Here is a 56,406-nt window from a genome sequence, read left to right on the forward strand (position 1 = left end):
CGCCGGCCCACCCCACCCAGCCTCGCCCGCGCATGAAACCGCGCCGTGTCCAACCGCTCCACCGCCCCGATCACGAACCACACCAGATGATCATCGCCAAGCCAGTCCACCATCGACGGCGGCAGCAAAAACTCCTGCGCACGATCCACCGGCCGATACGTCTTCGCCATCCCCAGATCTTTCCAACACCACCCGACCCCAGCCAGGACCTACCCAGGCGCGTCACCCAAAAAGCAACAGGCTCTCGGACACGAAATGCGCGGTCCCAGGTCCCCACTCGGTGTCCGAGGTCCCGACAACCGCACCGCCATCCGGCTGCCGCACCCCCGAGAAGGTGTCCGCGGTCCCCACCCACCGCACGCCGTTCGGGGCCCCAACCCGACGATCGGCCTCCCGATGACGGGTTGTTCGACCGCTGGCGTCAAACATGCCGCCAGCCGGCGAAGAACCATCCAGTGGACCCCTAAACGAGCCACAAGCCGCCGAACAACCCGCCAGCCGGCCACCAACCCGCCTGTGGTCGAACAACCCGCCAGCACCAACCGCCGAATCGCCGCAAACCCCCACCCCCCGGTGCGAAAGCCACCTCCGGGAGCCGCTGGTGTACGGAAGGACAGGGAGTAGTCGCCGCACCCGTCACCCCGACGCGCCACTCACGTCTGGAACCTCCGCGATCTCCCCGGCACTACCTGTCGCTCGGTACACCCCACCCCCGAGAGCACCCCCCAAACCGGCTCGCACCCTCCAAGGGATCCGCGTAGCTGCGAACCACCTCCGCGTTGGAAGTGCCAGGCACTCTGACCTTCGTGGCAACCATCGCCTCAGAGATCCACGGCTGGTGCTGGGGCTATCGACTCGTACGACCTGACGGCTCGTCGATGCTCTATCTCCATCAGCCAAGGTTGACGAGAACCACCGCTGCAAGGGCATCGGCCGTACGTCCTCCAGGCCTTCATGGCAGCGGGCACTCAAGCAGGCGCCACCAAACTGTTCCTGACAACCGGCGCGAAATATCGCCGCCCGATCCCTGTACGAAGCGATGGGTGGCGGGCTGGCATCCCAGGGCCCGACGGCCAACTACTGGTTTTTGCTGAACGATCAATAAGTTGCCGCGCGGCCTTTGTGAGAGACCTTTCGGATTTGCCGGAGAAATGCAGTTGCCAGCGCGGCCGCTTATAGCAAAAATGGAACAACAGTGCAAGACTTTAGAAGAGACGACGGGTTTGTGTCGTCGGCTCCGCCCCTGCCGTTTGGCCCCAGCAACCGTGGGCCCGCCGTTGATCGCCATCCGGCAGACAGCAACTTGGGGGAGAGACAGGATGTCCGATGATCCTAGAAATCGGGAAGAATTACTGACCCAGATCGAAGACCGGCGGGCAGGCATCACCGCCTTCCTGCACGAGGTCCGGCCACGCCGCAACCGGCTCACCAACGTCAGCATCGTCAGCAGTGCGCTGGCGGCCGTGTTCGTCGCAGGCCCGGCCCTGGGGGGTGTGGGGTTCACCGACACCATGAAGCAGGACCTGTCGTTGAGCACTGCAGCAGGTGTATGGCGGCCGCTCTGCATTGCCGCCTTGATCGTTTCACTGGTGTCGGTCATTTCGGCCAATCTGAGCAAGACGCACGACCTGACCGCCCGCATCGCGGCCGCGGAGGTCTGCAATACCGAGCTGGAAGCGGTGATGACGTCGCTCCATTACGGCCACCTCTCGATGGAGGACGCCGTCGAGCAATACCACCACTGCGTCAGCAAGGTCCCCTTCGTCGAGGAGGACCACGAAAGAACCGCCGGCTCGGCTCCGCACTGACTTGCCGCGCCGATCAAATCTTCCGAACTGTGGGTCTCACCGCAGCGCCGAGGGAAGCGGAGTACGAGTCGGACGAGGAGTTCAACGCGGCCGAGGACGCGTACTGGGTGCAGAACGACGCAATCGTCTACAAGCCTGAGCATTCGGTCAGGCTGCTGTACCTCAGCCACCTCGGCTGCGCCCTCCGGTACCGCCGCTGGCTGGACGCGGCCGACGGCCTTCGGCTGCCATAGAGTCGACAGACTGGCTGCACTCCCCCGGAAGGACGCCATGTCTGAGATGCCCTCAGTGACCCTCCGCACGGTCAACCTCGACTGCACTGATCCGCTGGCAATGGCCCGTTTCTACGGCGGCCTGCTCGGCTGGGAGCCAACTGCCGTCGAACCAGACTGGGTCCTGATGCGCCATCCAGCCAACGGCACCGGCCTGCATTCCAACAGACCGAGGACTACAAGCCACCCACTTGGCCTGAGCAACCCGAGCACCAGCAGAAAATGATCCACCTCGACCTACGCGTCAACACAGGCCCCGAGTCCACCGAGGACGCCGGCCAGACTGCCCTGGCAGAAGCCGTCAACCTCGCACTCTCCCTGGGCGGCACCTTGGCGGACCCACAACACCGCCCCGACCTCCGAGTAATCCTCGACCCCGCCGGCCACCCACTCTGCCTGTTCCTGGATTGAGAATGCCAAGTTCAACAGGCAGTGCGCTCGTCCACATCAATCCGATCCTGAACGTCTCCGACCTACAGGCCAGCATCAAGTTCTATACAGAGGTCCTCGACTTCGAGCTTCTTGACACCTACGGAGAGCCAGCCGACTTCGGCATCATCCGCTGGGGCGAGCAGGAGATCTATCTGTGCGAGAACGGCCAGGGACAACCCGGCACATGGCTTGCCCTCTTCGTCACTGAACCTGCCGCGCTCTACAAACAACTCGTCGCCAACGACGCCAAGATCCTGATGCCCTACACGGCCGACGGTGGCGAGTACCGCGTCGCCGACCCAGACGGCCACGTACTCCGAGTGTTCTCAGGTGCCTCAGAGGATTAGCCGGTCTGAGCAGGATTCATGGCCCGAGCGCGTTCAGTCAGCAGCTTCGCCAAGCGGTCTGCCATCTCGATGAATCGGTCCAATTGTGGTCCTCTGCGGGCACGACGGAAGCCGTGGCGACGACCCCAGTACGCAGCCTGGACGGCATGAAGCTGGGCCCAACGCTGGACACGTTCGCGATCGAGTTCCGCCGCCTCGGCGAAGACATCCAGGATGCGGTGGACAGCCTTGTGCAGGTCGTCCGAGTCGAGGAGCCCCACCGCGCGAGTCTTGAGTAGCGTGCCGCCGTCGTACGCGGGGTCTCCTGCGTACCCCTTGGGGTCGACGGCCAGCCAAGGCTCCCGGTCGGCGCGCAGGATGTTTCTGGCGTGGAGGTCACCGTGGATGAGGATGTCTGGCTGGACGCGGCCCAACTCGCGGACGGTCGCCACGGCGGCATCCACCACGTACCGCGACAGTGTGTGCGTCAGCTCATCAGCATCTCGGCGGAGCTCCTCCTCCCAGGCGTCGGCCTGCGCCCGCAGCCGGGGTAGGCCGGGCGGCGCGGGGATGGCCAGTCGGCGATTGATCCGCCCAGCAACCATCACAACCTCGTCGCCGTCTTCCTCCTCCGCCAGCGTCGACGTCTGGGCCCGCTCCAGCAACATCGCGAACCGCTCGTCGTCGCGCCCATGAAGCAGTACTGCGCCACGCCCGCCCCACGCCGCGAATGCGTCCGGCTCATGGACATTGCCGGGATGCGGGAACGAGACCTTCAGCACGCCGGGCTCCTCGGCCCGTCGTTGTACCGGGACGATCACCGCGACACCCCCGTGCATGACCTCGCCGTCCGGCACACACCCCCAGCACCCCAGCAGTTCATCCACAATCCCGGGCAGCTCACCGAGCCAAGCCGCTCCACGCTCGCCTTCGCGCTCGACAGTGCTCCGCACGAAAGCGTCCGGCACCCTGATCACCCGGGCACACTACGCGCGAGCAACCGACGCCACGTCCGATCTCGGGTGCGACAGATGGGATCCGGTCGGCGAGGGGCTTACGAGGGCTTGGGGCGGGGGTCGAGGACTACTACTGCGGTTTCGGTGGAGCGGAGGGAGGCGTAGGCGTCTAGTTTGGTGTCGATCTCGCGCCATTTGGACCACAGGCGTGTGCGTTCTTCGCCCTCGGCGGCGCGGGCTCGTACTTGGCGGGTCTCACTGGGCAGTTCGACTGATGTGTCGGGGTTCGCCTGGAGGTTCAGCCACCAGGCTGGTTCTCCGTCTGCCCAGCCGTTCATGGCCAGGGTTACCACCCTCGGGCCGTCCTCGAAGTAGCCGATGATCACCTGGTGCGTCCGGCCCGAGCGGCGGCCGATCGTCGTCAGCCGCGCCGTTCCCCAGCGACCGGGCTTCGGGCGCCATAACCCGAACCGGCCACCGCTCACCCGGCAGATCGCCCGGTGCGTAGACCAGGCGAAACGCACGAACCAGCGTGGCGGTAGGCGCGCAGAATGCTCGCGATCGTCGGACACCATCGGTCCTCCCCGGCTCGACGAGAGCGAGCCTACGGGCCACCGACGCAGGCGTCCATGACATGGCAGAACCCCCAGGTCAGACACGCTCTGACCTGGGGGTTTGTGCTGCTCCCCGCCTGGTTTCGATCCAGATCTTCGAGATTCAGAGTTGCAGGTCCGCCGTCTATCGGCGTCCATCGCACCGGCTCACAGACCCGTGTCGAGCGCGGATTCCGGGCCGTTCGTCCCGCCGAATCTGTACTCGTCCACACCTCCTGATAGCAAATGCGTTTAGGCAGCCTGCCGGTTTAAGGGGTGGCTTCCCAGAGCGACGACGGGGTCCGGGGGCAGAGTCCTGGTACCAGTAGCCGTGCCGGTGTTCTCAGGTCCACGTGAGTCCTGCGATGGGCGCGAGCCAGGGCCCGCCGCCAGGCCGCATGCCCCGCCGCCGCTTTAGCGCACCTTGGTCCATGAAGCCAAAATGGCGAACTACCTCGTTGCTGCACCGTCGCACCAGTGAGGACACCTGCAGCCAAACCGGCCTCACTGGTGCCGTTGGCGAACTGGCCGAACAAACGCCAGCCATATAGCCGCCGCCGCAACAATCTGCATATCTGCCGCGTACAGCCTGAAGGGAGATACATCATTCAGTCCATACAGCAACATACCAATACTAATCATCGCAGCGCCGCCACCCAGCGCCGCGAAGGCGGATAAGAGAAACGTTCTGCGATGAACCAAGTGCTTTCCGGCTGCGAGCACCATGATGCTAATCGCCACCACAGACACCATTTGCCAATAGTCGAGCCGCCACGCGGCGTGATCAAGTCTGGCGAACTGCACAAAGTGCAGGGCAACGCCGCCGAGCACGAGAACAGCAGCCATCAGAAGATATCGGGGCCTCAATGTAAAGCGTGGCTGCCTGGGTCCCGGAACTGCGACAGCCACGGTCGCCGCCACGACCAGCATCACTGCGCCCGCAGCATAGAAGAAGAACCCGAGTTTAAGGTCTGAGATTCTACTCGCAGTGTTCCGCGATTCCCAGGATTGCCAGACGGCCTGCCAACCCATTAGAAATGCGGCCGCGCAAGTCAGACCGCCGGCCACCGGCCTCCACCGGACGATGTGGACGCCGCGGCCGAGAAGTACCAGCCCGACGGTCAGACCTGCGACCGCTGCTAGCAAGAGGGTCGGACCGACTCTGCCGAACTCCCAATTAGTCTGTGAGAATCCCACAAGCGTCACTGGGACTTCGTGGTCAACGCTCCCGGACTTCATGTAATAGTCAACCTGCCACGGCAAGAAGAGCCCAATGACAACACTGCCGGTGGCAGCAAACACAAGGATTCCCCAAAGCTTCTCAAGCTGCCGATGGCGCTGCGCGACCGTCTGCTTCCGGCGCTGCGCGACCGCCCTCAGATCGCCGGCACCCGGGTACTGCGGATCGTCACGAAGAATCCGATCGAGCTTCTCGATCGCCTCAACGAACCTCCCATGCTCGACGTCCACCCCAGCCGCCACGAACAGGTCCACAAGCTGGTGATCAGGCTGTGCGACCGAGGGCTGATGGCGCTGCGCGACCGCCCTCAGATCGCCGGCACCCGGGTACTGCGGATCGTCACGAAGAATCCGATCGAGCTTCTCGATCGCCTCAACGAACCTCCCATGCTCGACGTCCACCCCAGCCGCCACGAACAGGTCCACAAACTGCTTCCGGCGCAGCGCGACCCCCCTCAGATCTCCCGCACCCGGGTACTGCGGATCCTCACGAAGAATCCGATCGAGCTTCTCGATCGCCTCAACGAACCTCCCATGCTCGACGTCCACCCCAGCCGCCACGAACAGGTCCACAAACTGCTTCCGGCGCTGCGCGACCCCCCTCAGATCCCCCGCACCCGGGTACTGCGGATCCTCACGAAGAATCCGATCGAGCTTCTCGATCGCCTCAACGAACCTCCCATGCTCGACGTCCACCCCAGCCGCCACGAACAGGTCCACAAACTGCTGAGCCGTGCGCCTGTCGCGGGCAGCGTTACGTGTGAATAGAATATGGTGTGCGTCGTCCTGGTTGAGAATCTGCGGTCTCGGAAAATCCTGAAGGACTAATCTGTTCCGCGCTCGTCGAAATATGCTGTCCAGGTCGAGATATTCTCTGTCAGACTCTTTATCTCCGTACCTAATTGTGCGCAAGATTTCGCCTGTGAAAGCCGTGTATTCCGCCCCAATCGGAGCGAGTGCAGCCACATTTGGTGGCGCAGATGCGATTGTGACGAATCCATCAACGTCCAGAGTCCCAGCGATTATCGACTCGGCGGGCGCCATTGCCTCCAACGCGCGCCCGGAGAAGCAACAGTCCAGCATGAGAATCCTCGTGCGCGCCGAAGCATGGCGCAATGAATCCCGCACATCGCTAGCTTTAACGGCATTCCACTTGAGATTATGCCGGCTACTCGTGACAAGCCCAAGGTAGAGATTTCCTCCATCATCCAACAGACCATGACCAGCAAAATAGACAAACAGAACACCAGTCATCGATACTGCCAGCCGATCCAACGGCTCGAGTATCTGGCCCGGCGACTCGGGTTCGGCAACGACCACCACATTGGCCCTTGGCATCCCCACTAATTCTTCGGCAATGAGGGCCTTGCGTACATCGACCAGATTGTTTAAGACCGCATCGATATCGGCAAGATCAGTTTCGCTTCGACTAGTACCGATCAGAAGCGCTCCCCAGTCCTCACGGTGCGATGTCACGATCGCCAGTCCCTACTCAGCCTACGGCTCGGGATTCCTTTGCGGCCGGTCGGCGGGCGACCGCCGCTCGTCAGACTGACTCACGCCAGAACTCAGAGCCTCGTCAAGGAAGCGGGCGACTGCCTGATCGGCGTGCTTGGTGGAGGAAGTGCAGATCTCGTACTCATCGCCATCGGACCGCCGAACGACCAACTTCAGACCAGGTCGGCGTGTTCTGAGCCACGCCATGATCGCCCCGGCCACGGCTGCACCTGCGCCGCCAGGTCCAAGCACAGTTAGTGCATCGCTGAGAGCACCCATTTCACCTTCGGCGGGAAGTGGGTTCTCACGCCGAACGGTAACTTCTGGTACACGTTCGCGCCGCATCCAGTCCAGCAAGGAACGCAACTCGCGGTCAGCATCCCCGGCGGATTGATGAATTCGGACAACCGCCCCCATTGCAGAAGCATGGCAGTCTGCCCATGTCCAGACAAGGGATCCACGCAGCTCGATATCAGCGGTACCACCCTGAGCCTGAGCCGGTCGGTGGCTATCCACCCAACCCGTAGAGTCCCTCGTGGGTAGCTACCCGCCGCCCTTTGCTCGGCTACACGACCTGCGCCACGTCCACGCGACGACCCTGCTCATGGCTGGAGTTCCCGTCCACGAGGTCGCAGAACGGCTGGGCCACTCCGGCCCCGACGACCACGCTGCGGACCCCGCGTCGGTGATGCCGTGTTAGCAAGCCGGACGCCGGTGTACGACGAACCCCAGGTCAGCAGGGCGCTGACCTGGGGTTTCTTGCTGCTCCCCCGCCTGGTTTCGATCCAGATCTTCGAGATTCAAAGTCTCGCGGGCTGCCGATTACCCCACGGGGGATCGCGATGTTCGCCCGGACAGTCTGCCATGGGTGAGGTCGGCGACACGCGAGGGGTTCCCTACCTACGGTGCCGTAGGTTACGGTTGCGTAGGTAAGCCGTCCTCCACCCAGAGGGATACCACGATGACCCCACCCGCCGTAGCCGCACCGGAGGCGCCGACCCGCGCCCAGCAGGGCGACGACTTCGACGTCGAGACCGGGACGCGCGGGGGCGAGCAGAAACGGCCCTGGGAGCAGGTCGCGCTCGCGTTGTTCATCGGGATCCCGTTCCTGGCCGTGCTGGCGGCGGTACCGATCGCGTGGGGCGGGTTCCTCGGCTGGCGCGACATCGTCATCGCGGTGGTCTTCTACACGATCGCCGGGCACGGCATCTCGATCGGCTTCCACCGGTACTTCACGCACAAGTCGTTCAAGCCGAACCGCCCGCTCAAGTACGCGCTGGCGATCGCCGGGTCGCTCGCGATCGAGGGGCCGGTGGTGCGTTGGGTGGCCGACCACCGCAAGCACCACAAGTTCTCCGACCGCGACGGTGACCCGCACAGCCCGTGGAAGTACGGCACCAGCCTCGGCGCGCTGACCAAGGGCTTCCTGCACGCGCACATCGGCTGGCTCTTCGACTCCGAGCAGACCCCGCAACGGCAGTACGCGCCGGACCTGCTGAAGGACCGCGACGTCGTCAAGGTGTCGCGGATGTTCCCCTTCCTGGTGCTCGTCTCGCTGTTCGCGCCGGCCGTCATCGGCGGGCTGTGGTCCTGGTCGATCGAGGGCGCGCTGACCGCCTTCTTCTGGGCGAGCCTGGTCCGGATCGCGCTGCTGCACCACGTCACCTGGTCGATCAACTCGATCTGTCACACGATCGGCGACCGCCCGTTCAAGAGCCGGGACAAGTCCGGCAACGTCTGGTGGCTGGCGATCCTGAGCCAGGGCGAGTCGTGGCACAACCTGCACCACTCCGACCCGACCTGCGCGCGGCACGGAGTACTGAAGGGTCAACTGGACACCTCCGCCCGATGCATCTGGTTCTTCGAGAAGAGGGGCTGGGTCTCGGACGTCCGCTGGCCGGTCAAGGAACGTCTCGAAGCGCGGCGGGTGACCGCTGCGGACCAAGCGGCAGCCTGAGCGGGCCGTTAATCTCCCACCCGTCACCCCCTACGTACGGCATGATGCTGACGTGATCTCGACGTGACGGAACCCAAACCCCGGCGCTCGACCCGGGTCCGGATGACCAGTGCCGAGCGTCGTGAACAACTCATCGTCATCGCCCGGGGCCTGTTCGCCCAGAAGGGCTTCGAGGCGACCTCGGTCGAGGAGATCGCGGCTCGGGCCGAAGTCTCCAAGCCGGTCGTGTACGAGCACTTCGGCGGCAAGGAAGGCCTGTACGCCGTGGTCGTGGACCGGGAGGTCCGCAGCCTCCTCGACACGGTGACCGCGTCCCTGACGGCGGGTCGTGCGCACGAACTGGTGGAGCAGGCGGCGCTCGCGCTGCTCGACTACATCGAGAACTCCTCCGACGGGTTCCGGATCCTGGTCCGCGACTCCCCCGTTGGCTCGTCCAGCGGGTCGTTCATCTCGATCCTCAGCGACGTCGGCACCAGGGTGGAGCACATCCTGGCCGAGGAGTTCAAGCGCCGCGGGCTGGACCCGAAGTTCGCCCCGATGTACGCGCAGATGCTGGTCGGCATGGTCGCTCTGACCGGCCAGTGGTGGCTCGACGTACGCCGGCCGAAGAAACCTGACGTGGCGGCTCACCTGGTCAACCTGGCCTGGAACGGCCTGTCCGGCCTCGAGGCGAAGCCGACGCTCTCCACCCGTCCGCACAAGTAGGTAGACCGCGGTAGGACGCCGACATCCGCCCGTGGCATGACCCGGCGGGTGGCGGCTCCCCGTACCCTGGCCGACATGACGGGGACCTTGAACGGAATCCTGACGCCCCGCCGCGTCGCTCAGCACAGCAAGCTGTTCGACCTGTTGCTGGCCGGCGGCCTGACACTCTTCTTCGGGCTCCTGTCACTCGCGCAAGACCAGTTCGCCGGCCTTCTCGGGGTGGCGATGCTGGTCCCGCTGATCTGGCGCCGGACCCATCCGGAGCTCGTCTTCTTCGGCGTCTCGGCAGTGGCCGTGCTGCAGTGGCTCAGCGGCGCCAACCTGCAAGCCGGCAACATCGGTCTGCTGGTCGCGCTCTACGCGATCTCCGTGTACGGCGAGGTCCGCTACAGCCGGATCGCCCTGGGCGTCGGCGGCCTCGGCGTACTGATGGCGACCGCTCGTTACTACAGCAACTCCGACTGGCGCCAGCAGATCACCATGATGGTGGCTCTCGGCGCGCTGGTCTTCGGCGTCTGGGCGTTCGGCGAGCGTCGCCGAACCAGAGGCCTGTACGTCGCTCAGCTGGAAGAGCGCGCGGCCCAACTCGAGAGGGACCGGGATCGCGAGGCCAAGCTCGCCGTGTCGAATGAGCGGACCCGGATCGCACGGGAGATCCACGACGTCGTCGCGCACGGGTTGTCCATCATGATCGTGCAGGCCGACGGCGGTCTGTACGCCGCGGACGCATCCCCCGAGCAGGCCAAGAAAGCGCTCGCCACCATCGGCGACACCGGCCGCGCCTCGTTGACCGAGATGCGGAAGATGCTCGGCCTGCTCAAGCAGGACGCACAGCCCGAGCTGGATCCGAACCAGCCACGCCCGCAGCCCGGCGTATCCTCCCTGCCCGAGCTGATCGACAACGTCCGCGACGCCGGGCTCTCGGTGGACTACCAGGTCACCGGCACGCCGCGGGATCTGCCCGCGCTGCTGGGACTGACGGCGTACCGGATCGTGCAGGAGGGGCTGACCAACACGCTGAAACACGCCGGGCCGGGGGCGCGGACGTCCGTTCATCTCGACTTCGGCCGCGAGATGCTGACCGTGGTGGTCACCGACGACGGCCGCGGTGCCGGCGTCGCGCCGAGCAGCGACCCGGGTCACGGCCTGGTCGGGATGCGGCAACGCGCCTCCATCTCCGGCGGTACGGTGAACGCCGGACCGAAGGCGGGCGGTGGTTACGAGGTGATCGCCAAGCTGCCGTACAACCTTCCCGCTGGAGGAGATCAGTGACCGACGCCAAACCAGACGACGTGATCCGCGTCTTCCTGGTCGACGACCAAGAACTGGTCCGGGCCGGATTCACCATGCTGGTGGACTCGCAGGCCGACATGCGGGTGGTCGGTCAGGCCGGTGACGGCGGCGAGGCGCTGGAGAAGCTCCGGGTGACCGCGAGCGACGTGGTGCTGATGGATGTCCGGATGCCCCGGCTGGACGGCGTCGAGGCGACCCGGCAGCTCCAGTCGTTGCCGCAGGCCCCCAGGGTGATCGTGCTCACCACGTTCGACCTGGACGAGTACGCGTTCGCCGCGATCAAGGCCGGCGCGGCCGGGTTCCTGCTGAAGAACACGCCGCCGGCCGACCTGCTGTCGGCGATCCGCCAGGTGCACTCGGGCGACGCCGTCGTCTCCCCCAGTACTACGCGCCGGCTGCTCGAGCACTTCGCCGGAGCGCTGCCGGACGAGGAGCGCGAGCGGCCCGATCTGGCCGACCTGACCGCCCGCGAGCGCGAGGTACTCGTCGAGGTGGCCCGCGGCCTGTCGAACACCGAGATCGCGCAGCTCTTCACGTTGTCCGAGGCAACGGTCAAGACGCACATCGGCCGGATCCTGGCCAAGACCGGCCTGCGGGACCGCGTCGCCCTGGTCGTCCTCGGCTACGAGACCGGCATCGTCAAGCCACGCAGCTGAGCGGTCAGCGAGCTAGTACGACCCAGGTCGTACGCGGAGTCCATGCTGTGGTCCGACTCTTTCGGGGTGGCTCGTCACTAACTTTCGAAGTGTGGGTGGGAACGTCTCGCCCCGAGCACTTCGAGGAGAACGATGACGATCCAGACCGGCGATCTGCCTGTCGACGACCTGCCGCTCGGCCGGCTGCCGCAGGACGGCACCTCGCGGACCGCGATCCGCGCCCACGAACTGCGCAAGGTCTACGGCCAGGGCGATACCGCGGTGGCAGCGCTCGACGGGGTGTCGGTCGACTTCGGGGTCGGCCGGTTCACCGCGATCATGGGACCGTCCGGGTCCGGCAAGTCGACCCTGATGCACTGTCTGGCCGGGCTGGACACGCCGACCTCCGGCCAGGTGCTGCTCGGCGAGACCGAGCTGACCCAGTTGCCGGACGCGGAGCTGACCAGGAGCCGGCGGGACCGGGTGGGGTTCGTCTTCCAGTCGTTCAACCTGCTACCGATGCTGTCGGCGAAGGACAACATCCTGCTGCCGCTGGAACTCGGCGGCCGCAAGCCCGACCAGCAGTGGATGGCGACGCTGATCGACGTACTCGGCCTGCAGGACCGGCTGACCCACCGGCCGTCGGAGCTGTCCGGCGGTCAGCAGCAGCGGGTCGCCGTGGCGCGTGCGCTGGTCAGCCGGCCCGAGGTGGTGTTCGCCGACGAGCCGACCGGCAACCTGGACTCGCGGTCCGGCGCCGAGGTGCTCGGCTTCCTGCGCCGCTCGGTCCGGGAGTTCGGCCAGACCGTGGTGATGGTCACCCACGACCCGCTGGCGGCGTCGTACGCCGACCGCGTGGTGATGCTTGCCGACGGCAAGCTCGCGGGTGAGCTGCTGGACCCGACGCCGGAGACCGTGCTCGGCGCGCTGCGGCAACTGGGGGCCTGACCGTGCGACGCTCGATCCTCTCCTCCCTGCGCGCCCACCTGGGCCGCCTGGTCGCCGCCTGCCTGGCGATCGTGCTGGGTGTCGGGTTCGGCACCCTGGCGATGACCGTGCACGCCTCGGCCACCCACGGCATCGACGAGACCATCGGCAAGCAGAACGCCGGGGTCGACGCGGTCATCGAGTCCGACCATGAGACCGTCACCCCCGCCGACGTGGCAGCGATCAAGAAGCTGCCGGAGGCGGCCTCGGTCGTGGTCGACACCTCGGCGTACCTGCAGATCCAGTGGGCCGGCCAGGTTCGCCCCGACAACCTGGGTATCGCCGCCCGCTACGACACCTCGAAGATCGCCGGCCCGACCACCACGTCAGGCAGGTTGCCGGAAGCGAAGAACGAGATCGCGCTGCCGGCCAAGCTGGCGGACAAGCACAAGGTCGCGATCGGCCAGCAGCTGAGGCTCACCACCTGGGACGGCAAGCCCTTCACGGTGACCGTGGTCGGTCTGCTCAACGACAGCATCTCGATCGCCGGCTCGAACGCGGTCGCCACCGCCGAGACGGTGAAGACGTTCGAGCCGCAGGGTTACATCAACCAGGTCAAGGTCGCGGCCGCCCCCGGGGTGAACGAGACGGCGCTGAGCGTGGCGATCAGCGGTGTGGTCAACAAGGGCCTGCAGGTCTACACCGGCACCGGGTGGATCGACCACGAGGTGAAGAGCATCACGGGAGACATCGACGTGCTCGGCGGCGTGTTCGGTATGTTCGCCGTGATCGCCCTGTTCGTCGCCTGCCTGGTGATCGCCAACACCTTCACCATCGTGATCGCCCAGCGGACCCGCGAGATGGCGCTGCTGCGATGCGTCGGCGCGTCCCGCCGGCAGGTGTTCTCCTCGGTACTGGCCGAGGCGAGCGTCGTCGGTCTGGTTGCCTCCGGCATCGGTGTGGTCTTCGGCGTCGCGCTGTCCGCGATCGCTCTGACGCTGGCCCGGACCTTCGACTGGGGCCTGCCGCGGATCGACCTGCACCTCGACCTCGCGTCGGTCTTCGTCCCGCTGCTGATCGGCACGATCGCGACGATCGCGGCGGCCGTCGTACCGGCGCGACGGGCGACCCGGGTCGCTCCGCTGGCCGCGCTCCGGCCTGAGGCGGCTCCGGTCGCCAAGTCCAGGGCCGGCGTCGTGCGCTTGGTCTTCGGCTTCCTCCTGCTGGCCGGCGGCGGCGCGCTGCTGGTTCTCGGAGCGCAGTCGAACCAGGTGATCGCCGGGGTGGCCGGCGGCCTGAGCTCCTTCCTCGGAGTCCTCGCCATCGGCTCGCTGCTGGTGCCCGCTCTGGTCAGGTTGCTGGGCGTGTTGCCCGCGCGGAGCGGTGGGGTGCCCGCGCGGATCGCTGTCGCCAACGCCGTCCGGAACCCCCGGCGGACCGCGGCGACCACGTCGGCGCTGCTGATCGGTGTCACGCTGATCAGCCTCACCTGCGTCGGGATCGCCTCGGTGCGCAAGACGTTCGACGTGACGATGGACAAGGAGTACCCGGTCGACGTCACGCTCAAGGTGTACGACGAGAAGATGCCGGCCACCGCGGCCAGGCAGCTCGCGGACATCAAGGGCATCACCCAGGTGGTGCCGGTCAGGACCGCGACGGTCAAGTCCGGCACCGAGACGCTGAAGATCACCGGGATCGACCAGGCGACCGCGGGTTCGGTGATCCACAGCCCGACGCTGGTCAACCAGTTGCAGCCCGGCACGGCGCTGGTCGACCGCAACACGATGTCCATGCTCGAGGTGCAGGACGGCTCGACCGTCACCATCGTCTCGGGCAAGGAGAAGCTCACCCTCAAGGTCCTCCAGGCCAAGGGACTGGAGCCGATCACCGTCACCCAGACCGACCTGCAGAAGCTCGCGCCGAGCGCAGAGGTGACGGGTTACTGGCTCGCCTCCGACCCGAAGGCCGACGGTCCCCAGGTGATCGACGAGCTCAAGCAGTCGCTCCCGACGGTGAAGAGCCTGAGCATCTCCGGCGGTCTGGCCGAGCGGAGCTTCTACACCAAGGTGTTCGACGTGCTGCTGCTCGTCGCGGTCGGACTGCTCGGGGTCTCGGTGCTGATCGCGCTGGTCGGCGTCGGCAACACGCTCAGCCTGTCGGTACTGGAACGGACCCGCGAGAACGCCCTGCTCCGGGCGATGGGCCTCACCCGGCGCCAACTGCGCGGCATGCTCGCGGTCGAGTCGTTGCTGATGGCACTCGTCGCGGCGGGACTGGGAATCCTGCTCGGCCTGATCTACGGCTGGACCGGAACGGCCGCGCTGATGGGCGCCCAGGTCGGCGACGGCGGCATACAGTACGCCGTACCGGGCCGGCTGCTGGTAACGATCGCGCTGGTCGCGGCCGTAGCCGGTCTGCTCGCCTCGGTCCTCCCCGCCCGGCGCGCCGCCAAGGTCGCACCGGCCGGGGCGTTGGCCACCGAGTAGCTAAACGATCTCGATCCGATTCCCGTGGCCGTCGGCGGTGTGGAACCGCCGGCGGCCCGGGATCGTTTCGTTGTCCCACTTCACCGGGTAGCCCAGCTCGGCCAGGCTTTCCGCCAGCGCGTCGAGGTCGTCGACGGCCAGCGCGGGGTGTGCCTTCAACGCCGGGCGGAAGTCCGCCTCGACACCGACATGCACCTCGGCCGTCCCCGCCTTGAACCAGCAGCCGCCGCGAGCCGCCAACAGGGGCGGTTTCTCCAGCTCGGTCATCCTCAGCGCGTCGCGGTAGAAGGCGCGAGCCACCTCCTCGCCTCCGGCCGGACAGGACACCTGCACGTGGTCGAGTCGCATCAGCTCTCCTTCTGGGCAACAGCGAAGATCCTGCGGAACGGCAGCACCGTGCCGAACGACTGTTGTGGATAAGCCTCCGCCAGCCGAGCGCCGTACTCCGCTTCGAACCGTGCGCGCAGGTCGTCCGGCAGGGACTGGAGAACCGGCCGAGCGCCAGTCCCCTTCACCCACTCGAGTACTGCGTTGTCACCCTGCAGGATGTGGCTGTATGTCGTCTCCCACGCGTCGACGGAACATCCTTTCGCGCTGAGCGCCTCGACATACTCCGCCGGCCCGGGGACGTCCGCCCGCAGCGACGTGCCGGCGGCGTACGGGGCGTAGGGCTCGGTGCCGGCGAGTTCGCGCAGGATGGCGTGCGACGGGGCGTTGCCGTTGCCGGGGATCTGGATCGCGAGCCAGCCACCAGGCTTCAGCGCGCGGACGAAGCCGGGTAGCAGCTCCAGCTGCTCGGGGATCCACTGCAGGGTGGCGTTGGTGACGATCACGTCGATCGACGCCGACGGTGCGGTCCACTCGCGCAGGTCGCCGACCTCGAAGGTCAGCCGGTCCGAGGCCAGCGGCTGGGCGGCCTCGATCATTTCAGCCGAGCTGTCCACCCCGTGAACGTTCGCCGCAGGCCATCGATCCAGCAACGTCGCGGTGAGATTCCCCGGACCGCAGCCGAGGTCGATCACCGTCGAAGGCTCGGCGGCCCGGATCCGGCCAATCAGCTCCGCGAACGGGCGGCCGCGCTCGTCGGCGTACTTGCCGTACTGCTGGGGGTTCCAGACCGGTGAGGTCCGCATCGGCGCACCCTTCTCTCGAGGTCTCTTGATGTCGAGATACTTTACGCCCGCGAGTTGTCTTGATGTCAAGAGTCTTGATGACATAGTCTCGGAGTATGAGAGACGAGGTCGACCGGCTGATCGAGGCCTGGCGCCGGGAACGGCCTGACCTCGACGTGGCACCGATGGAGGTGCTCTCCCGGGTCAGCCGACTGGCCCGGCACCTGGACCGCGCCCGCAGTCAGGCCTTCTCGACCTATGGACTGGAGTCCTGGGAGTTCGACGTCCTCGCCGCGCTGCGCCGGGCCGGCAAGCCGTACCAACTCTCCCCCGGGCGGCTGCTCAAGGAGACCCTGGTGACGTCCGGGACGATGACGAACCGGGTGGACCGACTGGCCGCCCGCGGCCTGGTCGAGCGCCTTCCGGACCCGGCGGACCGTCGCGGCGTCCTGGTGCAACTCACCGACGCCGGCCGCGACTCGGTCGACGCGGCGATGGCCGATCTGCTCGCGCACGAGCGGCGACTGCTCGGCTCGATCAGCGAACGCGACCAGGCGAAGATCGCCCGGGTACTGCGGGAACTGGTCGGTCCGTTCGATCTCGAAAAGCAGTGATCCGGCATTCCGGCAGGGCGTGAAGAAACCCGCCCGAATTGTGTCGGAATAATCCGAAAAGACGGCGCGTCACTTAATACCCCCGACGATCGTTGCAGGTTGCAACGAGATCGAGAGATTGCTGCAGCGGACGACTATCGACACTGAGTGACCGGCCGGACTACTGTCCTCACCATCGGTGGTTGATCAACTACACAAAGTCTTCGTCCGGTGAACTTCGGCGGCAAGAGGTGGCCCGCCGAGGAAGGTCGGTGGTGTCCGGGGCTCGGGGCCCGGACAACAGCGACACAACGGGGCCCGCTCACCCGGTAGTCGCGGCATACCCTCCCAATCACAGGGGATCGGAGGGTGTGCCGCGACTCAGTTCCGGTGGGATTTGATCATGTATACATTAGGCGAATTACGCTGCTATTCCGCGCGCTCGGCCGCTTCGAACCACGCGGTTTCCAGCTCGGCGCGTTCTTCCGCGAGCTTGCGCAGCTCCGTGTCGAGCTCGGCCAGCCGCTCGTAGTTGCTCGCGTTCGCCGCCAGCTGGTCGTGCAGCTTGGCCTCGGACTCGGTGAGCTTGCTGAGCTGCCGCTCGATCCGGTTCAGGTCCTTCTTCGCCGCCCGGGCCGCGGCCGCGTCGACGACCGGCTCCGGCTCCGGCTCTGCTGCTGCCTCGGTCGTCGCCTCGACCGCCGGTGTGGCGGCGACGCGCCGCGGCGCGGTACCGGATTGGAGTTCTTGCAGGTACTGGTCGACGCCGCGGGGTAGGTGCCGGACGTTGCCGTCGCCCATGATCGCGTAGACCATGTCGCTGACCCGCTCCAGGAAGTACCGGTCGTGGGTGACGACCACGACGACGCCCGGCCAGCCGTCGAGGAAGTCCTCGAGCACGGTGAGCGTCTCGACGTCCAGGTCGTTGGTCGGCTCGTCGAGGATCAGCACGTTCGGCTCGTCGAGCAGGATCCGCAGCAGCTGCAGCCGACGGCGCTCGCCACCGGACAGATCGCTGATCCGGGTGGTCAGCTTGTCGCCGGTGAACCCGAACCGCTCGAGCAGCTGCGACGAGGTCATCTCGCCGCCGCGGCCGGCCAGGGCCGCAGTACGGCGGATGTCGGTGATGTGCGCGAGCACCGTGACCGAGCCGTCGAGGTCCTCGAGAGTCTGCGAGAGGTTCGCGATCCGGACCGTCTTGCCCTGCTTGACCTTGCCGGAGTCCGGCGGCAGCAGTCCGGTGAGCACCTTCAGGAAGGTGGTCTTGCCGGCGCCGTTCGGGCCGAGCAGACCGATCCGGTCGGCCGGGCCGAGGCGGAAGGTGACGTGGTTCAGCATCACCCGGTTGCCGAACGACAGGCTGACGTCCTCGGCGTCGAACACGTCCTTGCCGAGCCGCGAGGTCGCCAGCTGGGCGAGGGCGAGCTTGTCGCGCGGGGCGGGCTCGTTCTCGATCAGGGCGTTCGCCGCCTCGATCCGGAACTTCGGCTTCGCCGTCCTGGCCGGTGCGCCGCGGCGGAGCCAGGCGAGCTCCTTCTTCATCAGGTTCTGCCGCTTGCCCTCGACGACCTGCTCGTTGCGCGACCGCTCCGCCTTCGCCAGCACGTAGGCGGCGTAACCACCCTCGTACGAACTGACCTTGCCGCCCTGGACCTCCCACGTGTTGGTGCAGACTGCGTCGAGGAACCAGCGGTCGTGGGTCACCACGATCAGCGCGCCGGCACGATCCACCACATGATCGGCGAGCCAGTTCACCGCCTCGATGTCGAGGTGGTTGGTGGGCTCGTCGAGGATCAGCAGGTCGACCTCGGTGAGCAGCAGCTTCGCCAGGGAGACCCGGCGCCGCTCACCACCGCTCAGCGTGCCGACCTGTGCCTCGTGGTCGACGCCGCCGAGCAGGTGTTCCATGACGGACCGGGCCCGCGGGTCGGCGGCCCAGGTGTAGGTCTCGGCACCACCCAGCACGGCATGCGCGACGGTCTGCGTCGGCTCCAGGTCGTCGCTCTGCCCGAGGTACCCGAGCCGCAGATCCCGGTTGTGCGTGATCCGCCCGGCATCTGCCGTCTCCTGCCGCGCGAGCAACCGCAGCAGCGTGGACTTGCCGTCGCCGTTCCGCCCCACCACGCCGATGCGCTCACCCCGGCCGACGCCGAGACTCACCCCGTCGAGCAGGGTCCGGGTTCCGAAGCCCTTGGAGACGGCTTCCAGATTGACAAGGTTGGGTGCAGGGGTAGCGGCCATAACTCGCCCAGCCTAGTTGAGCCCCGGTAACGGCTCTGACTAGGTCTGGTTGAGGTGGAGGAGGTATTGCTTTTGGTTGAGGGGGTTGCCGTCGGTTCGGGGGTGGTGGGGTGGGGGGCCGGGGACGGGGTGGAAGCCTTCGAAGGTGGTGAGGAGGACTCCTTCGCCGTGGGTGAGGCCGGGGAGTTGGGACTCGAAGGTGTGCAGGCGGCCGGCTGGGATGAGGCCGGTCAGGTGTGCCTGGTCCGGGGCGACGGTGGTGTCCTCGACCGTGGCCAGGGACTCCGCGAGCTTGGCTAGGACCGGGGACACCGCGTCGGGCGGGACCTCCAACTCGAAGCGGTTGACCGGCTCGTGCACTCGGGTCCCGGCGTCCTGAAGCGCCTGCATCAGGACCAGGGGAACCAGCCGCCGGAAGTCCGCGGCCACGGTCATCGGGGCGCTGTACCGCGTGTGGATGAGGTCCACCCGGCAGTCCGGGACCTCCCAGCCGTACAGACCTTGCTGCAGGGATTGCCGGGCGGTCTCCTCGATCGCCGTGTGGAACGCCCTCGGCAGCCCGCCGAGCTCCACCTCCAGCCGATAGTCGATACCAGGACCGCCTGGCGAGACGCGGAAGCCGACTCCCGCGTACCAGAGGTTGTCCGGGTCGCCGATCATGCGCACCGCAGTACCGACGCCGACCGGTCGCTCGATGTGGATCGGCTGCGTCTCGGCGAAGGTGACGGACAGCCCGTACTCCGTCTCCAGCAGCGAGGCGATCACCTCCTTCTGCACTTCGCCGTACAGGTGGACCGAGATCTCCTGGCTCTGCGGGCTCTTGCGGACCTGGATCAGCGGGTCCTGTTCGGCGAGTTGCTGCAGCGCGACGTACAACTTCGTGCGGTCGGGCGACTCGACGACGGTCTCCAGCGTCGGCGGGGAGAAGAGTTGCCCGGCTCGCTCCACCGAACGGCCGAGCTGGTCGCCGATCTGGACCTCCTTCAGACCGCGCAGCGCCACGATCCGCCCGGCCTCCGCCGCGTCGACCGGGATCGTCCCGCCGCGCTCGAAGACCCGGACCGACGTCGGCTTCGCACTGTACGACGTACCGCCGCGTCGCAGGTCGACGTACTCGCGTGCATGCAGGGTGCCTGCGAAGACCCGAGCGGAGGCGATCTTCTCCCCGGCCGGACCGCGTTCGACCTTGAACACCGTGCCCTGCAACGGCTCCGCCGGAGAGCCGGTTGCTCGTGGCAACCACTGACGGATCCCGTCGATCAGCTCGGGAACACCGTCGCCGGTCATCGCCGAGCCGAAGTACACCGGATGTGCGAGACACTCCCCCACCTGCCGGGCGAGCTCCTGCGGGTAGTCCGCCGGGGCCAATGAGCCGTCCAGATAGGCGGCCAGGAAGGTGTCGTTGTGGTCGGCAAGCAGTTCCCCGAGGATGTCCAAGGGAACAGGATGACTCCGGGCGGCGCGAGTCCCGAGGTCGCTCACGGTCGACAGCGGCGCCGCGCTGGGTGTGAGGAGCCGCCTGATGTCGGCGAGCAGACCGTCGTACCGGGCACCCATCCGGTCGGTCTTGTTCACGAACAGCAGCGTCGGGATGCGCAGCCGGGTCAGCGTGCGCATCAGCAACCGGGTCTGCACCTGGACGCCCTCGACCGCCGAGATGACCAGTACGGCGCCGTCCAGGACGGACAGTGCGCGCTCGACCTCGGCGATGAAGTCGGAGTGGCCCGGGGTGTCGATCAGGTTCACGGTCAGGTCGCCGAGCTCGAAGGAGACGACCGCCGAGCGGATCGTGATACCGCGCCGGCGCTCGAGGTCCATCGAGTCGGTGCGGGTGCTGCCGTCGTCCACGCTGCCGACGTGGTCGATCACGCCGGCCGCGTACAGCAGGCGTTCGGTCAGACTGGTCTTGCCGGCGTCAACATGCGCCAAGATGCCCATCGTCAGGGTGTTCAAAGGTCCTCGCGGGTGCGTCGCAGCGATCAGGAGTGATGGCGTAGATCGACACCCGGCGCATCTGGAACTCCCTCTCACTGGCTCCCGCGGGACAAACGTTTGTTGATGGTAATGCGGATCATTACCGGACGCACCTGTTTTTCTCCACCCCTTCCAACCGCGTCCGCCCGCCCAGTAGCCTGCGCCCCACGGCGGCCCAGGTCTTGCTCGAAAACTTCGCGGAACAAGGGATTCCGGGCGCCGTGGGGAGAAACAAGGAGCTCCTATGTCACTGACGGACGACTACCTCGCCGCTGCTGCCGAACGCGGGCCAAAAGCCAGTGCGATCCTCTCGGCGGCCGCACCGAAGCTCGATGCGACCACCTTTCTCGGCCGGTGCCTGAGCCGGCCCGCCTTCCTCGGCGCGACCGAGTACCGGCAACTCAAGGCCGATCTCGACCTGCTGCACTCCGCTCTGACCCGGCTGCCCGAGCGCGTCTTCGGCGGCGACCTCGCCGAGTTCGCCCGGTACGTCGGGCTGACCGAGCCGCAGGTTCAAGCCGTCTCCCGCGGCCGCGGGCCGGCGCCCAGCCGGATGGGCCGCGCGGACATGTACCGCGACGAGCAGGGCTTCCACCTGCTCGAGATCAACATGGGCAGCACCGTCGGCGGTGTCGACAACCCGGTTCTGAACGCGGCGATGCTCGAGCACCCGTTCATCGCCGAGTTCGTGGCGGCGAACCAGCTGACCAACGCCGAGACCATGGAGGACGTCGTCCGGACCATCCTGACCGAGGCGAAGGTGCCGACCGGCGTACGTCCGGTGATGGCGATCGCCGACTTCCCGGACAGCTACCCGGATCTGGAACGCCAGCTCCACAAGAGCGCGGAGATGCTGGCCCCACTGGGGATCGACGCGCTGCCCTGCCCGGTGGACGCGCTCGAGTACCGCGACGACCGGATCTGGCTGGGCGACCGCGCGATCGATGTGGTGTTCCGGCTGTTCATGATCGAGGACGTGCTGAAACCCGGCGCGGTCGAGATGCTGGAGCCGGTGCTGCAGGCCTCAGAGCGCGGGCACGTCTCGATCTTCACGCCGCTGGACGCCGAGCTCTACGGCAGCAAGGGATCGCTCGCGCTGCTGTCCGACGAGGCGTACCGCGACCGCTACCCCGCAGACGAACTCGCCGCGCTTGACCGGATCCTGCCGTGGACCCGGATGGTTCGCAGCGGCCCGGTCACCGTGGACGGGCAGCGGGTGGATCTGCTCGAGCACGCCATCGCGAACCGCGAGGAACTCGTGCTCAAACCGACCGCCCTGCACGGCGGCGACGGCGTACTGCTCGGCTGGCAGACCGACGAGGCCACCTGGGCCGACCGGCTGGCCGAGGCGATGGACAACCCGTGGGTGCTGCAGCGGCGGATTCGGCCGGTGCCGGAGGAGTTCCTGACCGACGACGGCAGCGAGCAGTGGCTGCTCACCTGGGGCGCGTTCCTGGTCTCCGGCGGGCTCGGCGGCTTCCTGATCCGCGGCTCGCAGGAGCTCGACGGCGGCGTTGTCAACATGGCTACCGGGGCCACCGCCACGTGCTGTTTCTACCAGCTCTGAGTCTTCAAACGTTCGTTTACACCAGCGGGATGAGAACCCCTTGTTTGCAAGGGTTTTCCGTCTGGCGGAGGGTTCAGGCGGAGGAGTAACGTCGCGGACTGCGACCGATCCGGTGGCAAGCGTCACCGGGTCGGCGCATGTCCACCGACCGTTATCGCCGCTCGGGCAGGAGCCGCCCCGCATGACCACCACGACCGCCACCGGCGTCACCGTTGTCATCGTTCCCCCCGCCACCGCCAACGGGCCGATGCACGTCGGCCACCTCTCCGGTCCCTACCTGGCCGCCGACATCGCCGCCCGGGCCGCTCGGGCCCGCGGTGAACGCGTCGTCACGACCGCCGGGTTCGACGTACACCAGAACTGGGTGCTGACGCGGGCCGAGAAGGAAGGCGTCGACGTCGAGAAACTGGCCGCCTCGTTCCGCGAGGAGATCGTAGCCGCGCTGGATGCCGCCAGGATCCAGTACGACGTGTTCCTCGACCCGCAGAGTCCGGAGTACCAGCGCGGTGTCACCACCCTCGCCGCCGATCTCACCACGGCCGGGCGCTTCCCGATGCGCAAGCTCACCCTGCTCGCCTGCTCGGACTGCAATCGCACCCTGCACCAGTCGTACGTCGTGGGTAAGTGCGCGTGGTGCGGCTCCGAGGCCGCGGGAGGTGGCTGCGAGGGCTGCGGCGGTTACACCTCGGCCGAGAACCTGATCGACCCGCACTGCAACCGTTGCGGCGGCGAACCCCGGCCCTTCACGGCGACCGTGCCGGTGCTTCCGATGGAGGACTACCGCGAGGAACTGATCGAGGTCTGGCTGCGCGCCGAACTGTCGGACCGCGCCCGCCAGATCGTCACGCACTACCTGGAGAACCGGCTCCCCGACGTACCGATCGCGTATCCCACCAACTGGGGACTCGCCGGCACCGGGCCGCACTCGGGGCTCCGGCTCGAGGTCTACGCCGAGGTCGGTCTCAGCAACCTGTACGGCGTTGCGGAGTCGCTCAAGCCCGGGTCGCTCGGGCTGGAGGACACGACCGCGGCGTGGTCCGAAGTTGCCGGACTCTGGCACTTCAACGGGATCGACAACGGGTTCTACTTCGCGTTGTTCTGGCCGGCCGTCTACCTGGCCGCGGGGGTTGCGCCTGAGGCGATCGGTGGCGCGCAGGTCAACGAGTTCTACACGCTCGACGGAGAGAAGTTCTCGACCAGCCGCAACCATGCGATCTGGGCGAACGACTTCCTCGACCAGGAGGACGTCGACATCGTCCGCCTCTACCTCGCCTGGGACCGGCCGGACCGTTTCGCCAGCGACTTCACGCTCTCGTCGTACCGCGAGTTCGAGGCCTACGTGCGTCCGCTGCTGGATGGTGCCCGCGGCAACAATGTCGGTGAGGGGGCGCAGGACGGCTCGATGCCGCCGCTGATGGCCGAGGCCGACGTGACCCGTGGCGTCGCCGCGTTGAGGCCGCGCGGCTTCGACCCGGCGCTCGCAGTACGAGCGGTGCTGACAGGCCTGGCCGCGAGTGCGCCGGGCGCCGAGATGCTCCTCCAGATCCTGACCGGAAGGTGACCGTGGAAGCCCCCAACTACGACGGCCGCATCTTCCGCCCGGTCGGCAATCCCCCGGGCGCGCCGACCGGCCGCTACCACCAGAACGGCAAGCTGATCTGGGCCGAGTTCGGCGGTGGAAGGCTCCACTTCGGCCGCCTGGTAGGTACCTGCGACACCGACGGCACCATCGACGCCAGCTACTGCCAACTAGCCACCGACGGCGGCGTAACAGCCGGCCGAGTCCTCAGCGTCCCCGGCTACACCGACGACGGCACTCTGACCCTCACCGAGAACTGGCGTCGCCTAGACGGCTCCTCCGGCATCTCCGTCATAGAAGAGGTCGACCCCGCCCTGGCACCCCCACCCCCCGAATCCCTCACCGGCTAGTACTACGCCTCGGACTCGCGGCGAGCTATTCGGTGGGGTGTGGGTGGGTGCCGGTGTGGTCTACGAGGAATTTGTAGCCGTGGGGGGTGGTCCATTCCAGGGCGTTGTCGTTGAGGCGCTGGACCTTCCAGTGCCCGTGGGTCTTGACCCGGTGGCTGTAGCGCCGCAGGGGTGTGAGGTTGGTGGTGCTGGTTTGGCGTGGTGGGCCGGTTGGGTTGTAGGGGTGAATGTGGTCGAGGTCGGTGCTGTAGGTGGTGTCGCCTGTCCCGAAGGGGAACTGCTCTACCGGGTGGGTGAGCTTGACCCGTTCGCGGATCCGGTGGGGGATCTCGTAGGCGTCGACACTGACCTTGTCGTTCAGATCGATGACCGGGCGCAGGACGATCTGGTCGTGTCCGAGTAATTCGCTCAACCGAGCCGCGAGCACTGGGCCAAAACCTTCGACTCGCGCGACACCTTCGCCTGCGAACAGAGTCTCGCCGGCCACGTGCACATAGAGGTTTGTCCGCCCGGTTCTGCGCATGCCTGCGCCAGCGGAGCCGGCGGCATACGCCGCTTGTCTGATCGCTGCCACCTTCGCGGCCACCATCCGCCATTCCTGCTCGGACTGCTCGGGCTGCTCGGGCTGCTCGGGACGCTCGGACTGCTCGTGCCGCTCGGGCTGCATAGCCTCTGTGGGCTCGGCGGTCTCTACAGCTCCCGCATCTTTGGCACAGATGTCGGCCGAAGGCACGCAGTTGTCAGCGGGGTTCGCGTCGGGGGCGTGGGCGGTGGAGGCGATCGGCTGGGGTGGGCTCTGGTCGGCATCGTGCCGGTCGCCTGCGTCGTCGCTCCCCTGGGCAGCCTCAGCACTGTGGTTCGCGCAGGATGACTTGTCGGGTTCAGGTGCCGCGGTCGTGGTAGGTGTGGGGGCGGTCTTGGTGAGGACGTGGGCTACATCCAGCAGCTGGTGGGCGAGTTTCGGGTCGGCGAGGATGCCGATGGCCTTGGCTCGGCGGCGGTCCAAGGGCGAGGTGTCGCCGAGGGCGGCGAGCGCATCGGCGAGCTGGGTGAGGGTTGCGTCCAAGCGGATCACATCACCGGTGGCTGCGCGGACGAAGAGGGTGGTGGTGCCGTGGTCGTCTGTGCGGCCGGTCCACACGCCACGCTCCCTGGCCTTCTCCTCGGCCGCTTTGCGGGCCGCTACCGGATCTGCCTGCCAGATGGCGGCTTTGACGATGAGGCTCAGGCGGTACGGCGTGACCGAGTCGATGATGCCGGCCACTCGTCGGTCGACGATCGCCGCGGCTTCCATCGACAGTGTCACGCAGGCGGTTGCGACCTGACATGCCTTCCAGGGTGTTGCCCGGTCGGACTGCACTTCTTCCCAGATCTTCGGGAGGCGGTGTTGCAGCGAGAGCGCCTGACCGATGAACCGGGCCGCGGCTGCGGCTGAGCGTCCGGTCACGGCGCCGAACTCGGCGGGAGCGAACTCGGCGATACTCGGACAGCCGGGACCGCCGTACACCTTGTGGCGTTCGCTTCCGGGGATCGTCTCGTCGCCGGGGATCATGGACGTTCCCGGGAACAGGTCAGCGTAGTGCGCGGCAAGCTGGAGCAGTTGAGAATCGATCCGGCGCTGCATGGCGTGCAACCGCGCGGCCGCGGCGAGCGTCTCGGCCGCGTCGAGGTCGGCCACATCCATGTCGAACATGCATTCGATTCTATACCCGTGAGACGAGACGCCGCGAATTCTTGTCACCCGGTTTTCCCTTATCCACAACGGGAAACCTCACACAGCCCGAGACTCTCAGACGAGATATACAGACGGGCCGAACCCGCTGATGGTGGCCGCTGGTGTGTTACCAGCGGAGTCAAACTTTCTGGCAGGGGTTGAGTTGAGGGGTGGGAAGGATGGCTGGGTGAGCAGACGGCAGAAGCCCTCACGGCAGTTGTCGGTGGACGACCAGATCCAGGTCATGTGGGCCGTGTCGAAGGGCGAGTTGTCATTGGCCGAGGCAGCACGTCGGCATGGTGTGTCCTCGGCGACGGTCGGCAACTGGCGCGACCGGCGCGGCGGGACCTGGCTGATCTGCGCAGTCATCGACTACGCCGCCGAGTGCCGCCTCGCCGCTAGTCACACCCCGACGTCTCGCGGCCAGGAGGCATCCCGTTCCGCCACGCCTAGAATGCTCTGCGACCCCACCAGGCCCTCGACGAACGCACACCACGCGCGGCTTACCTCGCCGTCGAGCACTGCGATCAGCGTGTGGCGTTCGGCGGGCCCGCTAGTTGACTGGGAGATCCTGACATGACCAGTAAGTTCACCGAACTGGCGATCGACTGTGCCGATCCCAGCGGTCTCGCCCGGTTCTGGTGCTCGGTCCTTGACTACGAGGTGCAAGAAGAAATCGACGGAACTGTCACAATCGGCTCCCCCAGGGTGCCTGAAGGCAAGGACCGCCTCGGCCCGGTGCCACCGACGTTGACATTCGCGCCCGTGCCCGAGGGCAAGACGATCAAGAACAGGCTCCACCTCGACGTCAACCCAACCGACAGGGACCAAGACGAAGAGGTCCGTCGCCTGCTCGACCTCGGTGCTCGACACGCCGACGTCGGCCAAACCGGCGATGAGAGCTGGGTCTGTCTTGCCGACCCAGAGGGAAACGAGTTCTGCGTCCTCGCGGGCCGCCGCCCCTGATCGGAGGCCGTCCTTCCCTTATCCACAACGGGAACATCACACCCAGGACCCACAGACAACGACGAGCGGTGTGGGCCGCAGTACTAGCGGTTGATGGGGGCTGGGTGGATTCGGGCGCCGGGGACTGGGCCTTCGGCTTGGCGGACCATTCGGCAGAGGCCGGATTCGGCTAGTTCTACGGCCAGGTCCACGGCTCGGCGGCTGTCGGCGGCCAGGAAGAGGCAGGTCGGGCCGGACCCGGAAATCAGCGCGGCCAGGGCGCCCTGGTCGAGGCCGAACTGGAGGGTGTCCGCCAGTTCTGGGCGCAACGACAGCGCCGCGGCCTGCATGTCGTTGCTAAGGGCAACCGCGAGCGCCGTGGGTTCGCCGGAGAGGAGCGCGGAGAGCAGCTCCGGCTGGACCTCGGGCTGCTCCACCCGGCGCAGCGGGCGAAGGCGGTCGAGTTCCTGGTAGACGGCAGGAGTGGAGAGGCCGCCCTCCGCAATGGCGAAGACCCAGTGGAACGTGCCGCGCGACATCACCTCCGTGACCTGCTCACCCCGCCCGCGCCCCAACGCCGTATGCCCGACCAGGCAGAACGGTACGTCGCTGCCGAGTTCCGCGCCGACATGCTCCAGCTCGGCCTGGGACAACCCGAGTCCCCACAGCCGGTTGCACGCCACCAGCGTCGCCGCGGCGTCGGTGGAACCGCCTGCCATGCCGCCGGCGACCGGGATGGTCTTGCGGATGACGAGGTCGACGCCTTCCTCGACGTCGTACTCCGCTTGCAGCAACCGGGCGGCCCGGACCGCGAGGTTCGAGTCGTCGGCCGGGACGTCGTCCGCGAAGTCGCCGACCACCTCGACCGTGACACCGTCGTCGTCCCGCAGGGTCGCGGTGACGTCGTCGTACAGAGCGACGGCCTGGTAGACGGTGGCAAGCGGGTGGAACCCGTCCGGACGCGGCGGGCCGACGGACAGACCGAGATTGATCTTGGCCGGCGATCGGACCGTGACCTGGGCTTGAGGTGGCACTGGCACAGGTTAGTGCCCTTCGGAGGCCGCGCCCGCGATCCGAGCGAATTCGGCGATGCCGAGCATCTCGCCACGCAGCGTCGGGTCGATGCCCGCGGCCCCCAGTACGGCGTCCAGCCGGTCGCGGTCCGGCATCCACCGCGAGAGCGCCGAGCGGAGCGTCTTGCGGCGCTGCGAGAAGGCCGCCTCGATCACGGCGAACACGTCCTCGCGGGTCGCCGCAGTGGCGGGTGGCTCGCGCCGCTCGAAGGCGACCAGGCCGGAGTCGACGTTCGGGGCCGGCCAGAACACGTTCCGGCCGATCGGCCCGGCGCGGCGGACGTCGGCGTACCACGCGGCCTTGGCGGACGGTACGCCGTACGTCCGGGAGCCGGGGGGCGCCGCGAGTCGATCGGCGACCTCGGACTGGACCATGACGAGGCCGTGCCGCAGCGACGGCGAGATTGCCAGCAGGTGCAGTAGCACCGGTACGGCGACGTTGTACGGGAGGTTCGCCACGCAGGCCTCGGGGGTGCCGATCTGGGCCGGTAGCACGTGCATCGCGTCCGCCTCGACCACGGTCAGCCGATCAGCCTGGTTGGGCGCGTACTTCGCGATCGTGGCAGGCAGCGCCTCGGCCAGCACCGGGTCGATCTCGACCGCGGTAACCCGGTGACCCTCGGCGAGCAGCGCCAGCGTCAAGGAGCCGAGTCCGGGGCCGACCTCGAGCACGGTCTCGCCGGTGTCGGACAGGTCGGCGGCGCGGACGATCCGGCGGACGGTGTTCGGGTCGATGACGAAGTTCTGGCCGCGCTGCTTGGTCGGGCGGACCCCGAGCGACTCGGCCAGCGAACGCACTTCCGCCGGACCGAGAAGCCTCGGTCCGGCGGAAGTGGATGATGAATCAGCGCTGGTCACACACGCCAGTCTGTCAGGCTCAGGCCCTCTGGCCGCAGACCGGCCAGGCGCCGTAGCCACCGCGGTCGGCCTTGACCTTCTCCGCGATCGCGATCTGCTGCGCCTTGGAGGCCAGGTGGGCGTTGGCCGCGTAGGCGTCGCCGCCGTAGGCCACCCAGGTGCCGTGGTCGAACTGCAGGCCGCCGTAGTACCCGTTGCCGGAGTTGATCGACCAGTTGCCGCCCGACTCGCACTCGGCGATCCGGTCCCACGCGCCGGTGTTGCCGCTCGGCGGCGGCGGCGTCGGCGTCGTCTCGGTGGTCGGCTCCTCGGGCTTCGGCTTGGTGCCGACCGTGACCAGTTCGTCGACCGGCTGCTTCACCACGGTGGCGGTGACGAGCTTCTTGGTGGTCAGCTTGCCGTCCAGGTAGGTCAGCACGTACTTGACCGACTTCGTCCCGAGGGCGCCCTTGGTGGTGGTCTTGGTCTCGCCCACGGTCAGCGTGGCCGACTTGGTCTCCTTCTTGGAGAAGGCGATCGCCTGCCTCTCGGCGACGGTCCTCACGTCGACCTTGACCACGGTGATCCGGTTTACGCCCGGCTTGAGAGCCGTCGTCGGGACCGGCACGACCTTGTCGTCACGATCGAAGGCGACCTTGGCGCCGGTCAGCGCCTCGGCGACGGTGGAAGCCATCGACTTCACGGCCACCACCTTGCCCTGCCGGACGATCTGGACGGTCTTCGGGGTACGGACCACGAGCTCCAGGCCCTCGCGCCCGATGGGGGCGCTGCGGCTGGTGGAGAACACGGCTCCGTCGTACCGCAGGCCCAGGTCGGCCAGCGCCTCGTTCACGCTGTCGGCCGTGGTCCAGAAGCTTCTCTTCGTGCCGTCCGCGTTGACGGTCAGCTGGCGGCCGTACTGCACCGCGATCTCCTGACCCTCCCGCAGCTTGGAGTCCAGCGAGGGCGCGACCACGTCACGCTCACCGACCTGGATCTTCTCCGCCTTCAGGGCGTCCTCCACGGTCGAGCCGAAGGTGTGAACCTTCTGCACCTGGCCGTCGACGGAGAGGCTCACGGTCTTGCTCTTGCTCGCATAGGCCACAGAGCCGCCCACGACGGCGAACACAGCCGTGGCGCCCACGACCGCGATGATGGACTTACGCACTAACGCTCCCAGGTAGAGCTACCCGGGCACGGGGTGGGACAGCACTGGCAAACGCCGCGAATGCCGGGTTGCAGGGCCCGGAAACCACGGTCTTCGCCGAGGGGCGTGCTCTCCAGGACCTTCCCCGATCCCGGCCAACATCACGAGACAGTAACGAAGAAGTCCCGAGAGTGCCAATCCCCTCGCCGACAAAGCCGGAAAAGGTGTAATGGGGCGCTTACGCTTCGTGTTGCCCCCAGTGGCCCCGATGGACCACTTCGGCGGTCGTCCGGCGCCCTCTTTTCAGCGACGGGGACCGCCGGTCCGGGGCCCGGTAACCGATCGAGATGACCCCGATCGGATCGAACCCGTCGGGTACTCCGAACTCCGCCTTCAGCCGGCCGACCTTGTCCGCCGGAGGCCCGAAAAGGCAAGCGCCCAAGCCTTCGTCGACCACCGTCTGCAACATCAGCAGGGCCGCCATGCCGGTGTCGACGTACCAGTACGGCGCGGTCCAGTGCGATTCGTCCCGGTCGGTCCAGCCCTTGTCCGGCTCGGTGTACCGATCGAGGTACGCGTCCTTGTGCGCGAAGGCGAAGATCAGCAGCGGCGCCCGGCGCAATCCTGTGATCCACTCCACATACTTCTCATCCGGGTTCTCGGCCGCGATCGACCAATAACGCTCCCGGTCGTCGCCCTCGAGGGTGAGGAACGCCCAGCCCTGGCTGAACCCGCCGGAGGGTGCCCGCAGGCCGTTCTCGAGGATGCGCTCCCGGATCTCCACCGGTACCGGCCGGTCGGCGTCGTAGTTGCGGACCATGCGCCGGCGGCGGACCACCTCACTGAACTCCATGCCGGACTGTCTATCAGTCCCCGCAACTCAGCTCAGTAATCGAGCCAGCAGGTAGGTCTCGGTCCCGGCCAGCCCGACCGAGCAGAAGATCACCGTCTGGTCCGCCGACGTCCGCCCCGGCGCCTCCCCCGCCAGCACCGCGCCCAGACTGGCCAGCCGGTCATGCTGCTCGGTGCCGGTCAGGATGAAGGGCGGGTCGTACGCCGACGTCTGGGCGACCGAGTCCGTCACGGCGACGTCCGCGCGAGCGACCAGGTCCGGCCCGAACTCGGCGCGCCCGACCTGCTTCGGCCCGAGGGTGGTGACGTAACTCCCCGGCGCGATCCAGGACGCCTCGACCACCGGCGCCGGGCTGTTCGTCGCGAGCACCACCAGGTCCTTACCCTCGACGGCCTCTCGCGCGGATCCAGCGGCGTCCACCGGCAGCCCCAGCTCACCGGAAACCCTTGCCACGAAGGCGTTCCGGCGTACCGGATCGCGACTGAAGACGGACACCGAGGTGAGCGAGCGGACGGTGGAGATCGCCCAGAGTTGGTTCCACGCCTGTGTGCCGGTGCCGAGCAGACCCAGGCTGGCGGCCGTCGGGGAGGCGAGCGCGTCGAGAGCGACGGCACCGATCGCGCCCACCCGGCGAGGACCGAGTTCGTTGCCGACGGCAAGCCCTCTGACAGCACCGGTGTGCCAGTCGTGCACGACGACCAGCTGAGCACCCGGGTCGAAGGAGAAGGAGTCGTAGGAGCGGTAGCCGTACCACTCCCCCGTCAGGGCGCCGGTGGTGAAGACGAGCCGCCCGTCGCCGAGCTCCGTACTGACTCGCGGCGGGGTGTGCAGCGCGCCGGAGTGAGCGGCCAGCACGGCCTCACGCATCCAGCCGACGGCCGAGCGCGCGTCGAGGCGCTCGGCGATGTCGGCGTCGGTGAGGACTGTTACCACGAGCCGCCGAAGGCCCGGTCGGCGTTGTCGGACAGGGCGCCGCAGAGCTCGGCGACCGAGATGTTCAGCACGCCCGCCATCTTCCGGACCGTGTGCGGGATCAAGTACGACGCGTTCGGCTGGCCGCGGTGGGGGGACGGCGTCAGGTACGGCGCGTCCGTCTCGACCAGGACCCGGTCGAGCGGCGTGACGGCGAGGGCGTCCCGCAGCGACTGCGCGTTCTTGAAGGTGACTACGCCGGCGAAGCTCAGGAACGCCCCGCGGTTGACGCACTCGCGGGCGAACTCGGTGTCGCCGGAGAAGCAGTGCATCACCAGCCGGTCCGGCACCCCCTCGCGGTCCAGGATGGCCAGGATGTCGTCGTGCGCGTCGCGGTCGTGGATCATCAGCGTCTTGTCCAGCCGCTTCGCCAGGTCGATGTGCGCGGCGAACGACTCGTGCTGCGCGGCCCGGCCGTCCTCGCCGGTGCGGTAGTAGTCCAGCCCGGTCTCGCCGATCACCCGGACCTTGTCCGAGCTCTTCGCCAGCCGCTCGATCTCGGCCAGCGCGTTGTCGAGCTCGCCAGCGGCCTGCAGACGCGGTGCTTCGTTCGGGTGCAGTGCGACGCCCGCGATGAGGTTCGGGTACTGCTGGGCGGCCTCTACCGCCCAGAGCGCGCCGGGGAGGTCGCAGCCGACCTGGACGATCCGGGTCACCCCGACCGACGAGGCGAGCTTGATCGCCTCGGCCGCACCCAGCCAGTTGCCGTCTTCACCGTCGGCGATGTCCAGATGGCAGTGCGCGTCGACGACGCTCATCGGCAACGGGTCCGGCAGAGCGGGCCGGCTGCGGTCCCTCGACCGGCCGTCCTCTCCGATGGCAGCACGTTCCCGCGTCGGGCGTTCGACCTCCACACCGTCGGTAGACATGGTGCCCAGCCTACTTACCGCGCGCGGTGGATCCGCACGCGATCACCGCAGCCGGTAGATCCGGACGTCGGAGTTGCCGAAGACCCGGTCCGCGAGCTTGTCGAGCTTGGGCGACACCGGCCCGGCGCGCAGATCGCCGATGATCAAGGTGACGCCGACGTCCCTCGAGAGCTTGGCGAGATGCTGCTCGGACGGCTTCTCGACCGCGGTCCGGCTGTCCAGCACCCGATCGGGCCACGGCGACGGCTGCCGCAGGAAGCTCCTCTTGTGGTCGGTGGCCGCGAGGTTGGCCGGCGAATACCCCCAGCCTCCCATCCACAACTGCACCCCACTCAGCCCGGAGATCCAGTAGGCGTCGTCAGGGCAGCCCGGCCGAAAGCGCGCCGGCAGGCAGAACACGTTGCTGACAGCCACATCATCGGGACGGGCGTGGTCGCGCAGCCACAGCATCGCGCTCTGCTCGTCCGCGGTGAGATAGGTGCGGTACGCGACGACCGGCAACGGCAACGGCCGGGTGGCCTTCTCCAGCGCTTGACCGAACACGATCAGCTGCAGAGGCAGGCCGGCCGCGACCGTCAGCACGATCACCTGTACTGCGATCGTCGCCGGCCGCCGCGCCCAGTTGATGCCCAAAATGACGACGGCCCCCACCACGGCCAGCAAGGCGAACGGCCCGAGCAACCCGGCGGCAGCTCGCGCCACCGTGTGAGTATTCGCCTCGGTCGGCCAGTAGAGATAGACCCCGACCGCCGTGAGAACGCCCGCCACACCGACGACGACGAGATCTCGGGTCCGCGTCCCGGGCGCCAGATTGACGCCGATGGCAACGACTCCGACCATCCCGAGCGCCAGTATCGCGCCCAGGAAGTGGTACTCGGAGTAGCCGGGGTGCGAGAACACCAAAGTCACCCCGGTCCCCGCGGCCACACACCCACCGATCCACCAGTACGCCGGGTCGCGGCGTACCGGATCCAGCTTCAGACCGAATAGCGTGAGCAGCCGGGGAGCCTCGATCAGCAGGAAGTACGTCAGCAGGGTCGCGCCGAACAACAGCATCCGGGGATCGGCCCCGGCCAACGACGCGAGCACCCAGCCTCCGGTGGCCGGGTAGGTCGTGTCGCCGCTCACGGCCTGGTAGTACGGCTGGACCCGCATCGACGCGAGCAACTGGACGCGACTCCCGCCCGAACTGCCGATCAGGGCGAAGGTCGAGGCGAACAGGAACCCTCCGGCCAGCACGCCGAGCACAGCGAGTCGCCAGGGCGGACGGCGTTCCGAGACCCAGCCGGCCACACCGGCGAAGGCGCAGCCGACCAGCATGATCGGGAGCAGCGTCGGCTTGGTGCCGGCGGCCAGAGCCAGCAGCAGAATCATCGCGGCCCAGACACCAGGGCTGCCCTGTCGCCGCAGGATCAGCACGGTCGGCCCGACCAGACCGAGCATCACCACCCCGGCCATCGTGCCGGTCGGACTCTGCACGGCCTGCGCGGCGGACATGTTGACCGAGGGGCTGTCCGCCAACTGCAGCGCACCCGGCAGTACTCCGGCCAGCGCGGCGGCGAGCGGCCCGGCCCAGGTGCGCTCGCTCAGCAACTCCCCCGCGGCCCAGGCGACGAGGACGAGCGTGATCGCCATGGTGAGCGGCCACTGATGCATCAGCACCTGCGGCGGCGGCACGTCCGACATCACCGAGCCGCTCGCCATAGTGGCGTTCGCGAACCAGTGGTAGATCAGTGGCTCACCCAGCACCGACAGGTCGGCCGGCGTTGCATCGCGGATCAGTTCTTGGACGAGACTCAACTGGTACCAGATGTCCTGGTGCCGGGCCGCCGCGATAGGTGGCAGCGGGATGGGCCGCAGCAGCACGACCACGGTCCGGAGGATGGCCACCAGCAGGCTCGTCACCAGGAGCAGATGCCACCACAACGGAGGCGCCAGGCTCGTACCGCGCCAGCTGAAGTGCGGCTGGAGAGCCGGGGTGAGAGCGAAGACCAGGAGCAGCGCCGCGACAGCGGCCCACTGGAGCAGCGGTACGCCGATCGCCGTACAAGCGGCCCAGATTGCCAGCTGCCAGGCCAGGCCGAGCACCGCGCCGAACCCGAGGTCCTGGGCCACCGACCGACCGCCGGCCAGGGCCCGCCACAGGAGCGTGCCGGGCAGCAGGACCGCGATCGACCAGGTGAACAGGTAGCGGATACTCTCGCCACCGGGGTCGCCGATCCAGGCGAGCAGCAGGACGGCGCTGACAGGCACGAACAGCCACCACCACACGGTCAGCCCGGATCCCGATGCCGACCGTGTGGTGGTGGCTGAAATGCCTGGTGAAGTGACCCCGATCACCCGTCAATGATGACGGATTGTCAGTACTTCAGCCGCGCTCGGCGGCCTCTTTCACGCCGTTGACGAGCATCTCCCACATGCCGCGGGAGTGCTCCGCCTCCTCCTCGCTGGCGTTGTTGTCCTGGCTCAGCGACAACCGGGTGGTGGTCCCGCTCTCTGCCAGCTCGTAGGTGAGCGTGTGGTAGTTCTCAGGCGTGTCCGGCTGACCGCTCAGCGGGCTGTAGTGAGTCACCTTGAGTAGGCGGCCGGGCTCGACCGCGAGGATCTCGCCCTTGTCCTCATACTCCTTGCCCTCGTACACGCCTTTCCAGATGATCGGGCTGCCGGGCTGCCAGTCGGTCTCCACCTCCGCCCCGAACATGAACTTCTTGATCTGCTCGGGGTCGGTCAATACCGCCCAGACCTGGGTCGGTGACGCGCTGATCTCGGTCTCCGCAGTGGCCACGTAGTCGGCCATGGTGTTCAGCTCCCATCGGTTCTGTCTCTTCCGACGGTACGGCCGGACAGTCTCTGGGTCTTGTAGAAAAGCGTCACCGCGCGCCGCGGCAGTGTTACGGGACCAGTACCAGCTTGCCTCGGGCGTGACCGGCCTCGCTGATCTCCTGGGCCTTGGCGGCATCGGCGAGGGTGAAGGTCTCGGCGACCTTCAGCTTCAGGTCACCGGCCGCGGCGAGCTGGAGCTGCTCCACGAGCCCGGCCTTGGTCTCCTCCGGCGACGTCCCGCCGGCGGACACGGCCACGCCGAGCTCGCCACCCGTCATGTCGGCGATCGTGACGATGCGGTCGGTGCCGCCCCGGAGCTCGATCGAGTCCGGCAGCGCGCCCTGGCCGGCCGTGTCGAACACCGCGTCGATGCCCTGCGGCGCGATCGCGCGAACGCGGTCGACCAGGCCGTCGCCGTACTCGACTGGAGTCGCACCGAGCGAGCGCAGGTACTCGTGGTTCGCCTGGGAGGCGGTGCCGATGACGGTGGCGCCGAGGGCGACCGCCAGCTGGACGGCGACCGCACCGACAGCACCGGCCGCGCCGTGGATCAGGACGGTTTCGCCGCTCTTCAGGCCGAGCTCGCGCAGTACGCGACGGGCCGTCTCACCGGCGATGGGGAGCGCCACGGCCTGCTCCCAGGGGAGTCCGGCCGGCTTCGGCGCAACCACGCCGACCACCGCGTGCTCGGCGTACGCGCCGCTGCTCGCCCAGCCGACGACCTCGTCACCGATCGCGAACTCGGTCACGCCCTCGCCCACCTCGTCGACCACACCGGCAACCTCGGCCCCCGGTACGGCGGGGAAGGTGGTCGGCATCATCGCCTCGAACCAGCCACGCCGAATCTTGTAGTCCATCGGGTTCACCCCGGCCGCCCGGACCGCGATCCGCACCTCACCCTGCCCCGCGTGCGGCTCCTTGGCCTCCTGGACCCGGAGCACCTCAGGACCACCGAATTCCTCGAACACAACCGCTCGCATCGGAACCTCCAGCATGTAGTTGAGAACTCAATCAAGCTCCTACAACTTTCAACTATGGAGGCGCCTCGGCGTATTCCCCGCAGAGGGCTCGGGTGTCAGGATTCGGGATCGGTGAGGCGGGGGAAGAGGGAGTCGCCCTTGACCAGGATCGAGCCGGCGGGGAGTTGGGCCCAGGTGCCGGAGTCCTGGATGCGCTGGTCCTTGAGAGGGCCGAGCTTGGCTTCGGCGCCGAGGAGGGTCCAGAGCTTGGCGGCGGTCTTCGGCATCGTCGGGTTGTGCAGGACAGCGACGGCTCGCAGTACCTCGGCCGAGGTGTAGAGGATGGTCGCCAGGCGCGCCTGCTGGGACTCGTCCTTCGCGACCTTCCACGGCTCCTGCTCGGAGACGTAGACGTTCACCGCGCCGACTAGGTCGTTGATCGCCGCCAGCGCGTCGTGGAACGCGAGGGTGTCGATCGCCTTGTCCGCCGTCGCGACGGTCTCCGCCAGCTTGTCCGCGAGCGCCTGCTCGGCCGGGCCGTGGTCGGTCGGCTCGGGCAGTTCGCCGTCGAAGTACTTGTTCACCATCGCCGCGATCCGGCTGGCCAGGTTGCCCAGGCCGTTGGCGAGCTCGGAGTTGTAGACCGCGCTCAGGTGCTCCCAGGAGAATGAGCCGTCCGAGCCGAACTGGATCGTCCGCAGGAAGTAGTAGCGGAAGGCGTCGGAGCCGAAGTGGTCGGTGATCTCGTTCGGCGCGATCGCGGTCAGCTTGGACTTGCTCATCTTCTCGCCGCCGACCAGCAGCCAGCCGTGCGCGAACACCTGCTTCGGCGTCGCCACCTCGGCCGCCATCAGCATGGCCGGCCAGATCACTGCGTGGAACCGCAGGATGTCCTTGCCGACCAGGTGCACGTCGACCGGCCAGAGCTGCTCGAAGCGCTCGGGGTCGGTGCCGTAGCCCGCGGCGGTGACGTAGTTCAGGAGCGCGTCAATCCACACGTAGAGAACGTGGTTCTCGTCCCACGGCACGGGGATGCCCCAGTCGAAGGTGGACCGGGTGATCGACAGGTCCTGCAGCCCCTGCTTGACGAACGAGATCACCTCGTTGCGCGCGCTGGCCGGCGCCACGAAGTCCGGCTGCGATTCGTACAGCTCGAGCAGGCGGTCGGCGTACGCGGAGAGCCGGAAGAAGTAGTTCGTCTCCGAGACCGTCTCCAGCTCGGTGCCGTGGATCATGCACCGCTGCGTGCCGTCCTCATCGGTGCGGATGTCCGCCGGCAGCTTGAACTCCTCGCAGCCGACGCAGTACAGGCCCTCGTACTCACCCTTGTAGACGTCGCCCTTGTCGTAGAGCGTCTGCCAGAAGTCGCGGACCCGCTCAGTGTGGCGCTGCTCGGTGGTGCGGATGAAGTCGTCGTAGTCGATGTCGACGTCGACCCAGGCCGGCTTCCAGGCCTCTTCGACCAGCTTGTCCGTCCACTCCTGCGGAGTCATGCCCTGCGCCTGGGCGCTGCGCATCACCTTCTCGCCGTGCTCGTCGGTACCCGTCAGGTACCACTTGCGCTCGCCGCGTTGGGCGTGCCAGCGGGTCAGGACGTCCCCGGCCACCGTCGTGTAGGCGCTGCCGATGTGCGGCGGGGCCGTGACGTAGTAGATCGGGGTGGTGACGTAAAAGGCCTTCTCGGACATAGGAAAAGGGTAGTGCTCCGGACCAGGGCCGATGACCAGGGTCTCAGGCGGCTACTTGGCGGCGCCTCGGGCAGCGAGCACGGCGTCGTACACGGTGCGTTTGGGGACGTTGTAGCGCTTGGCGACGTCGGAGATGGCCTGCTTGCGGGGCGTGCCGGCCTCCTCGTCCGCGGCGACCTCGGCGGCGAGCTCCTCGGGCCCGAGCTCGCGGGCGGAGGGATCGGCGCCGCTGACGACGACCGTGATCTCCCCGCGGACCCCCTCGGCGGCCCACTCGGCCAGCTCGGCGGCGCCGCCTCGCTTGACCTCTTCATAGGTCTTGGTCAGCTCGCGGCATACCGCAGTACGGCGGTCTGCTCCGAAGGCGTCAGCCATGTCCTTGAGCGACGCGGCGAGCCGATGTGGCGCCTCGAAGAAGATCATCGTGCGCTGTTCCTTGGCGAGCTCCTGGAACCGCTTCGTCCGCTCCCCCGATTTGCGCGGCAGGAACCCCTCGAAGGTGAACCGGTCCACCGGCAGCCCGCTCAGCGCCAGCGCGGTCAGTACTGCGGACGGCCCGGGTACCGCGGTGACCTCGACGCCGGCCTCGATCGCGGCGGCCACCAGCCGGTACCCCGGGTCGGACACGCTCGGCATCCCCGCATCGGTGACCACGACCACGGTCTGCCCCTCGACCAGCGCGGCGACCAACTCGTCCGTCCGCTGCCGCTCGTTCCCCTCGAAGAAACTGGTCACCCGCCCGTTGACCGCGATCCCCAGCTCCGACGTCAGCCGCCTCAACCGCCGCGTGTCCTCCGCGGCCACCACGTCGGCCTCCCCCAGCACCCGCGCCAACCGCGGCGAAGCATCCGAGAAGTCCCCGATAGGAGTCCCCGCCAACACCAGTCGCCCGCTCACGGCAGGAGAGTGAACGCGTTGACGTGATGAGGCCGGACCACGCTGAAGTGTCGCCTGTCCAATGTCGCGATCTCCTGAACTCCAAGCTGCTCCGCGAGAGCCACCACGGACGCGTCGACCAGCCCGAGCGGCAGGTCGGCGTACTTGCTGATGAGCTCCGCAATCGAATCGAGTGCCGCCGCGTCAGCCTGCGCGACGACGAAGTCACCGGAAGGGGCGGCTGCGACCAGGGGGCCGGTGTCGACAACGATCACGCGGGGCGACGACCGAACTCGGTGCGCAGGATGTCATCGATGTGCTCGGACAGATCCGGACGGCTGCCCTCGACGGCCGCGAACCAGGACGGCGGCCAGGCAACTGAAGGCTGATCAGCCGGCTCCTCCGCACCGTCGGGGCGAAGCCGCTGCAGTCGTAGCTCCGCCAGCAGATCGGCCGCCGCGCTCTCGGGCAGCGAGTCGATCAGTGCGTGCAACTCCTCTCGTGGCGTGCTCATGTCACAGAGTGTAGAAGGTCCACGAGCCGAATTCGCGGTATCCACAGCCGGTGCCCGGCGCGCGGGGGTGGAGTCGGGGGGCGGTGGTACGGGGGGCTCCGTACGATGGCCAGCGTGACTGCCGTGATCGATGACGACACCGCGAAGCCGGCCGAGGCCGGGACGGGTGCTGACGACCAGCGTGAGACGCTCGGGCGCGACGTTCTCGGAAGACGGTTGCCACCGCTGAAGGACCGGCTCTACCCGCCGATGCCGCGGGACTTCGAGGGCGGCTGGATCGCGACCCTGGCGATCACCGCGATGGCCGCGCTCCTGCGGTTCTGGAACCTCGGCAACCCGGTGAAGTTCGTCTTCGACGAGACGTACTACGCCAAGGACGCGTACTCGCTGCTCAAGCACGGGTACGCGCTGCAGTTCATCGACAAGCCCGAAGGTGCCGCCGACAAGGCGATCCTGGCCGGCAACCTGGACGTCTTCAAGGACACCCCGAGCCTGACCGTGCACCCCGAGGTCGGCAAGTGGATGATCGCGGCCGGTGAGCAGTTGTTCGGGATGAACACGTTCGGCTGGCGGTTCATGCCGGCCCTGTTCGGCACCCTGACGGTGCTGCTGGTGATCCGCACCGTGCGCCGGATGAGCCGGTCGACCCTGATCGGCTCTATCGCGGGCGTGCTGCTCGCGGTCGACGGCCTGCACTTCGTGATGTCCCGGGTAGCGCTGCTCGACGTCTTCCTCGCGTTCTGGCTGGTCGCGGCCGTCTCCTGCCTGGTCGCCGACCGCGACTGGACCCGCCGCCGGCACGCGAACTCCCTCGACAAGGCAGGGCCTGAGGGGCTGCAGGGCAAGGTCGGCCGCTGGCTGCTGATCCGCCCGTGGCGCATCGCCGCCGGCATCTGCTTCGGCCTCGCGCTCGGCACCAAGTGGTCCGCCGTCTGGGTGATCGCCGGCTTCGGCGTCCTCGCCTTCGCCTGGGACCTCGGCGCCCGCCGCGCGCTCGGCGCTCGGCACGCGTTCTGGAAGTCCGTCTTCGTCGACGGCATACCGGCGTTCCTCAGCATCGTGCTCGTCGCAGTGGTGACCTATACGGCGACCTGGACCGGCTGGCTGCTGCACGACAACGCCTACGACCACGACTACGCGTCCAAGAACCCGGCGCACGGCGTGATGAAGGTGGTCCCGGACGACTTCCGCTCGCTGATCCACTACCACCAGGAAGTGCTGGCGTTCCACACCGGCGACTACATCAAGAACGCCACCCACCCGTACTCGTCGAACCCGGCCGGCTGGCCGATCATCGCCCGCCCGATCGGCTTCGACGCGGTCAATGACATCAAGCCCGGTACGCCGGGCTGCAACACCACGGACGGGACGAAGTGCCTGTCGGTGATCTCCGCTCTCGGTACTCCGCTGCTGTGGTGGGGCGGCGCACTCGCCCTGATCGCCGCGCTGGTGCTGTGGGTCGGCCAGCGGGACTGGCGGTTCGGCGTACCGATCGTGGGTTATGTGACCTGCTGGGTGCCCTGGTTCGCCTTCGACGACAGACCGATCTTCTTCTTCTACGCCGTGACGATGATCCCGTTCACGGTGATGGCGCTCGCCATGGTGCTCGGCAAGATCCTCGGCCCGGCCAGGGTGGCGATGCAGCCGTCCACCCCGCGCCGGCTGATCGGCAGCGCGGTGGTCGGGGCATTCGTCGTCCTGGTGGTGCTCAACTTCGCCTACATCTGGCCGCTCCTGACCGATGAGGTACTCCCACACCCGGCCTGGCTCAGCCGGATGTGGTTCAAGTCCTGGATCTAGTGGCCTAGGCCCAGGTGGCCGTTGCCGCCGTTGTCGTCCTTGCGCTTCTTGGGCTTGGCGGCCTGGCCGCTGACTCCGCCGAAGAGGGCGAGGCCCTTGACGATGACGACGGGTGCGGCGGGGTCGATGTCCGTCGTCCCCCGGCCGCCGAAGCCACCGAAGATCCCGACGCCCTGGTTGCGGACCTCCACGCCCTCCGGCACGGTGATGTCGATCCCGCCGAAGACGGCGAACGCGTAGACGGTGACCTCACGGCCTTCGAAGACCGCGTCCCGCATGTCCAGGTCGCAGCCACCGAAGAGCGCCAGCGCGTTCGTCCGGCGCTTCACCCGCCAGCGGCCCTTGCGCTCACCACCGCTGAAGATGCCGATCACGGTGTCGAAGCTGTCCTGCGGATTCGCCGGTTCCTCGATCGGCACCCGGCTCGTCGACGGTACGGGCATCGCGGCGGCAGAACGGAACGGCTGACCCGGTACGGCGAGGTCCTGGGTGATCGGCTCGAGCTCGCCGAGAGTGCGCGCCTGCAGCGTCTGCTCGAGCCGCTCGGCATGCTCGTCCTGCGTGAGCCGGCCCGCCATCAGGGCATCCCGCAGCACCTCGACGACCTGGTCGCGGTCGGTGTCGGAGGCGCGTAGATGGGCGTGCGGGTTCGATCGCTCGGGCAGGTTCTCCATGGGACGCAACGATAACGCGGACCCCGGTCCTAATCTCCAGGGTTCTTCCCCCGAGAACCCTGGAGATTCACCCGGTCAGCGGGAGGGACGCAGCAAGGGGTTCGGACGGAAGGCGGTGAACGCCGGCGGCCGGACCGCGTCCCCTCCGGCGGCGAAGTCGAAGACCTTGCTCCAGGTCTCGCCGAGCGCTGCCGCCGCGCCGTTCAATCGCGCCGGATCCGTGCTCGGCCAGCGCCCCGTGTCGATCCGCGTCAACAGCGTCCGTAGGGCGACCGCCTCCTCGGCAACGCTGAAGGCACAGTGCGTCGCCCGCTCGGCGAACAACTGCCGCACGCGGCCCGGATCACCGTGCTCACGGACCTGCCCGGCGTACCAGTGCTCGTGGTCGGCGACAGCAACGTCGACTGTGTTGTGCAGGGTGACCACCGGTGAAGGCGTCGTACCGCGCGGCACGGCGTACTGCTGCATCCATCGCTTCGCCGCCGGGTCCGGGCTGATCCGCGGCGCCGCCGCCAGCCGGGCGAGATCCTTGTCCAGATCGATCCCGGCCTCCCGGTACGCCTTCCGCACGAAGTCCTGCTGATCCGACTTCGCCAACTGCCGCCGGTAATCGACGCCGACGTTGTACGACGGGTTGCCACCCGCGTGCTCGGAAAGATCCGCCTGACCGACCGCGCCGAAGACCCCGATGGTGCCGAATTGGTGAAGCTGTGCGAGCGCTCGGGCCTGCCCCTCCACCGAGTCCGGCATCGGGTCATGGGCCGAGTTCCAGCCGGTGACGTTGCCGAAGGAACTCGCCAGCGCGATCCGGGCCCGCCCGGCCCGGGCCTCGGCCGCCTCGGCCAGCACCGCCTGGAGCCGCCGTACGCTCTCGGCCGGATCCTTCGCCCGGACGAGGTCGATGTCCGCACCGGGTGCGAGCAACATCTTCAGCGCGAAGTTGATGTCCAGCGACTGATTCATCTGCCCGTACAGGTCGATCGGCGCGCACATCGCCAGCACGCCGTCGATCCGCCGGGGGTACCGCTCCGCGAGCAGCAGCGAGATCGCCCCGCCGCCCGACGAGCCGGTGGCGACCGTACGCCGGGGCTTGCCGACGTGGTCCTCGAACCAGTCGAGTACTCCGATCTGGTCCTCGACTGCCTCCTTCACCACGAACCCGGTCCGGCCCTTGAAGTCAGAGGCGGCGAGGGCATAGCCCTGCTCGAGCAACCAGGTCTGGCTGTCGTCCCGGTTGCCGTGACCGGGCGGGAAGACCGGCATGTCCGCCGGGTAGTACGGGTGGCTGAAGATCAGCAGCGTGCCGTTCCAGCGCTCAGGTGTCTCGACCTTGAACTCGGCGCCGTCGATCACGCCGGTATAGGTCTGCCGCCCTGGCTGGGCTTTCGTCCCGGCGGCCGCGCTGCCGGGGAATGCGAGCAGCCCGGTCAGCAGGGCTGCTGCGGTGAGGGCTCCGGTGACTCGTCTCATGGTCGTCTCCTTGGTCGGTGGGGACCTTTCACCCACTGGGTCGGAGCCGGACGGACGACGGGGACAGATGCCGCCGAAAGAATTCTGCGCAAGGATGCTGCCGAGCTGTCCCTGCCGCGGATCGGGCTCCGACTACTGGATAAATCAACTGGCAAGGGAGCGCGTCATGAAGTTCATCATGCTGGCCTACACGAACGCCCAGACCTGGGTCGAGGGAACCTGGGACCCCGAGGAGTTCCAGAAGGCGTGCGATTTCTACGAGCAACTCGGCAAGGACCTGACCGAGAGTGGCGAATTCGTCTACACGGCCGGCCTCGGTGATCCGTCGCTGACCAGGACGATCCGCGAGACTCCGACCGGCACCGTCGCGGCCGACGGCCCGTACGCCGAGGTCAAGGAGGTGCTCGCCAGCTTCGGCATCGTCGACGTGGTCAGCGCCGACCGGGCGTACGAGATCGCGCACCGGATCGTCGACGCGGTCGGCGACATTGTCGAGGTCCGTCCGCTGATGGACGGTTCGGCGGACTCCTGACCATGCTCGAGACCGGCACCGAGCACCTGCTGCGGGAACTCACGCCGCAGGTGCTCGGCGCGCTGGTCCGCAGGTACGGCCACTTCGACGCCTGTGAGGACGCCGTCCAGGAGGCGTTGCTCGCGGCCAGCGAGCAGTGGCCGCGCGACGGAGTACCGGACCAGCCGCGGGCGTGGCTGATCACGGTCGCCTCGCGCCGGCTCACCGACGAGTTGCGCAGCGAGGAGGCCCGGCGGCGGCGCGAGCACAACGTGGCACTCGAGGTGCCGCTCGCTGCTCCGGCCGCGGATGACGCCGTACCGCGGGATGCCGATGACACGTTGCTCTTGTTGTTCTTGTGCTGCCACCCGTCGCTGAACCGGGCGGCGCAGCTCGCCCTGACGTTGCGGGCGGTCGGCGGTCTCACCACGGACGAGATCGCTCGGGCTCTGCTGGTGCCCGAGGAGACGATGAAGAAGCGGATCACCCGGGCCAAACAGAGCGTGCGGACCTCGGGCATCCCGTTCCGGCCGCCTCCGCCGGCGGAACTCCCCGCGCGGCTGGCCGCAGTACTGCAGGTGCTGTATCTGATCTTCAACGAGGGCTACACCAGCACCGAGCGGATCGACCTGGCCGAAGAGGCGATCAGGCTGGCCCGGCTGACCTACCGCCTGCTTCCGGACAACGGCGAGGTCGCGGGGCTGCTCGCGCTGATGCTGCTCACCCACGCCAGACGAGCAGCCCGTACTACGGACGCGGGCGACCTGATCCGGCTGGACGAGCAGGACCGGGCTCTGTGGGACCGGGACGCGATCGTCGAGGGCACGGCGCTCGTCACCGAGGCGATGACCCGCACCGCGCTCGGCCCGTACCAACTCCAGGCCGCGATCGCCGCCGTCCACGACGAGGCCGTCCGGGCGGAGGACACGGACTGGGTACAGATCCTGGCGCTCTACGATCTCCTGATCCGCTTCGACGACAGCCCGGTCGCGCTGCTCAACAGAGCGGTGGCGGTCGCCATGGTTCAGGGACCTCGTGCGGGTCTGTCGCTGGTGGAGGACGCCGCGGCCGATCCCCGCCTGGCGCGGCACCACCGCGTCGATGTCGCTCGGGCCCATCTTCTCGAACTAGCCGGCGATGTGGCTGAAGCCCGAGAGGCCTACCTGACTGCCGCCCGCCGTACCACCAGCACGCCCGAGCAGCGCTACCTAAACGCCCGCGCCGCTCGTCTCCGCTGACCGAACTCTCCGGCCGCCGGGGTGCGGTGGTCAGTGCTCACGGTGTCGGGGGTCCGTCCTTGCGGTAGCGGTAGAGGCTTGTGGGGCGGGAGCTGAACTGGGAGAAGGGGAAAGGCTCCGCCGACAGGGCGGTGACACCGGAGCCGAGGAAGGACCGGACTACGGCACTTCCGGTCTGAGCATAGACCGCCAGCGGCTTCTCTTGCTCACGGCAACGATCAACAAGGACGTCGAAACTCCCGTTGCTCAAGGTCATTCCGGTCGCGACGACGGCATCGGCGGCGTCGATAACCTCCGTCATGTCGCGGGAAACCGGCAACCCAGATGCAGTCTGGCGAAGGTTGAAGTCGCAGGGCAGACAAGTGCCGCCGCGCGCGGTGATCGCGTCCACGAGCGGGTTCACCACCCCGATCAACGCGACCTTCGTCCCGTCACGGACATCCAGGAGCCCCGCGACCGCGGCATCACGCGCCCGCGCGCGGACGTCCGGCGTACCGGCTGGGAGCACGACTTCCTCGGCGCCGGGTGCAGCGTAATGTGGCTCGACCGAGGCCAAGTAGGCGTCCAACGCGGCGATCCGGACCGGCAGTGGTGCGTCGGCGATCAGGCTGTCCAGCGATAGGCCCGAGGTCTGCTCGCAGTAGGACGGCTCCAACTCGCCGACCTCGAAGGAGCAAGCACCGAAGACCTCAGCGACTCTGAGCAGCACGTAGTAGTTCTTGTAAGTGACGTCTGCGCCGGGCAGCCGCGTGGTGTGGTGCAACCAGAAAGCACTGGTGACGCTCAGCCCAGCGGGCGTCGGTCCGCATTCCCCAGCGAGAACAGCAGCAGTGAGCGAAGCCACGGAAGCCGGCATGGTGATCACCTTAATGCGACGGGGTCGCAGCTGGGAATTCTCGGCGCTGGGCCCAGGCCGACTCGCGCCGGTCCCAGGTCATCGCCGACCACGGGACCGCGAGCTCGTCCAGGGACTCGATCTCGCGGGGTCGCATCGTGTCCATCGGGCGCGCCTCGGCATGGCGGGCGAAGGCGGACTCGACGTACCGGGTGCCGGTGTCGGCGGCGAGGAAGACGTGCGTCCGGCTGCTGTCGCAGGTGTGTTCCCACAGGGCGGACAGGTACGCCGCGCCGGCCGACAGCCCGGCGAACACCCCGGAGGTCCGGAGCAGGTCCACCGCCGCGGACATCGCGTAGTCGAACGACACCCAGTGCAGGCGGTCGTACAGCTCGTGCCGCACGTTCCGGAACTCGATCGAGCTGCCGATCCCCGCGATGATCATCTCCGGGTCCTGGGTGTGCGCGGCGCCGAAGGTGATGCTGCCGAACGGCTGCACGCCGACCAGGTTCACGTCCCGGCCACGATCCCGCAGGTACTCCGCGATCGCGCCGGTCGAGGCACCCGTGCCGACTCCCCCGACCAGGCACAACGGCCCGGCGGGGACCAGTTCGGCGACGAGATCCGCGACCGCGCCGTACCCGAGGTAGTGGATGTCGTCGTGGTACTGCTGCATCCAGTGGTACGTCGGGTTGTCGCGCAGGATCTCGCCGATCCGCCGGACCCGGAGGTTCTGGTCGAGCTGCAGGTTGTTCGACGACGGCACCTGCTCGACCGTCGCGCCGAGGATCTCGAGCTGGATCCGCAGGGTCCGGTCGACGGTGGTGGACCCGACGATGTGGCACTTCATCCCGTACCGGTGGCACGCCAGCGCGAGCGCGTGCGCGTAGATCCCGCTGGAGCTGTCGATCAGGGTGTCCCCGGTGCGGACGGCGCCCGTCTCCAGCAGCTGCCGGACGGCGCCGAGCGCGGAGTACACCTTCATCGTCTCGAACCGCAGGCAGATCAGGTCGTCGCCGACCCGGATCGGGTCAGGATCCTTGATCGCCTCCGCCAGATGGTCGTGCAGTCGGGCAGGCCATCGATCGGTCACCGCGGGTCGCTCCTCGTGTCGGCACTACTGGTCAGCACGGGCGGAGGTGCGGGTTCTTCGGACAGTCGCCAGCGCGCATCTGAACGACGCTCATCATTCTTCGGCACGGCGAGCCGCACCGCCGTCCGTAACGGCGTGTCACCGATCGCTACCTCCAAGTACTGGTCGTCACCGCCAGAATTGCCCGGGAACGACAGCGGCCCGGGTCCGCCTGCTGGCGGGACCCGGGCCGGTGCAGTTCGGTCAGGCGGCGCGGACCGTGGCCAGCGCGTTGCTCCAGGAGACGACCTGGTCGAGCATCGCGTTGACCTGGCCCTCCTGGTGCTCCGCCGGCGTGAACTCACTGAAGTTCTTGAAGTCGGTCATCAGCGAGAGGGTGACCTGGTTGCGCACGTCGGCGACCTTCAGCTCACCCATCACCAGGCGCAGGTGCTCGACCGCGCGGGCGCCGCCGACGGCGCCGTAGCTGACGAAGCCGGCGGCCTTGTCGTTCCACTCGGCGAAGAGGAAGTCGATGGCGTTCTTCAGCGCGCCGGAGGTCGAGTGGTTGTACTCGGGGGTGACGAAGACGAAGCCGTCGAACGAGCCGATCTTCTCCGCCCAGGCCAGCGTGTGCGGCTGGCTGTACTGGCCGGCCGCCGGCGGGATCGCCTCGTCGAGGTGCGGCAGCTGGTAGTCGGCGATGTCGACGAGCTCGAACTCGGCATCGCTGCGCTGCTTGGCGATGTCCAGCACCCACTTGGCGACGGCTTCGCCGTTGCGCCCCGGACGGGTGCTACCGAGGATGATCGCGATCTTAGGCATGTCTTTCCTTCAGGCAGGAGGTCGTCCGAGGGGGCTCGTCGACCAAGATGGTGATGTGTCACCAAAGTTAGCAGATCAAGATGACACGTCAACCAAGGTGTCCGGTCAGCAGCCGCCGGCAGGTGAGGTGGGGCCCTCGCGGTACAGGTCCCTGGCGGGCAGCTCGGCCAACACCCGGTCCAGCAGTTTGGTCAGGACTTCCTGCTCGTCACGGCTCAGTTTGTCCAGGAAATAAGCCCGGACGGCGTCCACGTGGTCCGGCGCCGCCGCCTCGATCGCGGCCCGGCCTGCGTCCGTCAACCGGACCATCGACCCGCGCGCGTCCGACACACATTCCTCCCGGACCACTAGCCCGCGCCTCTCCATCCGGCTGACCTGGTGGGACAACCGGCTGCGCTCCCAGCCGACGGACTTGCCGAGGTCCCGCGTCCGCAGTACGCCGCTTTCCGCGGTCGACAACGGGTGCAGCAGCGCGTAGTCGGCTCCGGACAGGCCGGAGTTGCTGATCAGCCTGTTCTCCAGCGCACCGACCAGTTCGCGATAGGTGTCACGGTACGACTGCCACAGATGCGCCTCGCGCGCATCCAGCCACCGCGGGTCCGTCATCTGTCCATGATACGTACACCTGTTGACATGTCACCGAGCCGAGCCGTAGCGGTCCGATCGGGTTCAAGGGGTGCGTGAGAGGGCGACAGCCAGGCCGACGGTGGCGCACATCAGGACGAGTTCTCCGGCGGCGAGCCGCCAGAAGGCGGCCGGCTGGTTCGCGGCGAGTGCGGGGAGGGTGGCGCGGCGGTGCCACCAGCCGATCCAGACCAGCAGGGCGAAGGCGACGGTCTTGGCGAAGACCAGCGCGCCGTACCCGGTGGTCACCCACTGGGTGATCAGGCCCCAGCCGTCCTGGTGGCCGCCGAGGTGGATCTCGGCCGTCAGCAGACCGGTGATCCCGATCGAGATCGCGCAGACCAGCGCCAGGCGGCTGAAAGTCTCAATGGCCTGGAGGTAGTCCCGACCGTACCGGAGCAGTGAGCCGAGACCGCCGATCCAGGTCGTCGCCGCGTAGACATGCACGACCAAAGATGCGGTCGCGAGGAGCGACCAGAAGGTGGTCCGCTCGATTGCGCCGTGTCCCGTCAGCAACGGACCGGTGAGCGCCGCGGCCGTCAGTACGAGGCACAGGCGCGCGCCGGCGATCGTGCGGCAGCCGCTCAACACGATCGCCAGCAGAGCGGTCAAGACGACTGCTGCCGCGAGCGCCCGGACCTGAGGCAGCGACCCCGCGTCGCCGGCGCGGGCTGCCAACTGCGACATCGGGATCCCGAGGATGACCGTGGCCGTGGTGAGCAGGCCGCCGATGCTCGCGATCGCCCATACCCCCGCGGCCACGGCAGCGTCCTGGCAGGCGCGAAGCCCTTGTGCACTGAGCTTCCCGTCTGTTGCCGGGAGCAACACCGCGGCCGCGAGCACGCCACCACCCGTCGCGATGGCAGCAAGGTCGGCCAGCAGGCGCAGTACCGGGACGGCCCATGACACCGGCGTACCGGCTCCGGTCAGGCCCGGGGGCAGCGGTTGCGGGGCGCCGCCTGCGGCGAGCAGGGCGACGACCATCACCACGAGGCCCGCGGCAACGGCTCCGGCGCCGAGCACCTTGCCGGAGACGCGCGAGCCGGTCGCGACCGTCATGACGATTCGGGCCCCGGGCGGCGACGTACGATCACCACGGCGAGGGCGACGACCACCAGCATCACCAGTACCGCCGCAACGATCACGACCACGTTCGACCCGCTCTCCGGGGTCGCCGGGGTGGGCGCCGGTACGGCGGCGTGACCGGCGTGGGTGATCGTGAAGCTGGCGGAGACCGTGATGGGGTGCCCGTCGGCGGACACGATCCGGGCGTCGACGGTGTACTTGCCGACCTCGATCATCGCGCCGACGGGCTGGGTGACCGTCTTGTCGATCACCGTGATCTGGCCGGCGGACACGTTGGCGCCACTGGGTGACTTGACCTGTACTTCGGCGCCGGTGCTGCCGACGGGTTCGCTGAAGGTCAGCACCACCTGGGTCGGTGGGGCGGCCTGGGTGGAGCCGTCGGCCGGGGTCATCGATTCGAGCTTGGCGTGCGCCGCCGCCACCCCGGTGGAGACCACCAGGGTGAGCAGCGACGCCACCAATACAGCTACCAAGCGGCGCATGATCTTGGGCACGATTACGACGTCGCCTTCCCAGGCCCGGCGCGCAGCCCCAGGCCGAGCCCGATCAAGCCGAGCAGCAACCCGGCGCCACCGAGAACGCGGGCGAGCGTGTCCGTTCCACCTTCATCCTCGGCGTCCGTGGTGGCGGCGACGGGGGTGATCGCGGTGGTCAGCTTCAGCGACGGCGCGGGGTGCTCGGGCTTGTCGGCGCCGTCCTTGGCGATCTGCTCCCACTTGACCACTTCGCCGTCGTTGTAGGTCTGCACGGCCGGGAAGTTCAGCGTGTCCACACCCTCGGGGATCCGGCCGACCGACAGCGCGAACTCGTCGAAGTCGTTCGGCGGGACACCACCCGCGGCGGCAGTCCACGTGACGGTGGTGATCGCCTCGGTCAGCGTCACGTCGCCGACCTTGACCGGCGCGGGCAGCTTCTCGGTGGTCTTGACCACCTTCCAGCCGTCCTTCACCTGCGCGCCGACACTGCTGAACGGACGGTCCTTGGGTAGCGAGACGACGAGTTTGGTGGTGCTGGCGGTGTCGGACTCGCTCGGCACCCGGAACACCAGCTTGGCGTAGCCGCCGGGCTTGGCATCCGGTGACGACACCGTGACGTGCGCCGAGGCCGAGTTGGCGGCCCCGACGAAGACGAGCGCGGACGCCGCGGTGACCGCGGCAGCGCGCAGGACGAACTTCTTGGACATGACAGCAGACCCTTTCGCGGGCGGTTCAGTTCGGCCGGCCCGCGACTTGCTGCGCGCGGCCGGTCAGGACGAGGCGATGAGGAGCGCCACCGCCGGCGGCCCGCGCCGCGACACGTTCGAGGTCAGCCACCGCTGCCGGAGCTGCGGAACATCCGGTACGCCGGTCAGGCCGCGGGCGAGGGTGGGAACCACCAGGACCACGGCCGCGGGAAGTTGCGGAACCAGGCGCGCCAGGACCCGCAGTACGCGCGAGGCCCATTGGTGCGCGCGGCCGATCAGCACGACGCCGGCGAGCAGGACCAGCAGGTGAGCCGCGGTCATCGTCAACGCGCCAGCGACCCCGTCGTGCATAGGCGGCGGTGAGGTTGCCTCAGGCATCGGCATGGCCATACCCGGCATGTCGTGGGTGTGGCTGTGACCGGTGGGCATCGCTGCCGGCGCGGCTGCTGGATGGGCGGCGTCCAGGGTCACGTGCACGATCAGCTGGATCCCGGCGAGCACCGCGACCGAGAGCCAGCGGCTGCCGGCGAGGTAGTCGCCGAGCAGCCAGCAGGCGGCCGCGAGCGCGACGAGTCGCGGCACCACCGCGAGTGGGATCGACCCGTCGCTGATCAGCACGTGCCCGACCGCCGCGACCGCGACGCTCAGCGTCACGACGGCGGAAGTCGCACTGGTCTCGGCACGCACTACCGGTCACCCTCGTCGGTTCGGAGAAGTCAGCGTGACCGTTGGGCGGGCCTCGCTTCAGACCACTCTACGTACGGGCGACGCCCGGTGGTTCCCGATCAGTGCGCCGAGCTGAAACCCAGCACCGCAGCGGAGAACGCCTCGGGCTCCTCGAGGTGCGCGAAGTGCCCGCTCTCGCCGAAGACCACGAGCTGCGAGCCGGGGATCCCATCGTGCAACTGGCGGGCCCACTTCTCCCCGCAGATGAAGTCGGCCACCCCGACCAGTACCAGCGTCGGCACGGTGATCTCGCCGAGCCGGTTCCGCACGTCCCAGAGGCTGGGCTGCCGGTTCGGGTCGAGCGTGAGGTCCATGGCGGTCATCCAGTCGGCGATCCGGTCCTGGATGCCGCGGAAGTCCTTGAAGTAGACCGGCAGCAACCGGCCGAGCGAGTCGAGGTGGGCAGCCTTGTCAGCCGGGAGGTCCGCGTCCTCCCGCCAGGCCTGGACGACCTGGTCGGCGAGCGGGTCACCGGCGTGCTCAGCGGCGTACTCGTCGACCCTGCGGCCGGCCTCCTCGCCGAGCTCGGGGCCGTTGAACGCCATCGAGTCGTAGACGATGATCCCGGCCAGACTCTCGGGGTGGTCCAGGGCGAACTGCAGCGCAACGAACCCGCCGTGCGAGTGGCCCAGGAAGAACACCTTCTCCTCGCCGAGCTGGCGGGCCACCTCGTTGGCGTAGTACGCGTAGTTCTCCATGCTGTAGTCGCCGTCGGGCAGCAGGTCGGAGTTCCCCGTACCGACGGGCTCGACGTACACCATAGTGAGGTGCTGCTCCAGCTCCGGCATCCGCAGGTACTCGTAGTGGATCCCGGGTCCGCCCGGGTGAACCAGGCAGACCGGTCCGGAGCCGGCCACGTGGTAGGTGACCTTCACACCGCCCACGATGAGTTCAGACATGTCGACAAGTCTGCCTGACATCCCCGGCCGGTTCGGAGTCCTGGGTAGCCCGTCGTGGATGATGGGCCGCATGAGTGCGGGTGTGCCGGTGCTGGAGATCGGCGGGAGTCATGTCACGGCGGCGGTGGTGTCGCCGGCCGGCTGGGACATCGAGGTGGTCGAACGGGCGAAGGTCGACTCGCAGCGATCGGCTGACGAGATCGTGGCCCAGCTGGTCGCCGCGGCGAAGCAGTTGCCATTGGCAAGCGGGTTGGCGGTCGCATTGCCCGGGCCGTTCGACTTCGCGACCGGGATCGCCTGGTACCGCGGGGTGGAGAAGTTCGACTCGCTCTATGGACACGACCTCGGCAAGAGCCTGCGGGAGTTGCTCGAGCTCGATCGAGTCGTCTTCCTGAACGACGCGGAGGCGTTCTCGGTCGGCGAGTGGACAGCCGGCGAGCTGCTCGGCCTGGATCGCTGTGTCGGCGTCACCATCGGCACGGGCATCGGCACGGGCTTTCTCGATGACGGTCGAGCCGTCCGAACCGGCGACACCGTGCCACCCGGCGGCGAGCTCTACAAGGTGTCCCACGACGGCCGTCCGCTCGAGGACTGGATCTCGGCCCGCGCGATCCTCCGCTTGTACTTCGACCGGGTGGGCGCCGAGGAGTCCGCGATCGGTGTGAAGGAGATCGCCGAACGGGCCCGGGGTGGTGAGGCCGTCGCCCTAGAGGTCTTGCTCGACGCCTTCGGGGTGTTGTCCCGGGCCCTCGTCCCGTGGCTCTCGCGGTTTGGCGCCACCCGAGTCGTCCTCGGTGGCTCGATCTCCGGCGCTTTCGACATCGTCTCGTCGGTATTCCCCTTCGATGTCGCTGCCACCCGGGACACGGAGCACTCGGCCCTGATCGGCGCCGCCGCGCACTACGTCCGCAGTACCGGCGGAAACTGACGGAGGGGGTCGCTACGGTGGCGGGCATGGCTTCTCGTAAACCCGCCGCCAAGCTCGCCGCGCCCCGGCTACGCGCCCAGCTCGACGAGACGACCGTCAGCGCGGACGAGGTGGAGGACGAGGCCAGGTTCACCGATCTGGCGCTCACCGAGCAGGACCTGAGCGACGTCGAGGCCGAGCACGTCGAGATCAGCGGCTGCCGGCTGACCAGGTGCAACCTTGGTGGGTCCGACCTGGAGAAGCTGATCCTGGTCGACCTCGAGCTGGATCACTGCGATCTCGCGAACGCCCGCTGGTCCGACGCGTCGGCGATGCGGGTGGCGGTGACGTCGTCGCGGCTGACCGGGTTCGCCGGGCCGGGGATGAGCCTGCAGCACGTGACCGTGAGGGACTCGGTGCTCGACTTCAGCACGTTCCGGTTCGCGAAGTTCGTCAAGGCCGAGTTCACCGACTGCCGGCTGCAGAACGCCGACTTCGTGTCGGCTGACCTGAGCGGCACGGTGTTCCGGCGCTGCGACCTGACCGCGGTCGAGTTCTCGCAGGTCACCGCCACCGGCGCGATCTTCGTCGACTGCACCTGGGACGGCACCCGCGGCATCGGCAGCCTCGCCAGCGCCACGATCGCCAACTCCTCCCCCATCGACACCCTCGCCGTCACCATCGCAATGGCATCGGCCCTCAACATCACCCTCGGCGACCCCGACGAGCTCTAGGTGCGGGTCGGCCAGGACGTTGGTGGCACTTGACGCCGGAGCGCTGACGGTTGTTGCTGGTTCGGGGTTCTGCCAGTCGGGCCGCCGCCTGCTCTGGAGTCGGGTCGCGGGCATGGGGCTGGTGATCCAGCGGACGGCCACCACTCAGCAACCTCGCCAGTCGTTCACGCGTCCGGCGTCACCAGGCGGGCGCGCCAGCGGGTCGGACGTGGATCGCCAGGCGCGTGCCAGGGGTTCAGGCGTGGTTGGTGAGTGCTGGCCGTCCGGGCCACCCACCCACCAGCCATCGCGCCCGCCCAGGTGTCTGCCCGGGCGAGCGCCTGTGATGGGTTCGAACAACATGCCGGGACCTCGGACAACAAGTGGGGACCTCGCGAGCCTGTTGCAAAATGGATTTGGACCTCTCTGCCCACACCGACACGCCGCGACTTTTCCTGCGGAGGTGGACCGCTTCCCTCACTGGGGCTGAGATTTCGGCCAGATCGAGAGGTTGATCCCCACCGAGCTGGGTCGGTCGGTGATTGTGCAACAGGTCCCCAGGTCCCCACACGGTGTCCGAAGTCACGGTGTCCCCACCACCGCAACCCGTCGACCCCCAGATCTGCGGTCGGCCTCCCGATGACAGGTTGTTCGGCCACTGGCGCCTCACAAGCCGCCAGCCAGCGGACAGCCTGCCAGCGGACCCCGAAACGAGCCACACGCCGCCGACCAAGCCCGCCCAACCGGCCAACAAACCTGCCAGTGGACGAACAACCCGCCAGTGGTCGAGCAACCCGCCGGCGCCAACCCTCGAATCGCCGCAACCACCACTCCTCGGGGCGAAAACCACCCCCGGGAGCCCCTGGCGTACCGAAGGACAGGAAGTAGTCGCCCTACACCCCGGCAGGCATCCCACGCCTGGAACCTCCGCGACCACTCGCACAAGAAATAGGCTGTCCGAGGCCCCGATTTGGTGTCCCAAATCTCCACAACCAATGCCGCTCCCACAACCACGGGGGCGCCGATCGGCCAGACGGGTCGTTCTCGCGCCGACAAGTGCGCATCACCGCCGGCAGGGGTGGTCAGGTGGTGCGGGTGGTGATGCCTTCGAGGATGAGGTTGATGGCTCCGGTGAAGGCTTCTTCGGCGGCGCGTTCCCAGGGCTTGTCGCCGAGGGTCGCCTGCCGGGCTGCGATCGCGACGGAGTGCGGGAACCGCTCGGCGAAGTCGGGCGCCGCCTCAGCCAATGCTTGCGCGCGAGCTCTCCACCACTCCGGATCCTGGGCGTTGACGGACTCGATGCGCTGACGAGCCGCGCCCTGGACCACGCTGAACAGGGCACTCGTGGCGGCAGGGCGTTCCTTGAGCGGCAGACCCGACTCGGCAAGGACCGCCAGCAGGGTCTCGAGCGCGGACTGCTCATGCGGACCGAGTACCGGGCGTGCGGCCGAGATCTGCAGCAACCAGGGATGCGTCAGGTAGAGATCACGAAGCTCGGTGCACCAGTGGATGACGGCCTTCCGCCAATAGGCCCCTCGTCCTCGGCCCTTCGTCGGCGCCGGCCCGATCGTACCGAGATCCTGGTGAACGCTGTCGTACATCAGGTCGAGCAACTCACCACGTCCCGGCACGTACGTGTAGAGCGACATCGCCGTGCGCCCGAGCTCCTGGCCGACCGCCCGCATCGTGAGCCCGTCGAGGCCGTGGCGATCGGCGATCCGCACGGCCGCGTCCACGATCTCCTCGACGCTCGTGGCCTGCCGCGGGCCACGCTTCGGCGCCGCCGCCTTGCCCCACAGCAGGGCCAAGGTCCGCCCCGGATCACCCTGCCCGGCGTACTCGGTCACTTTTCTCCTTACAACGTAAAGTGTTACTCTCGAAAAACACTATACAACGTAAGGAGTTTCCGTGGCGGCTACCCACACTGCGACCGCCTTGCACGACGGCGCATCGATCGACTTCGAGGTCCACGGCGATGGTCCGGCGCTGTTGCTGCCGGTGAACCCGATCGCCCCGCCCGAAGGCCCCGCG

Annotated in this window: 57 protein-coding genes (1 of these 57 only partly in view); 23 read left to right on the forward strand and 34 right to left on the reverse strand. The window is 67.9% G+C overall.

Annotation, left to right across the window (positions count from 1 at the left end; genetic code table 11):
- Positions 1–1,319: 1,319 nt before the first annotated feature.
- The 4 genes from ACFPJ1_RS27195 to ACFPJ1_RS27210 all read left to right on the forward strand — a co-directional run bounded on the left by ACFPJ1_RS27195 (position 1,320) and on the right by ACFPJ1_RS27210 (position 2,859).
- A complete protein-coding gene (locus tag ACFPJ1_RS27195) occupies positions 1,320–1,808 on the forward strand; it encodes a hypothetical protein (RefSeq protein WP_380108160.1) in 489 nt (162 codons plus the stop codon).
- A gap of 29 nt (positions 1,809–1,837) precedes the next feature.
- The gene (locus ACFPJ1_RS27200; protein WP_380108162.1) at positions 1,838–2,041 is read left to right on the forward strand and encodes a hypothetical protein; all 204 of its coding nucleotides are present in this window, start codon (positions 1,838–1,840) and stop codon (positions 2,039–2,041) included.
- Positions 2,042–2,197: 156 nt separating this feature from the next.
- Positions 2,198–2,491: a VOC family protein gene (locus tag ACFPJ1_RS27205; protein WP_380108267.1), complete on the forward strand. Its 294-nt coding sequence runs from the start codon at positions 2,198–2,200 to the stop codon at positions 2,489–2,491.
- Positions 2,492–2,493: 2 nt separating this feature from the next.
- Positions 2,494–2,859, forward strand: a complete 366-nt coding sequence (locus tag ACFPJ1_RS27210) for a VOC family protein (protein ID WP_380108165.1) — start codon at positions 2,494–2,496, stop codon at positions 2,857–2,859.
- Here ACFPJ1_RS27210 and ACFPJ1_RS27215 read toward each other — a convergent pair.
- The 4 genes from ACFPJ1_RS27215 to ACFPJ1_RS27230 all read right to left on the reverse strand — a co-directional run bounded on the left by ACFPJ1_RS27215 (position 2,856) and on the right by ACFPJ1_RS27230 (position 7,540).
- Positions 2,856–3,815 (reverse strand): aminoglycoside phosphotransferase family protein, encoded by a 960-nt coding sequence (locus ACFPJ1_RS27215; protein ID WP_380108166.1) that lies wholly within the window; start codon positions 3,813–3,815, stop codon positions 2,856–2,858. The genes ACFPJ1_RS27210 and ACFPJ1_RS27215 overlap by 4 nt on opposite strands.
- Positions 3,816–3,892: 77 nt before the next feature.
- Positions 3,893–4,369, reverse strand: coding sequence for a nitroreductase/quinone reductase family protein (locus tag ACFPJ1_RS27220; protein ID WP_380108168.1), 477 nt, complete (start codon positions 4,367–4,369; stop codon positions 3,893–3,895).
- Positions 4,370–4,891: 522 nt separating this feature from the next.
- A complete protein-coding gene (locus ACFPJ1_RS27225) occupies positions 4,892–7,102 on the reverse strand; it encodes a caspase, EACC1-associated type (protein ID WP_380108169.1) in 2,211 nt (736 codons plus the stop codon).
- A gap of 21 nt (positions 7,103–7,123) precedes the next feature.
- The gene (locus ACFPJ1_RS27230) at positions 7,124–7,540 is read right to left on the reverse strand and encodes an effector-associated constant component EACC1 (RefSeq protein ID WP_380108170.1); all 417 of its coding nucleotides are present in this window, start codon (positions 7,538–7,540) and stop codon (positions 7,124–7,126) included.
- Positions 7,541–7,658: 118 nt separating this feature from the next.
- Here ACFPJ1_RS27230 and ACFPJ1_RS27235 point away from each other — a divergent pair, with 118 nt between their 5' ends.
- From ACFPJ1_RS27235 to ACFPJ1_RS27265, 7 genes are all read left to right on the forward strand, one after another.
- Positions 7,659–7,823 (forward strand): tyrosine-type recombinase/integrase, encoded by a 165-nt coding sequence (locus tag ACFPJ1_RS27235; RefSeq protein WP_380108172.1) that lies wholly within the window; start codon positions 7,659–7,661, stop codon positions 7,821–7,823.
- 261 nt (positions 7,824–8,084) lie between these two features.
- The gene (locus ACFPJ1_RS27240; protein WP_380108173.1) at positions 8,085–9,080 is read left to right on the forward strand and encodes an acyl-CoA desaturase; all 996 of its coding nucleotides are present in this window, start codon (positions 8,085–8,087) and stop codon (positions 9,078–9,080) included.
- A gap of 63 nt (positions 9,081–9,143) precedes the next feature.
- Complete coding sequence (locus ACFPJ1_RS27245) at positions 9,144–9,785, forward strand: TetR/AcrR family transcriptional regulator (protein WP_132289043.1); 642 nt, start codon at positions 9,144–9,146, stop codon at positions 9,783–9,785.
- A gap of 75 nt (positions 9,786–9,860) precedes the next feature.
- Positions 9,861–11,057 (forward strand): sensor histidine kinase, encoded by a 1,197-nt coding sequence (locus ACFPJ1_RS27250; RefSeq protein WP_380108174.1) that lies wholly within the window; start codon positions 9,861–9,863, stop codon positions 11,055–11,057.
- Entirely contained in the window at positions 11,054–11,734 is a 681-nt protein-coding gene (locus ACFPJ1_RS27255) for a response regulator (RefSeq protein ID WP_380108176.1), read from the forward strand. Before ACFPJ1_RS27250 ends, ACFPJ1_RS27255 begins: the two co-directional genes overlap by 4 nt.
- Before the next feature lie 132 nt (positions 11,735–11,866).
- The gene (locus ACFPJ1_RS27260; protein WP_380108178.1) at positions 11,867–12,661 is read left to right on the forward strand and encodes an ABC transporter ATP-binding protein; all 795 of its coding nucleotides are present in this window, start codon (positions 11,867–11,869) and stop codon (positions 12,659–12,661) included.
- Positions 12,662–12,663: 2 nt separating this feature from the next.
- Entirely contained in the window at positions 12,664–15,126 is a 2,463-nt protein-coding gene (locus ACFPJ1_RS27265) for an ABC transporter permease (protein ID WP_380108179.1), read from the forward strand.
- On the opposite strand, the gene ACFPJ1_RS27270 is transcribed toward ACFPJ1_RS27265, so the two are convergent.
- A complete protein-coding gene (locus ACFPJ1_RS27270; RefSeq protein ID WP_380108181.1) occupies positions 15,127–15,474 on the reverse strand; it encodes a VOC family protein in 348 nt (115 codons plus the stop codon).
- A complete protein-coding gene (locus ACFPJ1_RS27275) occupies positions 15,474–16,259 on the reverse strand; it encodes a methyltransferase domain-containing protein (protein ID WP_380108182.1) in 786 nt (261 codons plus the stop codon). The genes ACFPJ1_RS27270 and ACFPJ1_RS27275 overlap by 1 nt, the downstream gene beginning before the upstream one ends.
- 95 nt (positions 16,260–16,354) lie before the next feature.
- On the opposite strand from ACFPJ1_RS27275, the gene ACFPJ1_RS27280 reads away from it, so the two are divergent.
- Positions 16,355–16,852, forward strand: coding sequence for a MarR family winged helix-turn-helix transcriptional regulator (locus ACFPJ1_RS27280; RefSeq protein ID WP_380108184.1), 498 nt, complete (start codon positions 16,355–16,357; stop codon positions 16,850–16,852).
- Positions 16,853–17,260: 408 nt separating this feature from the next.
- Here ACFPJ1_RS27280 and ACFPJ1_RS27285 read toward each other — a convergent pair whose 3' ends face one another.
- Both ACFPJ1_RS27285 and ACFPJ1_RS27290 read right to left on the reverse strand, forming a co-directional pair.
- Positions 17,261–19,072, reverse strand: a complete 1,812-nt coding sequence (locus ACFPJ1_RS27285) for an ABC-F family ATP-binding cassette domain-containing protein (RefSeq protein WP_380108185.1) — start codon at positions 19,070–19,072, stop codon at positions 17,261–17,263.
- 39 nt (positions 19,073–19,111) lie between these two features.
- Entirely contained in the window at positions 19,112–21,010 is a 1,899-nt protein-coding gene (locus ACFPJ1_RS27290; RefSeq protein WP_380108186.1) for a GTP-binding protein, read from the reverse strand.
- Between the two features lie 280 nt (positions 21,011–21,290).
- On the opposite strand from ACFPJ1_RS27290, the gene ACFPJ1_RS27295 reads away from it, so the two are divergent.
- From ACFPJ1_RS27295 to ACFPJ1_RS27305, 3 genes are all read left to right on the forward strand, one after another.
- Positions 21,291–22,613, forward strand: a complete 1,323-nt coding sequence (locus ACFPJ1_RS27295; RefSeq protein ID WP_380108187.1) for a hypothetical protein — start codon at positions 21,291–21,293, stop codon at positions 22,611–22,613.
- Between the two features lie 181 nt (positions 22,614–22,794).
- On the forward strand, positions 22,795–24,174 hold the full coding sequence (locus tag ACFPJ1_RS27300; protein ID WP_380108188.1) for a class I tRNA ligase family protein: 1,380 nt from the start codon (positions 22,795–22,797) through the stop codon (positions 24,172–24,174).
- A complete protein-coding gene (locus ACFPJ1_RS27305; RefSeq protein ID WP_380108190.1) occupies positions 24,171–24,542 on the forward strand; it encodes an avidin-fold protein in 372 nt (123 codons plus the stop codon). Before ACFPJ1_RS27300 ends, ACFPJ1_RS27305 begins: the two co-directional genes overlap by 4 nt.
- 25 nt (positions 24,543–24,567) lie before the next feature.
- Here the strand turns inward: ACFPJ1_RS27305 and ACFPJ1_RS27310 are convergent, their stop codons facing one another.
- Positions 24,568–26,283 carry a hypothetical protein gene (locus ACFPJ1_RS27310; protein WP_380108192.1) on the reverse strand — a complete coding sequence of 572 codons (1,716 nt, stop codon included), beginning with the start codon at positions 26,281–26,283 and terminating at the stop codon, positions 24,568–24,570.
- A gap of 160 nt (positions 26,284–26,443) precedes the next feature.
- Here ACFPJ1_RS27310 and ACFPJ1_RS27315 point away from each other — a divergent pair, with 160 nt between their 5' ends.
- Both ACFPJ1_RS27315 and ACFPJ1_RS27320 read left to right on the forward strand, forming a co-directional pair.
- Positions 26,444–26,836 (forward strand): hypothetical protein, encoded by a 393-nt coding sequence (locus tag ACFPJ1_RS27315; RefSeq protein ID WP_380108193.1) that lies wholly within the window; start codon positions 26,444–26,446, stop codon positions 26,834–26,836.
- A complete protein-coding gene (locus tag ACFPJ1_RS27320; protein ID WP_380108194.1) occupies positions 26,833–27,222 on the forward strand; it encodes a VOC family protein in 390 nt (129 codons plus the stop codon). Before ACFPJ1_RS27315 ends, ACFPJ1_RS27320 begins: the two co-directional genes overlap by 4 nt.
- Before the next feature lie 83 nt (positions 27,223–27,305).
- Here ACFPJ1_RS27320 and ACFPJ1_RS27325 read toward each other — a convergent pair whose 3' ends face one another.
- The 13 genes from ACFPJ1_RS27325 to ACFPJ1_RS27385 form a co-directional block, all read right to left on the reverse strand.
- Positions 27,306–28,241, reverse strand: coding sequence for a 4-(cytidine 5'-diphospho)-2-C-methyl-D-erythritol kinase (locus tag ACFPJ1_RS27325; RefSeq protein ID WP_380108195.1), 936 nt, complete (start codon positions 28,239–28,241; stop codon positions 27,306–27,308).
- Between the two features lie 3 nt (positions 28,242–28,244).
- Positions 28,245–29,132, reverse strand: a complete 888-nt coding sequence (gene rsmA / locus ACFPJ1_RS27330; RefSeq protein WP_380108197.1) for a 16S rRNA (adenine(1518)-N(6)/adenine(1519)-N(6))-dimethyltransferase RsmA — start codon at positions 29,130–29,132, stop codon at positions 28,245–28,247.
- 19 nt (positions 29,133–29,151) lie between these two features.
- Positions 29,152–30,279, reverse strand: a complete 1,128-nt coding sequence (locus ACFPJ1_RS27335) for a transglycosylase family protein (protein WP_380108199.1) — start codon at positions 30,277–30,279, stop codon at positions 29,152–29,154.
- A 217-nt stretch (positions 30,280–30,496) separates the two neighbouring features.
- Positions 30,497–31,111, reverse strand: coding sequence for a nitroreductase family protein (locus tag ACFPJ1_RS27340; protein ID WP_132288991.1), 615 nt, complete (start codon positions 31,109–31,111; stop codon positions 30,497–30,499).
- Between the two features lie 27 nt (positions 31,112–31,138).
- Positions 31,139–32,044, reverse strand: coding sequence for an ornithine cyclodeaminase family protein (locus ACFPJ1_RS27345; protein ID WP_380108201.1), 906 nt, complete (start codon positions 32,042–32,044; stop codon positions 31,139–31,141).
- The gene (locus ACFPJ1_RS27350; RefSeq protein WP_380108202.1) at positions 32,038–32,952 is read right to left on the reverse strand and encodes a TatD family hydrolase; all 915 of its coding nucleotides are present in this window, start codon (positions 32,950–32,952) and stop codon (positions 32,038–32,040) included. The genes ACFPJ1_RS27345 and ACFPJ1_RS27350 overlap by 7 nt, the downstream gene beginning before the upstream one ends.
- Positions 32,953–32,994: 42 nt before the next feature.
- Positions 32,995–35,205, reverse strand: a complete 2,211-nt coding sequence (locus ACFPJ1_RS27355) for a hypothetical protein (RefSeq protein ID WP_380108204.1) — start codon at positions 35,203–35,205, stop codon at positions 32,995–32,997.
- 115 nt (positions 35,206–35,320) lie between these two features.
- The gene (locus ACFPJ1_RS27360) at positions 35,321–35,749 is read right to left on the reverse strand and encodes an SRPBCC domain-containing protein (RefSeq protein ID WP_380108205.1); all 429 of its coding nucleotides are present in this window, start codon (positions 35,747–35,749) and stop codon (positions 35,321–35,323) included.
- A gap of 94 nt (positions 35,750–35,843) precedes the next feature.
- Positions 35,844–36,755, reverse strand: a complete 912-nt coding sequence (locus tag ACFPJ1_RS27365) for an NADP-dependent oxidoreductase (RefSeq protein ID WP_380108206.1) — start codon at positions 36,753–36,755, stop codon at positions 35,844–35,846.
- A 95-nt stretch (positions 36,756–36,850) separates the two neighbouring features.
- Positions 36,851–38,422 carry a methionine--tRNA ligase gene (gene metG / locus ACFPJ1_RS27370; RefSeq protein ID WP_380108208.1) on the reverse strand — a complete coding sequence of 524 codons (1,572 nt, stop codon included), beginning with the start codon at positions 38,420–38,422 and terminating at the stop codon, positions 36,851–36,853.
- A 51-nt stretch (positions 38,423–38,473) separates the two neighbouring features.
- Complete coding sequence (gene rsmI / locus ACFPJ1_RS27375) at positions 38,474–39,319, reverse strand: 16S rRNA (cytidine(1402)-2'-O)-methyltransferase (protein WP_380108209.1); 846 nt, start codon at positions 39,317–39,319, stop codon at positions 38,474–38,476.
- Positions 39,316–39,573: a hypothetical protein gene (locus tag ACFPJ1_RS27380; protein ID WP_380108211.1), complete on the reverse strand. Its 258-nt coding sequence runs from the start codon at positions 39,571–39,573 to the stop codon at positions 39,316–39,318. The genes rsmI and ACFPJ1_RS27380 overlap by 4 nt, the downstream gene beginning before the upstream one ends.
- Positions 39,570–39,812 carry a hypothetical protein gene (locus ACFPJ1_RS27385; protein WP_380108212.1) on the reverse strand — a complete coding sequence of 81 codons (243 nt, stop codon included), beginning with the start codon at positions 39,810–39,812 and terminating at the stop codon, positions 39,570–39,572. Before ACFPJ1_RS27385 ends, ACFPJ1_RS27380 begins: the two co-directional genes overlap by 4 nt.
- Before the next feature lie 105 nt (positions 39,813–39,917).
- Between ACFPJ1_RS27385 and ACFPJ1_RS27390 the strand changes: the two genes are divergently transcribed.
- On the forward strand, positions 39,918–41,612 hold the full coding sequence (locus ACFPJ1_RS27390; protein ID WP_380108214.1) for a dolichyl-phosphate-mannose--protein mannosyltransferase: 1,695 nt from the start codon (positions 39,918–39,920) through the stop codon (positions 41,610–41,612).
- Here the strand turns inward: ACFPJ1_RS27390 and ACFPJ1_RS27395 are convergent.
- Together ACFPJ1_RS27395 and ACFPJ1_RS27400 are read right to left on the reverse strand one after the other, a co-directional pair.
- Positions 41,609–42,286, reverse strand: a complete 678-nt coding sequence (locus tag ACFPJ1_RS27395; protein ID WP_380108215.1) for a DUF1707 SHOCT-like domain-containing protein — start codon at positions 42,284–42,286, stop codon at positions 41,609–41,611. The two genes, ACFPJ1_RS27390 and ACFPJ1_RS27395, sit on opposite strands and share 4 nt — an antisense overlap.
- A gap of 75 nt (positions 42,287–42,361) precedes the next feature.
- Positions 42,362–43,756, reverse strand: a complete 1,395-nt coding sequence (locus ACFPJ1_RS27400) for an alpha/beta hydrolase family protein (protein WP_380108217.1) — start codon at positions 43,754–43,756, stop codon at positions 42,362–42,364.
- A gap of 166 nt (positions 43,757–43,922) precedes the next feature.
- On the opposite strand from ACFPJ1_RS27400, the gene ACFPJ1_RS27405 reads away from it, so the two are divergent.
- Both ACFPJ1_RS27405 and ACFPJ1_RS27410 read left to right on the forward strand, forming a co-directional pair.
- Entirely contained in the window at positions 43,923–44,288 is a 366-nt protein-coding gene (locus ACFPJ1_RS27405; protein ID WP_380108219.1) for a YciI family protein, read from the forward strand.
- Positions 44,289–44,290: 2 nt separating this feature from the next.
- Positions 44,291–45,505, forward strand: coding sequence for an RNA polymerase sigma factor (locus ACFPJ1_RS27410; protein ID WP_380108221.1), 1,215 nt, complete (start codon positions 44,291–44,293; stop codon positions 45,503–45,505).
- A gap of 37 nt (positions 45,506–45,542) precedes the next feature.
- Here the strand turns inward: ACFPJ1_RS27410 and ACFPJ1_RS27415 are convergent, their stop codons facing one another.
- From ACFPJ1_RS27415 to ACFPJ1_RS27455, 9 genes are all read right to left on the reverse strand, one after another.
- Positions 45,543–46,361, reverse strand: a complete 819-nt coding sequence (locus ACFPJ1_RS27415; RefSeq protein ID WP_380108223.1) for a Rossmann-like domain-containing protein — start codon at positions 46,359–46,361, stop codon at positions 45,543–45,545.
- Positions 46,362–46,371: 10 nt separating this feature from the next.
- Positions 46,372–47,433, reverse strand: coding sequence for a pyridoxal-phosphate dependent enzyme (locus ACFPJ1_RS27420; protein WP_380108224.1), 1,062 nt, complete (start codon positions 47,431–47,433; stop codon positions 46,372–46,374).
- Between the two features lie 243 nt (positions 47,434–47,676).
- Entirely contained in the window at positions 47,677–48,237 is a 561-nt protein-coding gene (locus ACFPJ1_RS27425) for an NADPH-dependent FMN reductase (protein ID WP_380108226.1), read from the reverse strand.
- Positions 48,238–48,342: 105 nt separating this feature from the next.
- The gene (locus tag ACFPJ1_RS27430; RefSeq protein ID WP_380108227.1) at positions 48,343–48,843 is read right to left on the reverse strand and encodes a MarR family winged helix-turn-helix transcriptional regulator; all 501 of its coding nucleotides are present in this window, start codon (positions 48,841–48,843) and stop codon (positions 48,343–48,345) included.
- A 63-nt stretch (positions 48,844–48,906) separates the two neighbouring features.
- Positions 48,907–49,920: a CopD family protein gene (locus ACFPJ1_RS27435; RefSeq protein WP_380108229.1), complete on the reverse strand. Its 1,014-nt coding sequence runs from the start codon at positions 49,918–49,920 to the stop codon at positions 48,907–48,909.
- Complete coding sequence (locus ACFPJ1_RS27440; protein WP_380108230.1) at positions 49,917–50,441, reverse strand: copper resistance CopC family protein; 525 nt, start codon at positions 50,439–50,441, stop codon at positions 49,917–49,919. The genes ACFPJ1_RS27435 and ACFPJ1_RS27440 overlap by 4 nt, the downstream gene beginning before the upstream one ends.
- Positions 50,442–50,443: 2 nt before the next feature.
- Positions 50,444–51,130 (reverse strand): YcnI family copper-binding membrane protein, encoded by a 687-nt coding sequence (locus ACFPJ1_RS27445; protein ID WP_380108232.1) that lies wholly within the window; start codon positions 51,128–51,130, stop codon positions 50,444–50,446.
- A gap of 63 nt (positions 51,131–51,193) precedes the next feature.
- The gene (locus ACFPJ1_RS27450) at positions 51,194–51,817 is read right to left on the reverse strand and encodes a hypothetical protein (protein ID WP_380108234.1); all 624 of its coding nucleotides are present in this window, start codon (positions 51,815–51,817) and stop codon (positions 51,194–51,196) included.
- A gap of 98 nt (positions 51,818–51,915) precedes the next feature.
- Positions 51,916–52,755 carry an alpha/beta fold hydrolase gene (locus tag ACFPJ1_RS27455; protein ID WP_380108236.1) on the reverse strand — a complete coding sequence of 280 codons (840 nt, stop codon included), beginning with the start codon at positions 52,753–52,755 and terminating at the stop codon, positions 51,916–51,918.
- On the opposite strand from ACFPJ1_RS27455, the gene ACFPJ1_RS27460 reads away from it, so the two are divergent.
- The gene (locus ACFPJ1_RS27460) at positions 52,754–53,683 is read left to right on the forward strand and encodes an ROK family protein (protein WP_380108237.1); all 930 of its coding nucleotides are present in this window, start codon (positions 52,754–52,756) and stop codon (positions 53,681–53,683) included. The genes ACFPJ1_RS27455 and ACFPJ1_RS27460 overlap by 2 nt on opposite strands.
- A 26-nt stretch (positions 53,684–53,709) precedes the next feature.
- On the forward strand, positions 53,710–54,396 hold the full coding sequence (locus ACFPJ1_RS27465; protein WP_380108239.1) for a pentapeptide repeat-containing protein: 687 nt from the start codon (positions 53,710–53,712) through the stop codon (positions 54,394–54,396).
- A 1,061-nt stretch (positions 54,397–55,457) separates the two neighbouring features.
- On the opposite strand, the gene ACFPJ1_RS27470 is transcribed toward ACFPJ1_RS27465, so the two are convergent.
- Positions 55,458–56,222 (reverse strand): TetR/AcrR family transcriptional regulator, encoded by a 765-nt coding sequence (locus ACFPJ1_RS27470; RefSeq protein ID WP_380108241.1) that lies wholly within the window; start codon positions 56,220–56,222, stop codon positions 55,458–55,460.
- Between the two features lie 61 nt (positions 56,223–56,283).
- Between ACFPJ1_RS27470 and ACFPJ1_RS27475 the strand changes: the two genes are divergently transcribed.
- Positions 56,284–56,406: the 5' end (the start) of an alpha/beta fold hydrolase gene (locus ACFPJ1_RS27475; RefSeq protein ID WP_380108242.1), read on the forward strand. The gene runs 726 nt beyond the window's last position; the window shows 123 of its 849 coding nt (coding positions 1–123); the start codon lies at positions 56,284–56,286; its stop codon lies off the right edge, out of view.

It is taken from the genome of Kribbella qitaiheensis (assembly GCF_042657745.1).
Taxonomy (GTDB): Bacteria; Actinomycetota; Actinomycetes; order Propionibacteriales; family Kribbellaceae; genus Kribbella; species Kribbella qitaiheensis.

Bases quoted from the DNA above. Each gene is read 5' to 3' on its own strand.
- ACFPJ1_RS27300 (WP_380108188.1), top strand. From the start codon at position 22,795: ATGACCACCACGACCGCCACCGGCGTCACCGTTGTCATCGTTCCCCCC.
- metG (WP_380108208.1), bottom strand. From the start codon at position 38,422: ATGTCCGAGAAGGCCTTTTACGTCACCACCCCGATCTACTACGTCACG.
- ACFPJ1_RS27290 (WP_380108186.1), bottom strand. From the start codon at position 21,010: ATGGGCATCTTGGCGCATGTTGACGCCGGCAAGACCAGTCTGACCGAA.
- ACFPJ1_RS27435 (WP_380108229.1), bottom strand. From the start codon at position 49,920: ATGACGGTCGCGACCGGCTCGCGCGTCTCCGGCAAGGTGCTCGGCGCC.
- ACFPJ1_RS27250 (WP_380108174.1), top strand. From the start codon at position 9,861: ATGACGGGGACCTTGAACGGAATCCTGACGCCCCGCCGCGTCGCTCAG.
- ACFPJ1_RS27320 (WP_380108194.1), top strand. From the start codon at position 26,833: ATGACCAGTAAGTTCACCGAACTGGCGATCGACTGTGCCGATCCCAGC.
- ACFPJ1_RS27230 (WP_380108170.1), bottom strand. From the start codon at position 7,540: ATGGGGGCGGTTGTCCGAATTCATCAATCCGCCGGGGATGCTGACCGC.
- ACFPJ1_RS27405 (WP_380108219.1), top strand. From the start codon at position 43,923: ATGAAGTTCATCATGCTGGCCTACACGAACGCCCAGACCTGGGTCGAG.
- ACFPJ1_RS27275 (WP_380108182.1), bottom strand. From the start codon at position 16,259: ATGCGGACCTCACCGGTCTGGAACCCCCAGCAGTACGGCAAGTACGCC.
- ACFPJ1_RS27270 (WP_380108181.1), bottom strand. From the start codon at position 15,474: ATGCGACTCGACCACGTGCAGGTGTCCTGTCCGGCCGGAGGCGAGGAG.
- ACFPJ1_RS27295 (WP_380108187.1), top strand. From the start codon at position 21,291: ATGTCACTGACGGACGACTACCTCGCCGCTGCTGCCGAACGCGGGCCA.
- ACFPJ1_RS27240 (WP_380108173.1), top strand. From the start codon at position 8,085: ATGACCCCACCCGCCGTAGCCGCACCGGAGGCGCCGACCCGCGCCCAG.
- ACFPJ1_RS27365 (WP_380108206.1), bottom strand. From the start codon at position 36,755: ATGCGAGCGGTTGTGTTCGAGGAATTCGGTGGTCCTGAGGTGCTCCGG.
- ACFPJ1_RS27220 (WP_380108168.1), bottom strand. From the start codon at position 4,369: ATGGTGTCCGACGATCGCGAGCATTCTGCGCGCCTACCGCCACGCTGG.
- ACFPJ1_RS27415 (WP_380108223.1), bottom strand. From the start codon at position 46,361: ATGCCGGCTTCCGTGGCTTCGCTCACTGCTGCTGTTCTCGCTGGGGAA.
- ACFPJ1_RS27445 (WP_380108232.1), bottom strand. From the start codon at position 51,130: ATGTCCAAGAAGTTCGTCCTGCGCGCTGCCGCGGTCACCGCGGCGTCC.
- ACFPJ1_RS27430 (WP_380108227.1), bottom strand. From the start codon at position 48,843: ATGACGGACCCGCGGTGGCTGGATGCGCGCGAGGCGCATCTGTGGCAG.
- ACFPJ1_RS27400 (WP_380108217.1), bottom strand. From the start codon at position 43,756: ATGAGACGAGTCACCGGAGCCCTCACCGCAGCAGCCCTGCTGACCGGG.
- ACFPJ1_RS27285 (WP_380108185.1), bottom strand. From the start codon at position 19,072: ATGGCCGCTACCCCTGCACCCAACCTTGTCAATCTGGAAGCCGTCTCC.
- ACFPJ1_RS27460 (WP_380108237.1), top strand. From the start codon at position 52,754: ATGTCGACAAGTCTGCCTGACATCCCCGGCCGGTTCGGAGTCCTGGGT.
- ACFPJ1_RS27425 (WP_380108226.1), bottom strand. From the start codon at position 48,237: ATGCCTAAGATCGCGATCATCCTCGGTAGCACCCGTCCGGGGCGCAAC.
- ACFPJ1_RS27350 (WP_380108202.1), bottom strand. From the start codon at position 32,952: ATGTCTACCGACGGTGTGGAGGTCGAACGCCCGACGCGGGAACGTGCT.
- ACFPJ1_RS27465 (WP_380108239.1), top strand. From the start codon at position 53,710: ATGGCTTCTCGTAAACCCGCCGCCAAGCTCGCCGCGCCCCGGCTACGC.
- ACFPJ1_RS27410 (WP_380108221.1), top strand. From the start codon at position 44,291: ATGCTCGAGACCGGCACCGAGCACCTGCTGCGGGAACTCACGCCGCAG.
- ACFPJ1_RS27195 (WP_380108160.1), top strand. From the start codon at position 1,320: ATGTCCGATGATCCTAGAAATCGGGAAGAATTACTGACCCAGATCGAA.
- ACFPJ1_RS27280 (WP_380108184.1), top strand. From the start codon at position 16,355: ATGAGAGACGAGGTCGACCGGCTGATCGAGGCCTGGCGCCGGGAACGG.
- ACFPJ1_RS27210 (WP_380108165.1), top strand. From the start codon at position 2,494: ATGCCAAGTTCAACAGGCAGTGCGCTCGTCCACATCAATCCGATCCTG.
- ACFPJ1_RS27395 (WP_380108215.1), bottom strand. From the start codon at position 42,286: ATGGAGAACCTGCCCGAGCGATCGAACCCGCACGCCCATCTACGCGCC.
- ACFPJ1_RS27260 (WP_380108178.1), top strand. From the start codon at position 11,867: ATGACGATCCAGACCGGCGATCTGCCTGTCGACGACCTGCCGCTCGGC.
- ACFPJ1_RS27455 (WP_380108236.1), bottom strand. From the start codon at position 52,755: ATGTCTGAACTCATCGTGGGCGGTGTGAAGGTCACCTACCACGTGGCC.
- ACFPJ1_RS27385 (WP_380108212.1), bottom strand. From the start codon at position 39,812: ATGAGCACGCCACGAGAGGAGTTGCACGCACTGATCGACTCGCTGCCC.
- ACFPJ1_RS27390 (WP_380108214.1), top strand. From the start codon at position 39,918: ATGGCCAGCGTGACTGCCGTGATCGATGACGACACCGCGAAGCCGGCC.
- ACFPJ1_RS27340 (WP_132288991.1), bottom strand. From the start codon at position 31,111: ATGGAGTTCAGTGAGGTGGTCCGCCGCCGGCGCATGGTCCGCAACTAC.
- ACFPJ1_RS27360 (WP_380108205.1), bottom strand. From the start codon at position 35,749: ATGGCCGACTACGTGGCCACTGCGGAGACCGAGATCAGCGCGTCACCG.